This window comes from Martelella sp. K41-7, from assembly GCF_055808365.1.
On the sequence record NZ_JBVVRV010000002.1, the window covers coordinates 1 to 57,671 of the forward strand.

Sequence of the window (57,671 nt, forward strand, 5' to 3'; positions counted from 1 at the left end):
GTGGCGACGTTAGCTCTGTGGCTACAGCGCGCATTGGATACACGGCGAAGCCATGCCGGCGATGCAGGCATCATGATTCATCCTCCCGTAAACGATCCTCAAAATTGACTGTCAATGTCTTTTAAATCGTCTAACAATGTGTATATGATTGTTTGTCGATTGTGTAAAGCCGTTTTGAAGATGAACTGACAGGCAAACACAAAATCGGCGGCAGAAGCCGCGGCCAGCGTGTGCGGCTGAATGGGAGGAGAAGCGATGATGGGAAGCGCTCGAACTCAATCGAGCCGAGAACCGCAGGCACGTGCTTTCGCGCGTCGTCTCTGGCCAGACACCATCCACTTCTCTCGAAACAGAAGTTGAAAGTTTCTGTCTTGGAAACTGAAAAGGGAGTTTTCGTTATGTCTGGAATGCCGGTGAAACAGGCGGATGTCCTGCGTCTTCATGCACAGCAGGATCTGCGGTTTGAAACATGTGAGGCTGCTGCCCCGGGACTGGGACAGGTCAGGATCGCCATGGAGCGCGGCGGTATCTGTGGGTCGGACCTGCACTATTTTGCGCATGGCGGCGTCGGGCAGATCAGGGTCCGCGAGCCCATTATACTGGGCCACGAAGCAGCTGGCCGCATCGAGTCGATCGGTCAGGGTGTCGATGCGCTGGTTCCCGGCACGCTGGTCGCGGTCAATCCCAGCCGTCCCTGCGGGCACTGCCGTTTCTGCCGGTCGGGAATGGAGCGGCATTGCACGGATATGCATTTCATGGGCAGCGCGATGCATCTGCCGCATGAACAGGGCCTCTACCGGTCGTACCTCACAGTCGACGCAGCCCAGTGCTTTGCGTTCCCCGAAGGTATCAGTGCTGGCGAAGCAGCGTGTTCCGAACCGCTCGCGGTCTGCCTGCACGCGGTTTCGCGCGTTCCCGCCGGCGTCGACAAGCTCAATGTTCTTGTCACCGGTTGCGGCCCGATCGGCTGCCTGACGATTGCAGCGGCGAAAGCAGCAGGTGCAGCTCATATCGTCGCCACCGATCTTAATGCGGAAGCACTGGAGGTCGCACGGAAAATGGGGGCCGATGTCACCATCGATCTCAAGGCACGGCCCAACGGTGTATCTGAAGAGGGCCCTTATGACATGGCGTTCGAGTGCTCTGCGGCTGCGCAAGCGGTGATCAGCGCCATCGAAGCGCTGGAGCCTTGCGGGGTTCTTGTTGAAGTCGGCGTTGCGGGCGTGATGGAATTGCCGGTCGGACGCATGGTCGCCCGCGAAATTTCCTATATCGGCACGCACCGCTTCGACAGCGAATTCGCCGATGCCGTGAATGCCATCGGATCGCGAAAGATCGATGTGCGGCCGATCATCACCGGGACCTATCCGATGAACGAGGCCGACGCGGCCTTCGCCCTTGCGCTGGACAAGAGCAAAAGTTGCAAGGTCCATATTGCACTCGACGAAACAGAAGAAAAGCAGGCCTGACAATGCAACAGACATGGCGCTGGTTCGGTCCAGCAGACACGGTAACAGTTGAAACGATGATGCAGGCGGGTGTCGAGGGTGTGGTTTCGGCCCTTCATCATGTCCCGACGGGCGCGGTATGGAGCCCTGCGGAAATCGAGCTTCGTCAGCAGCAGATCGCAAAAATGGCAAACGGGCGTCTGTCGGGACTTGCCTGGAGCGTCGTCGAATCCCTTCCCGTTTCGGAAGACATCAAGAAGCAGAAGGGCGCGTGGAGAACACATATTGAAAACTGGAAGCAATCGATGCGGCATCTGGCCTCCGCCGGTATCGAGGTGATCTGCTACAATTTCATGCCGGTTCTTGACTGGACACGCACGGATCTGGCCTGGGAGCGGCCGAACGGTGCGCGCTGCATGCGGTTCGACCTGATCGACTTCGCCGCATATGACATTCACATTCTCGCACGCCCCGGTGCTGCTGAAAGCTTTCCGGACGATGTCCGCGAAGCCGCTGCGGCCAGATTTGCCCAGATGAGCGAAGCCGACAAGGAGGCGATTGCCGGAAATGTGGTCTTCGGTCTTCCGGGTGCAGCAGAACGCTTCTCGCTGGACGATGTCAGAACCCAGCTCGGCGAATATGACAATATCAGCGAGGAGAAGCTTCAGGGCCACATGATCGACTTTCTTTCGGAGGTCGCGCCGCTTGCCGAAGAACTGGGCGTACGCCTTTGCTGCCACCCGGACGATCCGCCCTTTCCGCTTCTGGGGCTCCCAAGAATTATGTCGACGGAGGCGCAATACAGCAAGATCCTGGACGCAGTGGATCTGCCGGCGAACGGCGTGACGCTGTGTTCCGGGCGCTGGGCGCGCGCCCGGACAACGACCCCGTTGCGATCATGAAGGCGCTCGGCGACCGCGTTCACTTCATGCATCTCCGCAATGTCACGATTGAGGGCGAGGCCGTGATGAACTCTTTCTATGAGGATCAGCATCTGACCGGACACACCGACATGGCCGCGCTTGTAGCCGCAGTCGTCGAAGAAGAGCACCGCCGCAAAGACGCAGGGCGATCGGACTGGTCCATTCCGATCCGGCCCGACCACGGACAGGACATCCTCGACGATATCGGCCGGCAGGCGCAACCGGGATACCCTTCGATTGGCAGACTTAAAGGTCTTGCAGAGCTTCGAGGCCTCTTCGCTGCATTCGAGTGGAGCGCAGAACGGTCGCGGTCGTTCCTAACACCATAGACAGCGCTCGATCCTAGGCGGCTTTACTCGATTGGGGCTCCACGGGGCTATTGCGCGGAGAGCTCGAAAAACACCTGGTAAACTGTTCCGTCTCAAGGGCGTTGAGACGGAACAGCCGTCCACACCAACACGGTATAGATCCCTCAACCCTCCTGCATACGTTGCAGAAGGAAAATAGGTGGCCGGGTTTTACACCGCCCGAAGCGGAACAATCCCGCCGCTACCGTGGACTAATTTTGCACCGCCGCTCTCACATCGGCGTTGTAATGGGGCTCTGACGCAATCTCGATGGCATCAGTCGGGGGCGATACCTCGACAACATATTTATCGAGCGTCTGTGGCGACCCCTGAGGCAGGAGGCCGTCTACCTGCACGAATTGCAGGACGGCTTCCAAGCCAAACGCATCATCGACAACTGGATCGGATTTTACAACGCTGAGCGGCCACACACCGCGCTTGAAAAACGAACGCCCGACGAGGCATACTTTACTGCGATGCAGATGAACCAAGCGGCATGAAACCTAACCCCGATGCATCTTAGCTGAGCCGCAAACCTGTCCGAAAAAACAGGACCACTTCAGAATGCGCGGGTTAAACTCGGCGTCACCACGCGAGAGCAAGTTGTTGCTGTATTCTCCGGATCGTTCGTGTGATGATTTTCAGCAGATTTTGTCTCACCTGAGCAGGCGCAAATAGCTACAAGCAAAAAAGTTTTTCGTATCGAAGGTGGGTCGTGGCGAAACAGATGTCAGGGGTAACGCAACATTATGCGCGCGAGATTGCGTCAATGCCTTCCACGGCTCGAAGCTTCGGAATGACAAAATCGGTGAACGCCCGTACGACCGGGCGCATGAACTTCGTAGATGGGTATGCCAGGAACACATCGGTCGGCTTTACCTCATAATCGGCCAGGACGCGCACGAGACGTCCATCGGCCAGCTCATCGGCAACGAGGATCACCTGAACCGGACCGGCTCCGCGCCCTGCCAGCAAACTGGCCTTGATAACCTGCGCGTTGTTGGTTCTGAGTACGGGCTGGACTTGGACCTCGAAATTCGTATCGCTCTGGCAGACCGTGAGCGTATCGCGCGGCGATAGAATAGTCGTCGTCGTGACGATGCCCATGGCCGAAAATCGCTCCAGACTGTCGATCGGCCCATTCCGTTGCAGGTATTCAGGGGAGGCCGCGAGGATGCGGCGTATCAAACCTATCCGGCGGATAATCAACGCCTGACTTTCCGGCTTTCCATACCGCACTGCGAGGTCGAAATTTTCGTAGATCAAATCGACGTGGCGATTGTCGAGAACAAGGTCCACCACGACGGCCGGGTGCTCGTCCTGAAACTCCATCACCATACGGTGAAGATGCTCGGCTCCCAGACAGGAAGGCGCGTGTACTCTGAGCGTGCCTTCGACTTCTCCCATATCGCGGCGAACGCCCTCAATAGCGGCTTCTATGGAGGCCAGCGCTGTGCGGCTCGCTTCGTAGAGCGCCAGACCGTGGGCTGTCGGACGGACGGATCGCGATGAACGTTCCAGCAGGCGCGCACTGACGTGATGTTCAAGGTTGCGGAGGTGTTTGGTCACGGCTGGCTGCGATATGCCGAGGTCGCGTGCAGCGCCTGTCATTGACCCCTTTTCCACGGTTCTGACGAAGGCGCGCAAGGCGGCGTTGATGTCCATACATATCTCTTGGTTATGAGTAAAATCAAACCATAGCGAATAGACATCATTCTCGCTACCTGTCTTACACCTGAAAACAACCATCATTGCCGAAGGAGTTAGTTTTCAGATGTCGATAGACAGGCGTACTTTTATGATCGGATTTCCGCTGCTTGCGGGGGGCTGTACCTCTATTGAGTCTGCCGCAGTTGTTGAGCCGATTTCCAGCATCCCCGCCAACAACGAAGCTTATCGGGCGGTGTATGGCGAGATTACGACCGAACCATATCCGGTTCATGCGGTTGATGTTGAAAAAGTGGATCCGAAGTTCCTGCGGCAAGAAGTGTCCTATGCGACCGAATATGCGCCTGGAACCGTCGTCGTGGACCCCAATGAGCGTTTCCTCTACCTGGTTCGGGAGAATGGTCGCGCATTGCGCTATGGCGTCGGCGTCGGAAAAGTCGAGGCGTTTAATTTTCAGGGCGAGGCGACAATCGCCGCCAAAAAGGAATGGCCGGGGTTGTAAGCCGTCATAGGGGTTCGACGCCGATCGGCATGATAAGTCTTTGAAATATTTAAAACGTGTGGGGGCCTGGTGCCGCGCCGAATAACAAAAAGCTTCTCAAATCGACGGTGGATCATGGCGAAACGAGAAATTGGCTCAATCTCACCCGACATTTAACAAACATGTTTGAAATCCGTTCTTTGCGTGCCCCGAGCCACAGATTGACGCGCATCCGACGAAATGGCGGTCAAATATCTCACAAATCTCGCGCGAATGCTCCTTCACGCCGGCGCGCTGCTGCATGACAATGTCAGCCCAACAATAACGACGCGGAAATCCGCGCGCGGCCGCCACAAAGCACGGCCTGGAGGAGGAGTGTGCAATGAAGATCGGTGTGAACACCTGGGTCTGGACGTCGCCATTTACGACGGCTGATTTCGACCTGATTCCCAAGATCAGCAGGATGGGTTTCGACGTGCTCGAGGTTGCGCTCGACGATGCCGATCTCATTGACGCGCGGCTGCTGCGCAAGGTCGCAGCCGACAACGGCCTTGCGATCACGGTCTGCGGCGCCTTCGGGCCCACGCGGGACATAGCGAGCGACGATCCGGCGATCCGCACCAACGGCGCGAACTACATCCGCTCAAGCATCGGGTTCGCGGAGGCCGTCGGCAGCACGCTGTTCTGCGGCCCGGTCTATTCTGCTGTCGGCAAGACCCGCCTGGTGCCCGATGTCGAGAAGAAGCGGGAATGGGCATGGTGCGTCGAGACCCTTCAGGACATTGCGGGCGTGGCCCTGGATGCAGGCGTCACGGTGGGGGTCGAACCGCTTAACCGGTTCGAAAGCGATATGGTCAACCTGACCGAACAGGCGCTGGCGCTGATCGATGATGTCGGCAGTTCCGCCTATGGCTTCCATATCGATACATTCCACGCCAATATCGAAGAAAAGAGCATCCCCGAGGCGATCCGCGCCGCTGGCGAGCGGCTCGTCCACGTGCACGCCTGCGAGAACGATCGCGGCATTCCCGGCTCAGGCCACCAGGACTGGAAGGGCATCCGCGATGCGCTTGTCGAAATCGGATATGACGGCGCCCTCGTCATCGAGTCCTTTACGCCGGGCGCGGTCGAGATCGCCAAGGCGGCCTCCATCTGGCGCCCGCTTGCCCCCTCCCAGGACGAACTGGCCAGCGCCGGGGCAAATTACCTTCGCAGTCTGCTCGGCTGATATCCCTTGCCATTTCGCTGGGAGTGCGAGGAACCGGACTGTATGATCCGGTTTCGCACGGCGTCAGGCGGCAAGGCGTCCTTGAGCGACGCAGGGGGGCGCAGGGAAGGGGGAGAGGACGGTGGACGAGAGAAATATCGCACTCATTATCGAAACGTCGAACAGCTATGCGCGCGGCATTCTTCACGGCATTCATGAATATGCCCGCACCCGGCGCGGCTGGACGCTCTATCTCACCGAGCATGGCCGCCACGAAATCGACGAGTCTTTTGTCGGAAACTGGAAATTCGACGGCGTCATAGCCCGCATCGAAACAGACCAGATGGCGCGGATCATCAAGACCATGAACGTGCCCACGGTCGATGTGAGCGCCGCCCGGCTGATCGAGGGAATACCCTGGGTGGAGACCGACGACGAGGCGATCACGCATCTCGCCCTCAACCATCTGCGCGATTGCGGGCTTCAGAATTTCGCCTTTTTCGGCGACCCGTTCTACAATTGGTCGATCTGGCGTCAGCACGCCTTCGAACGCATTCTCGGCCACCCCGATATCATCAAATCGCGGATCTACAACCTGCCGAAGCGCGAGGAGCCGCGCGTGCGGTGGTGGACCCAGCGCGAGGCGATCCGCGCCTGGCTCAACGCGCTGCCAAAGCCGGTCGGTATCTTTGCGTGCTACGACGCATGTGGACAGCAGCTCGTCGAAATCTGCCGCTATTACGGATTCATGGTGCCCGAGGATATCGCCATCGTCGGCGTCGACAATGACGAGCTTCTGTGCGAGATCACCACGCCGACCATGTCGAGCATTATTCCCAATTCATTCGCTGCCGGCGCCTATGCCGCCGAAATCCTCGACCGCCTGATGCTCGGTGAAAAACTTTCGGGACGCAAGCACTCGGTGGAGCCGCTCGGCGTGCGAAAGCGTGTGTCGACCGATATGCTGACCGTGCGGGACCGCCATGTTGCCGAAGCCATCGCCTTTATCAGGAAGAACGCCCACAAGAACATCAGGGTCGAAGACATCCTCGCCATCGTGCCGCTGTCGCGTCGCGTGCTCGAAGCGCGTTTCCGTAAGGCGCTCGATCGTACCCCGCACCAGGAGATCCTGCGCGTGCGAACGAATGCCGTCCGGGAGCTCTTGCTTGAGACGGACATGTCCCTGTCCGAGATCAGCGAAGCGCTCGGCATCCAGCACCCCGAGTATCTGAGCGTGTTCTTCAAGAAGGAAACAGGCCTGACGCCGCGCGAATACCGCGAACAGGTCAAAGGGCGCGCCTTGCCCAAATTGCCGGACTGACTGCAAACGCCGTATCTGACAGGAAGGCCGTCGGCTGCTGCACAAAGTGCAGCGGTCCGATTAACTGTATAAAATTCGAAACTCATTCATCTGTTGCGTATTAATTTGAACATTCTGTAGTTCAGGTAAAATTCATCAGGATTTTAGCGCAAATATTCATTCTAAAATACTGAGAACTCCTCAATACTCCAAGCCAAGGAGAAACTGGGGGTTACCATGGAAAAGGCAAGAGTTGGTTTGATCGGACTTGGGTTCGGGTCGGAATTCATTCCGATCTATCAGGCGCATCCGAAAGCCGAGGTCACGGCGATCTGCCAGCGTTCGAAGTCCAGGCTCAACGAGGTTGGCGATCAGTTCGGCATCCAAACGCGGTACACGGATTTCCGCGACGTGCTGACCGACCCGAACGTCGACTGCGTTCACATCAACAGCCCGATCCCCGATCACGCGCCGCAGACCATTGCCGCGCTCAAGGCCGGCAAGCACGTGATGTGCACCGTGCCGATGGCGACGACGCTGGACGAGGCCAGGGAGATCGTCGACCTCGTGCGTGAGACCGGGCTCAAATACATGATGGCCGAAACGGTTGTCTATGCGCGCGAATATCTGTTCATCAAGGAGCTTTATGACAAGGGCGAACTGGGCAAGATCCAGTACCTGCAGGCTTCGCACCCTCAGAATATGGAGGGCTGGCCCGACTACTGGAAGGACATGGTGCCGATGCATTATGCCACCCATGTCGTCGCCCCGCTCATGGCCATGGTCGACGGCATGGCCGACTATGTCTCCTGTTTCGGCTCCGGCACGGTCAACGAAGAGTGCGCTTCCCGCTCCGGCTCGAAATTCGCCGTCGAAACCTGCCAGATCAAGATCAAGGATTCCGACGTCGCCGCCCATGTCTGGCGCTTCCTGTGGGACACCGCGCGCCAGTACCGCGAGTCGATCGACGTCTACGGCTCGAAGAAGAGCTTCGAGTGGCAGCTCATCACCGACGAGAACCCGGTGCTGCACACTGCAAACAGGCCCGAACCAGAGATCGCCGAGTACGTCGAGGTGCCGGACTATGCGCACCGGCTGCCCGAGGAAATCAGGAAATTCACCCGCGGCATCGTCGACGAGGAACATCTCAGTTTCGTTCAGGGCGGCGGGCATGGCGGTTCGCATCCACACCTGGTGAACGAGTTCATCAATGCGCTCCTCGAGGACCGCGACCCGTTCCCGAATGTCGAGCAGTCCGCCAACTGGACCTCGGTCGGCATCTGCGCCCACCAGTCGGCGCTCAAGGGCGGAGAGATCGTCAAGGTGCCCGACTTCGACAAACGCTGAGACAGGAAAGTAACCGCCGTTCGGCCGAGGGAGGGGACCATGGACGAAATACTGCGTTTGTCACGCATTTCAAAGACGTTTCCCGGCGTGCGGGCGCTGGAGGACATTTCCTTCGACGTGAAGCGCGGCGAGGTGCACTGCCTGTGCGGAGAAAACGGCGCGGGCAAGTCCACGCTGATCAAGGTCCTCTCCGGCGCACATAAGCCGGACGAAGGCGGCGAGATACTGTTTGACGGCAAGCCGGTTTCGCTGACGCCGCGCTCGGCGCTGCAGTTGGGCATTCACACCATCTATCAGGAACACATCGTCTTCAACGACCTCTCGATCACCGAGAACATCTTCACCGGCGCCGAGATCACCCGCTGGGGCCTTCAGCAGCGTAGCAAGATGCGTGAACAGGCCGAAAGGGTTCTCAGGTTTCTGAAGAGCGACCTGTCGCCAGATCTGAAGATGCGCGATCTCACCAGCGGCCAGCAGAAGGTGGTCGAGATCGCCAAAGCGGTGCTGTTCAACTCGAACCTCGTCATCCTCGACGAGCCGACGGCCTCCTTCTCCGCCAGGGAAATCGACACGGTTCTTGAGATCGTCAGGACCGTGCGCGACAACGGCATCGGCGTCATTTACATCTCGCATCACCTCGACGAGGTGTTCGAGATCGGCGACCGGGCGACGGTCCTGCGGGACGGGCGCAAGGTCAGCGTCCATCCTATTTCCGGCCTCGCCAGATCGACACTCATCAAGGATATGGTCGGGCGCGACCCTTCGACCTTCTACGAGCGCGAGCGCATTCGACCGGGCGAGGTGGGGCTCTCGGTCCGCAACGTCACCGGTAACGGCGTAAAGGATGTCTCGTTCGACCTGCGCCGCGGTGAGATTCTCGGCTTTGCCGGCATGGTCGGGTCCGGGCGCTCCGAACTCATGGAGGTGCTGTTCGGCAGCGCGCCGATCGTTCATGGCGACATTCTGATCGACGGCGAAAAGGTCCATCATTCGAGCCCGAAGGCGGCGATCCGCAACAAGATGTGCTTCATCACCGAGGACCGCCAGAACACCGGCCTGTTTCTGACCAAGTCGATCGGCGAGAACGTCGCCGTTGCCAACATGGTGAACACGCGCAATTTCATCGCGCGGCCCGGCGAAGACGAGGCCGTCGGCGAGAAATACATCGAACGGCTGAACATCAAGGCGCCGAACGCCCGCACCCGGGCCGTCAACCTGTCCGGGGGGAACCAGCAGAAGGTGGTGCTGGGCAAGTGGTTCAACACCGGGGGCGAGATTTTCATCTTCGACGAACCGTCCCACGGCGTCGATGTCGGCTCCAAGCAGGAAATCTACAAGGTCATGGTCGATCTGCTGAAGCAGGGCAAGGCCATCCTGATGGTCTCCTCCGACATGCCGGAGGTGATCTCGATGAGTGATCGCGTGATCGTTTTCAAGAAGGGCGAGATCGCAGGGGAACTGACCGGTGAGGAGATAATCGAAGAGAACATCCTCACCCTTTCAATAGGAGATCAGGAAGAGTGAGTACGCGCGACAACACCAGTTCCACCCCGGTCGTCAAGACGTCGCTGTTCAAGCGGCACGAGAACCTGACCGTGCTTTCGATCTTTTTGAGCTTTGTTTTCATCATCGTGCTTTGGCAGTTGATCGCCTCGGGATTTTCCAAATATCCGACCTTCATCAGCCCGGTGAACATCCTCAACATCCTCCAGCAGGTCGCGGTGCCCGGCATCATTGCGGTGTCGATGACCATGGTGATGATTTCGGGCGGCATCGATCTGTCGGTCGGCATGCTGGCCTCGCTGGTCTCGATCGTGGTGTCTTTGGGCATCTCGCGCTGGGGTTTCGGCGTCGTGCCGTCCATCGCGCTCGGAATTTCTGCGGCGATCGTGCTTGAGGCGATCATGGGGTTCATCATCTCGCGCACCCGCATCGAACCGTTCATCATTACGCTTGGCGGCATGATCTCGTTCCAGGGCATTGCGCTGCTCCTGTCCAATTCGCGTGAAGTCGTGATGAAGGGCGAGCTCGATTTTCTGACCGTCAACCTGATCGACGGCGCCAGGGACCCGATCACCGGGCTGGCGCTTCGGGTGCCGCCTTATGTGCTGATCTTTTTCCTGGTCGCGCTGATCGGCGGTCTGATGCTGACCTACACCAAGTTCGGGCGGCGCATCTATGCCGTCGGCACCAATCCGCGGGCCGCTTTCCTGGCCGGCATCGACGTCAAGAACATGAAGCTTGCCGTCTACTGCATCCAGGGTCTGCTGGTCGGCATCGGCGCCACCATGCTGCTGGCGCGCATCAATACCGGCATTATCACGCTCGGACAGGGCCTGGAGATCGACACCATCGCCATGGTCGTCATCGGCGGTACGGCGCTTTCCGGGGGGCGGGGCAACGTCGTCGGCACGCTGATCGGCGTCATATTCCTCGGTTCGATCGCCAACGCCATGAACATGCTGAGGCTGCCTTCGGAGGTGCAGTTCCTGGCCAAGGGACTGATCATCATCATCGCCGTCTCGGCCGGAGACGTTTCCCGGCGTATTTCCGACTACCGGACGCTGAAACGGGAAAGGGCGGGTGCACGGGCGGCGGCAGAAGGCGAGCGTGGAAACCAGCAAGGGCAGGAGATGCTCTCGGCAAGGCCGAAGCAAAACGTGTGACGTCCAGAGGGCGGAGCACAAACACAAGAGGGAGAAGGAAAATGAAGAAGCTTACACTTTCACTGATGACGGCCATTGCCGTCGGCGCCATGGCCATTGGCAGCGGCGCGCAGGCCGAAGACAAGGTCATTGGCTATTACATGGATGCCTCCGATGACTTCTACAAAGCCGGTTACGAGGTGTTCAGGACTCTTGCGGAACGTCAGGGCTGGACGGTGCTTGACGTTGTCGGCCAGGGCACCGCGCCGGAACAGATCGCCGCTGTCGAGAACTTCATCACCCAGGGCGTTGACGCGCTTCTGGTCGTGCAGAATTCGCCGGAAACCACCTCGCGGACACTGAATCTCGCCCATGACGCCGGCATTCCCGAGTTCCACCTGACGCACAATCCGCCCAACGAGCCGGGTCTTGCCGGCTTTGCCGGTTACGACTGGGTCCAGATCGGCGAATATGCCGGCGAGTCGGCCCTGAAGCACGGCGTCAATCGACTGATCATGATTGAGGGCAAGCTCGGCCAGGGCACCGCCTCCGGCCAGACAGAGGGTTTCCTGAAAGCCTATGATGCGCAGGGCAAGGACATCGGTAATCTCGCCGAGAATGTCGGCGTCAAGGGCGCCGGCGGCGAAGACCTGCAGGTGGTGTTCTGGGGCTCGGGCGGCTGGTTCGCCGACCCGGCCAAGAAGGTGATGCAGGATGCGATCACCAGCCTGGGTCCGGACGGCTTCGACGGTGTCTACGTCCACAATGACGAGATGATGGCCGGCGTGCTGCAGGCCTTCGAGGAGGCCGGGCTCGATCTCGTCCGAATACTGGCTCGGCGCATCCAACGGCAAGGAGAAGTCCTGGGATTGGGTCGAGGACGGCGTGGTCACCATGGATGTGAACGAAACAGCGACCCTTGAGGCCGACATCGCGCATCAGCAAATCAAGGCCTACTTCGCCGGCGAGGATTACAAGAAGGCGGTGTTCGTGTCCGTCATCCCCTTCAATCAGGAGAACATCGACCGCGACAAGCTGGTGCCGTTCTTCCACGACGACTACATGGCCAAGCGCGATGCGGGCGCCTTCGTCTACGACATCAACGATCCGCAGTTTCGCGATAACCCGGACTACTAGCGCATCGGTCCGAAAATCGGAATCGATTTTCGGAAAGCACGATGCGTAGATTCAATAGGTTAGAGCGTCCTTTGTGCGTCCGAATGGACGCACGGCGCTCTAATACCAATCGTCATTGATCAGAACTCTTGTGCCCATTTGCGTCTACCGATCGACATTATGTTCCATGGTCGGTCCTGGAGTGTTCTCCAGGCGTAGCAGCAGTTGTCGACGATATCCTCGTAGGACTTGAAGACGCGGTTTGAGAGCCAGTTGTTCCTCATGAACTGCCAGATATTTTCGACCGGGTTCAGTTCGGGTGATTTGGGCGGCAGTGGCAGGATGGTTATGTCTTCAGGAACGACGAGATTTTTGGACATGTGCCATCCGGCCTGATCCATGATGAGGACGGCGTGAGCGTTTTCGGCGACATTGCGGGATATCTCGATCAGATGCTGGTTCATGGCATAGGTGTCACACCACGGCATGACGAGAGCTGCGGCCTTGCCGTGCCTGGGGCAGATCGCGCCGAAAATATAGGCCGATCGGGTTCGCTGGTCGTGTGGCGCGGACGGCCTTGATCCCCGCTTGGCCCAGCGGCGGGTGATCTTGTTCTTTTGACCAATGCGGGCTTCGTCCTGAAACCAGATTTCGATCACTTTGCCCTTGGGGGGACCGGCGACGATTTCTGCCACAGCGGCGGGGAAGTTTTTAAATGCCTCGGCCGCCTCGGGATCCTGCGCATGGTGTCTTGGGCGAGCCGAGAGCTTGCGGTAGCCCATGGCACGAACTTCGCGACCCAGGGTCTCCTCACTCACCGAGATCCGGTATTCTTCCCAAATCCACCGGGCCAGGTCACACAGACGCCAGCGCACGACACCATCCAGATAGGGTGTCGGTCCGCGCTCTATCGCTTGCGCCAAGGCCGCTCGCTGATCGTTGTTCAGGAGAGAAGGCTTGCCCGGAGCCTTGCCGTTGATCAGGCCGTCGGGTCCGCGAGCATTGAAGCGCACCACCCAGTCGCGTACGATCTGAACCGTAACGCTGCCGAGCCGGGCGGCATCGCCGCGTGATCCGCCATCATAGATCGATGCAAGCGCGAGGAGACGCCGGGCCTGGTCGGCATTGCGTGTCTGCCGAGCCAGAGGCCGCAACTCAGCCCCGCTGAAATCTGTCCGAAGAGAAATCGCTGAACCCATCGCAAACCTCCTGTTTGCACCATCGATTCAGATTCGTCGCATTTTTGGAAGCACGAGAGTCAGAATTATTGAAGTCTGGTATAAGTCCTCCGTAGCGTCCGGACCGGTAGGAGGCAGCTTCGGCAGCCTCCTCCAAACGACCGATAACGGGTCACTTGCCGGTCATCTCTGAAATCCTGTAGTCCTCGGGTCACAACCGCAACTGCTGTTTCGCCCCCACATTGTGCATCTTCCCTTAATCCTTGATCGAGTTTCCATGGATGAGCGGCAAGGAGTGTCTCTATGGAATCTACATTGGAGGTTCTCACAAGGGGGCTCCGGCGACGTAAAGCCAATCGCCAATGATCAGATGAGGTCAAAGGGCAGATCGTGTCGGAGAATTTGCGGCCGGGCGTTAAGGTGAATGACGTTGCAGAACGTCGCGGGCTGAGAATAAACCACCTTTCGTCCTGGCGAACGATGGCCCGTCAGGGCAAACTGGTTTTTGGCCCGCGCTGGAAAATGCGGTTGAATTCGCGGCCTTGGTTGTCGAACTGCCTGCGCAAGAACCTCAGCCTGTCATTTCGCGCGCCGAAATCTTCATCGGTTCGGTGACGATCCAAATTACAATGGATACTTCCTCCTATCAATGATGTGACCCTCATCACCTGGGCACATTGTGATGCCGTCGGGAGGGGTATCGATCCAATCACTTCTGCGCGGAAATCAACATTCAGGGGGCAAAGCTTCTGAAATGCCAGTTTCAATTTTGAGGAGACGACCCGACAGCGGAGCGTGCTCCAGCATTTCTCGCCCGACACCCAGCCGGGCTGATGTGACGTAAAGCGTGGCGCGATCCCTTCCTCCGAAGGCAAGGCCGGTCGGATAAGGCACAGGCAGGGCCATAACTTGCTCTATCTCTCCGCTTTCGTTCAGCCGTGCCACACCCCAGCCATCTTTAAGAGCGACCCATAGACGGTCTGCATCATCGACCGTCAGAGCGCAAGGCTCACCCGAGCCGCGTGGAATGCGGCTCAGGACCAGCGCGGCCTCCCGACCCCTCCGCATTTCGTAGATCAGGCCGTCACTGCGGCTCAGTGCATAAAGGCGCTCGCCATCGCGTGACCAGACGCTCTCGTCTATTTTGCGGGCAACGTTCCACTCCGGCTGGAATTCGCCGCGTGCCGAGAGCGAACCGATCGTGCTGCTGCTGTCCTCAAGAAGCGTTGCCCAGGTGCTGCCGCCCGGCCGCGTGCACAGGGCACGAAAATCGCGGATGCGAGGACGATCGATCCTGCGGCAACCCTCTTGAAGACTGGCGTGATGCCATTCGCCTTCACAGACGACATAAATGCCGCCGCCGCGTGATGGAAGTGCCTCCGAAATCGGACCGGGCATCTGGGCAAGCAGCTTTGGCTTGTCGTCGCCCTGCATGGCATAGATGGCCGGAGCCAGCCGATCGATCCAGTAGACGCAGTCATTGTGCTCGTCCCAGAATGGTTTTGCGCCTTGAAAGGCGGCCTCGCCGAGCGGTGTGATTCTCCACTCTGAGCGATTGTCGCTCTTGGCCCTGTATTCCTTCACAAGATGTCCAAGCCTGCGGCCGGCGTCGATGAGTTCGGGTGCTAGCTGCTCGATGCGCTCGAGCGTCATCCGGTAGGCTGGCCCCGCAACGCTTATGGCCGCCACCGGCTGCCCGCCAGCATCGAGGATCGGAACGCCGATGCAGCGCGTGCCGACGATATTCTCCTGGTCGTCGATGGCAAAGCCGCGCTGGCGGATGATGTTGAGGCTGAGTTGCAGCGTGTTGCGGTCGGTGATGGTGTAGTCGGTGACCGGTCTGAAGGTCAGCGAATTGAGGATGTGCTCGACACGGCGTTCGGGCAGGAAGGCGAGGATCGCCTTGCCCTGACTGGTCGCATAGACCGGCTTGGTGCCGCCGAGTGCGGCTGTCGAACTGTTTTCATGTGCGCCGACGGATTTTGCTAGCGACACCATCTCATTGCCCATCAAAGCGGCGAGATAGGCTGTTTCGCCTGTCATCTCGCGCAGACGACGCAACTCGTCGGCAGCAATTGTCGCAAGATCCATCTCCGTGCCGATGCTCTGGGCAAGATCGAGGAAATGGAAGCCGAGCAGCAGTTTCTGATTGTTCTGTCCCGCACGCATCAAGCCGCGTTCGGAAAGAGCAGCGACGATCCTGTAGACCGTTGACTTCGAAAGACCTGTTGCTTCGACAAGATCCTTCGCTGTCAGTTGCCTCGGCTTGGTGCCGACGAGGTCGAGGATGTCGCAGGCCTTCATCAGGAGCGCTGCGCCCTTCACCCCCTTCTGCTCGGCGTCGCTCTCCGTGTGTTCCTGTTGTGTCCGGTCCGGCATGGGCTTCCTCCGTTTCAGTCACCGCAGACCCCTATGGATATGCGTCGCATGGTCCATCGTGGATCGTTTTTGTCGGTCAAATTTGAATAGTCCCATCATATGGAACTGCGAGCATCAAAATAGGCGTGAATTGTCTGGTTTGTCTATCACGGGATTGACCATTTCCCATGCTCGCGCCGATTATCAGTCTCAAATGATGAAGCGGAGTGCCCATGTGGGATATTTCGCTCGATGGGAAGGAAAAGGCATATGGGAGGCGCAACGCCCTATAGTGGCATCCCGAACACGTTTCGCCAGAACATCCTGGCAAATAGGGTTCAGATCGGATGCTGGAGCGCACTTGGAAGTCATATCAGCATGGAGGTGCTGGGTCTTGCGGGGTTCGATTGGCTTCTGCTCGACGGCGAACATGCGCCCAATGACGTGTTGTCGTTTATTCCGCAGTTGATGGCGCTGAAAGATAGCCCCTCCGCGCCGGTGGTGCGACCGCAATCGAATGACACAGTGCTGATCAAGCGGCTGCTCGACAGCGGTTTCTACAATTTTCTCATTCCCTTCGTGCAGTCGGCCGAAGACGCGCGACGCGCGGTGGCGGCAACGCGTTATCCGCCGGAAGGCGTGCGCGGCGTCTCCGTTTCACAGCGCTCGAACCGGTACGGAGCGATCCCCGATTATATCAAGGTGGTGAACGACAATATTGCGGTGCTGGTACAGATCGAGAGCCCGGCCGCAGTCAATGAGATCGAGGCGATTGCCGCCGTGGCGGGCGTCGACGGTATATTCATCGGCCCATCCGATCTGGCCGCTGGCTACGGACATCTCGGCAATGCCAATCATCCTGAGGTGCAGAAGGTCATTGCCGATGTGTTCTCCGTGGCAGCCCGTCATGGAAAGGCCACGGGCATCCTGGCGCCGGTGGAAGCCGATGCGCGGCGCTATCTGGCCATGGGTGCAACCTTTGTCGCAGTTGGTTCGGACCTTGGTTTGTTTCGCAACGCAACACAGCAATTGTACAACACATATCGTGGGGAAGCGGGCGCAGAAGCGGCTGCCGGCGCTCCTTGCCGGCCCGCTGAACGTGTCGTTGGCACGGCCGAGGCGGCGCATTCCAACGAGGACGCAAGAGAGGAAAACACATGAGCAAGCTGGGCTTTATCGGGCTGGGTATTATGGGAACGCCCATGGCGGGGCATCTGCTGGCTGCGGGGCACACGCTTTATGTTCACACGATCGGCGCTGTGCCGGAAGCGATCATCGCGGCCGGCGCAACGGTATGCGAGAGCGGAAAGGCTGTCGCCGAACAGGCCGACATCATCTTCGTTATCGTGCCCGACACGCCTGACGTCGCCAAGGTTCTGTTCGATGAGGCCGGTGTGGCGGAAGGTTTGGCGCCCGGCAAGATCGTCGTTGACATGAGCTCGATCTCCCCTGTCGAAACCAAGGAGTATGCGGCGCGGATCGAGGCTCTGGGCTGCGATTATGTCGATGCGCCCGTATCGGGCGGCGAAGTCGGCGCCAAGGGCGCCACGCTGTCGATCATGGTCGGCGCGAAGGACGCGGTTTTCGAGGCGGTAAAGCCCTATTTCGAACTGATGGGCAAGAATATCACGCTGGTCGGCGGTGTTGGTGCAGGACAGACCGCCAAGGTGGCCAACCAGATGATCGTCGCGATGAATATCGAAGCCGTCGGCGAGGCGCTTCTGTTTGCGGCGCGTGCCGGAGCCGATCCCGCGCGTGTGCGCGAGGCTTTGATGGGTGGCTTTGCCTCTTCGAAAATCCTCGAACTGCATGGTGATCGCATGGTCAAGCGGACCTTCGATCCGGGTTTTCGTATTGCGTTGCACCAGAAGGACCTCAATCTGGCGCTATCGGCCGGCCGGAAGATGGGGCTGTCGCTGCCTAATACCGCGACTTGCCAGGAACTGTTCAATGCCTGTGCCGCCCGTGGCGGCAGCGGCTGGGATCATTCCGGCATGGTCAAGGCGCTGGAGCTGCTTGCCGATTTCGAGATCGGCGAGAGCGCCGAGTGAGGAGCGGGAAGCCGGGTCGAATATCGCTTCCCGGCACTCTCGACCGCGAGGGTGTGAAAGATCATTGTGTGATTCATATTCGTTGTGCTGAAGAATGAATCATACAAATATTAGACTGGAGAAATCGGTGAGGATCATCGACGTCAGAGTGACGAAATTTTCCCATGTGACACGTAAGCATGCGGATAGTCATGGCCACTCTCATCCCGGGCCCGAGAAGCCGGCGACACAGGCAATGCTGACGATCGTGGCTGAAGATGGCCATGAGGGCTACGCGTTTCAAAGCCCCGATGTGATCCGGCCTTCTGTCGTGGACAAATATCTGCGGCCTGCGCTTGTCGGCGAAGATGCGTTTTATCGCGAGCGCATCTGGCAGAATGTCGAACAGCGCCAGCGGGGCAGCTCCGGGCGACTGTCCGACAAGGCTCTGAGCGCAATGGATCAGGCACTCTGGGACCTTGCCGGCCGCGCGCTGAAGCTGCCGGTACACCGGCTGATCGGCGGGTTCAGGGACAAGATTGCGGCCTATGGCAGCATTATGTGCGGCGACGACATTCCGGGCGGACTGGCGACGCCGGAGGATTATGGAAACTTTGCGCAGGAACTGGTGTCGCGCGGCTACAAGGCGATCAAGCTGCACACCTGGATGCCACCCATGCCGGGCGCCCCTGATCCGCGCAATGATGTACGCGCATGCGCGGCGGTTAGAAGGGCCGTCGGTCCCGATATCGCCCTGATGCTGGACGGATATCACTGGTATAATCGTTCGGATGCGCTCTACATTGGCAAGGTCCTGGAAGAGCTGGATTTTCTGTGGTTCGAGGAGCCAATGGATGAAGCCAGCATGTCATCTTATGCTTGGCTCAGCACCAACCTTTCCATTCCTGTCATCGGGCCGGAATCGATGCAGGGGAAATACCGCACGCGCGCTGAATGGGTGCGGGGCAATGCCAGTGATATCTTGCGCACTGGCATGCTGAGCGCCGGTGGGCTGGGGCCGGTGCTCAAGACCGCGCATCTCGCGGAAGCCAACGGTATGAATTGCGAGATCCATGGCAATGGCGCGGCCAATCTGGCGCTGTGCATGGCGGTGGCCAACTGCGTCTATTACGAGCGGGGTCTGCTTCATCCGCATCTCGACTACGATCAGCCTCCACTTTACCTCAACGCAATCTCGGATCCCATGGATGGTGAGGGGTTCGTTCACGCCTCGAAACTGCCTGGTCTCGGGGAGGATATCAACTTCGACTACATCCGATCACACGCAATCGACTGACGCTAGCGGGAGGAACGGAAATCAACCCAAAGGGAACATACAGACTTAAAATTTGTAGGACAAATTGTCCTTTCTAACGGAAACAGCACCATTACAAACGCTCTGGGAGGAGAATATGAAGTACAGGACTTTCCTGAAAGTCGCGGGCCTTGTTGCCGCGGTTTCGTTCGCGCCGTTTGCCGCGCAGGCCGAAACACCAAAAGATCAGCTCATCGTCGGCGTCACGTTGGTCAACATGCTATCGCTTGATCCGAGCGCGATGAGCGGTCGCCAATCGACGGAAATCAACAGCAATGTCTATGACAGCCTGATCGAAGCCGATCCGGTCGAGAAGGGTGTTTTCAACCCGTCGCTGGCAACGAGTTGGGAGCTAAACGAGGCACGCGACGCCGTCACCTTCCACCTGCGTGACGATGTCAAGTTTCATTCCGGTAACCCGCTGACCGCCCATGACTTCGTCTGGTCGATGAAGCGTGCCTTCGAACTTGGCATTGGCGGATCGAATGTCCGTGTCCTCGGCTATAACGCGGAAAATTTCGATGACATGATCTATGCGCCGGACGACTACACGGTTGTTGTGCGCTTTCCCCAGCCAACTGACCCTGCGTTGATGATGGGCACCATCGCCGGCAAGGGCCTGGCGATGGTCATCGACAGCAAGGAAGCCATGTCGCATCAGGTCGACGGTGACTACGGCCAGGGCTGGCTGACAACGCACAGCGCAGGTTCGGGACCCTACAAGCTTGCGCGCTGGGATGCCAACAACATGGTGATCCTTGATCGTTTCGATGATTATTGGCGCGGCGAACCGGCGATGAAGAGGGTTATCTACCGTCACATGCCGGAAAGCCAGACACAGCGTCTGGCGCTCGAACAGCACGACATCGATATCAGCATGGGCATGTCGGTTGCCGACATCAAGGCGCTTCAGGGTGATGAGGACCTCGTGACGGCCAAGGTGCCGAGCGGCAATGTCTACTACCTCGCCATGAGCATGCAGGAGGAGGAATTCCAGGACCCAAAGGTCCGCGAGGCCGTCCGTCACCTGATCGATTATGAGGGGATAAACGACACGATCCTGCCCTTCTACGGCGACCTCTATCAACGTCCGATCCCTGCCGGTCTGCCTGGTGCGCTGCCGAACCCGATGTACCAATTTGATCCGGACTATGCCAAAAAACTGCTGACGGAGGCGGGCTATCCTGATGGTTTCGAGACCACGATCCGCGTGTTGCCGGATTCGCCCTTCGTCAACATTGCGACGGCGCTGCAGGCAACGCTAGCCGAAGGTGGTATCGATGCCGAGATCCTGACCGGCAATGGCGATCAGGTTTACGGTAACATGCGAGCGCGCACGTTCGATATGATCGTCGGGCGCGGCGGTGACCGCACGGGGGCCCATCCCTACACTAGCCTTCTGTCGATCGTCTATAATCCGGACAATTCGGATGAGGCCAAGCTCTACACGCTTCAGGCATGGCGCACATCCTTCCAGGATGAGCAGATCAATGCGTTGCTTGATGCCGCGCTGCTTGAGCCCGATCCGGAAAAGCAGGATGAAATGTATGCAGCAATCCAGCGGAAGTTCGAAGAGGATATTCCGGCGATGCAGATCATTTCGATGAGCTACGACACGGTCGTCTATCAGGATGATATCGAGGGCTACATCGCCCACCCCTATCAGAACACGCGCTATCGCGAGGTCCGCAAGGACCGCTGACAACACGGACCAGCCGGTCGGGCTGACCTTCTCGGCCAGCCCGATCATGGGAACGGGACCCGCGCCACGGTGCGGGTTCGCCCTCCAGGAGTTCAAAAATGACGTTAAAGAAACCAGCCGGTCGCGCCAGCCGCGCCTTAAGGTTCGTCTCCTCGGCGATCGTGACGCTTCTGATGCTCGTAACGTTGACCTTTTTCCTGGGCCAGGTCATGCCGGTTGACCCGGTGGCCCATATCGTCGGGCCCGATGCGGATTACGAGACCTACATGGCGACCTATCAGCGTCTCGGACTCGATCAGCCCATATGGATGCAGTACAAGCTCTATCTAGCTCGCATCCTGACAGGCGATTTCGGAACCGCCTTCCTGACCGGCAATGCGGTGCGCGACGATATCCTGCGGGTCTTCCCCGCAACCATCGAGCTTGGCACACTGGCCGTCATCATTGGTGCAGGTCTCGGCATTCCGCTCGGCGTGCTGGCTGCCGTCAGGCGCGACAAGCCGACCGACCATATCATTCGCGTGCTGACCCTGCTCGGTCATTCTGTGCCGATCTTCTGGCTGGGGATGATGAGTCTTATTCTTTTTTACTCCAAGCTCCACTGGTTCGGCGGTTCGGGTCGAGTGGCAATCTATTACGAAGGCATGGTGCCGACGAGAACAGGCATGATGCTGATCGATTCACTGCTCGCAGGTGACTTCGATGTTTTCTGGAGCGCTGTCCGCCACATCGTTCTGCCGGCGGCTGTCCTGGGCTACGCCTCGATGGCAGCGCTTTGCCGGATGACACGTTCATTCATGCTCGAGCAACTCGGTCAGGAATATATCATTACCGCCCGCGTGAAGGGGCTTTCGGCCTGGCACGTCATCTGGGGCCACGCCTTTCCCAATATCCGCGTGCAACTGCTCACCATTGTCGCGCTTACCTATGCGGCGATGCTGGAAGGCGCGCTGCTGATCGAGACGATCTTCTCCTGGCCCGGCTTCGGCCAGTATCTGACGCATAACCTTCTGATGGGTGACCTGAATGCCATGATGGTCTGCGTCCTGATCGTCGGTGTTATCTTCATCACCATCAACATGATCACCGACCTTCTCTACGAGGTCTTCGACCCGAGGACGGCACGATGACTGTGACCTCAACCATGCAAAACACCCCAAAAGGCCCCAAGCAGGAAGAACCCTTCCTGATTAGAACAGCGCGTTCGCCGCGTGAGGCGTTCGTGCAACGATTGCTGCTCGGGATCATCGAATTCACCGGCAACCGGCTGGCGCTAATCGGTGCGGCAATCGTCTTCCTGTTGATCATGCTGGCGATTTTCGCGCCGCTGATCGCGCCCTACGATCCGAGTGCCCAGATTCTTTCCGATGCGCTTCAGGCCCCTTCAGGCGCGCACTGGTTCGGAACGGACGAGTATGGCCGCGACATCTTCAGTCGCGTCGTCTACGGCTCACGGATCACGCTCTACATCGTGACATTGGTCACTGCTACGGTCGCACCGATCGGTCTTGCGATCGGTGCGGTGTCCGGCTATTTCGGTGGTGCCATCGATCTCGTCGTGATGCGAATCACCGACCTCTTTCTGTCATTTCCCAGCCTGATCCTGACGCTCGCCTTCGTCGCCGTTCTGGGCCCGGGATTGAACCAGGCGGTTTTCGCCATTGCGTTGACCGGGTGGCCGCAGATTGCCCGTCTTGCCCGAGCCGAAGCGCTGACCATCCGCAATACCGACTATGTTGCCGCGGCTCGACTTCAGGGCGCATCCAATAGCCGCATCATCTTCAGCGAGATCATTCCGATGTGCTTGCCGAGCGTTGTCATCAGGATCACGCTCAACATGGCAAGTATCATCCTGACGGCCGCAGGCCTCGGCTTTCTCGGGCTCGGGGCACAGCCGCCAGCACCTGAATGGGGTGCGATGACCTCAACCGGACGCCAGTACATGCTGGATAGCTGGTGGGTGGTAACTTATCCGGGCCTGGCGATCATGATCGTCAGCCTTGCCTTCAACCTCTTCGGCGATGGATTGCGTGATGTCCTTGATCCCAGAAGCAAATGATGCCCGACCTCTGATCGAGGTCCATAACCTGTGGGTCCGCTACCAGATGCGCTATCTGAGCATGGATGCCGTTCGAGGCGTCTCCTTCAGTCTCGGACGCGAAAAACTCGCGATTGTCGGTGAGTCGGGCTCGGGAAAATCGACCGTCGGTCGCGCGCTGCTTCGCCTTCTTTCGGAAAACGCCCGCATTACAGCCGACGAGATGCGCTTTGCCGACGTTGATCTGTTGAAAGCCAGCGAACGCAAGATGCAGAAAGTGCGCGGCGCTCGAATCTCGATGATCCTTCAGGATCCGAAATATTCACTAAATCCCGTCATCACCGTCGGCGAGCAGATCGCGGAAGCCTATCGTGTCCACTTCAAGGTCGGACGCAAGGATGCGCGACAGCGCACCCTGCAAATGCTGGAGGCGGTCAAGATCCGCTCGCCCGAGCGGGTTTATGATCTGTACCCGCATCAGGTTTCAGGCGGCATGGGCCAACGGGTGATGATCGCAATGATGCTGATTGCCGAGCCCGATGTCATCATCGCTGACGAGCCGACATCCGCGCTTGATGTAACCGTGCGTCTGCAAGTGCTTGCTATTCTGGACGATCTTGTGCGTGAGCGCGGTATTGGGCTGATCTTCATCAGCCACGATCTGAACCTCGTGCGATCCTTCTGCGATCGAGTTCTGATCATGTATGGTGGCCAAGTCATGGAGACAATTGCGGCAAAGGATCTCGACAATGTCCAGCATCCCTATAGCCGCGGGCTGCTGAATTCCCTGCCTTCACTGGACATGCGGCGCGACATCCTGCCCGTCTTGAACCGCGATCCGGAATGGATGAAGCTGAAGGAGGAAAACGCATGATCGAAGTCAACAATCTCGAACTGAGTTTTGGTGAAGGTGCGGGTTCCCAGCAGGTGCTCTGCGATATTTCCTTTGCCGTCGGCAAGAACGAGGTGTTCGGCCTTGTCGGCGAAAGCGGCTGCGGCAAGTCGACGGTCCTGCGCTGTATTGCCGGACTTTACGATCACTGGACAGGTGCCATCTCGGTGGATGGGCGGCCGATCGGCAAGACGCTCGAAAAGTCGCATTTCCGTCAGATCCAGATGGTGTTTCAGGACCCGTATGGTTCGCTGCATCCCAAGCACACCATTAATGCCACGCTTTCCGCGCCCCTGAAGATCCACAAGGTGGATGGTATAGACCGGCGGATTTCCGGTATTCTGGATCAGGTCGGTCTGCCGTTAAGCTGCCGTTTCCGCTATCCGCATCAGCTTTCCGGCGGCCAGCGGCAACGGGTTGCGATTGCGCGCGCGCTGATCCTGAATCCCAAACTTCTGCTCCTCGATGAGCCAACATCGGCGCTCGATGTTTCCGTTCAGGCCGAGATCCTCAACCTGTTGGCGGAAATTCGGCGGGAACGGGAACTCAGCTATGTGATGGTGAGCCACGACCTCGCGGTGATCTCTCATCTTTGCGACCGGCTGGCGGTTATGCGTCAGGGACGAGATCGAAGAAATTCTTGATCGCGACACGATGCTGACCGGCCAGATGAAGGGTGAGTATACTCGAACGCTCTACGATGCGAGCCGCCGCTATGACCGCACTGTGGCGCAAGCCTTGGCCGGAAGCTAAGAAAAGGAAATGCACATATGACGGCCCAGATATTTGCCGCCTCGGACCTTGTGGCCTTTGCCAGCGAGGTCCTTGCGAAAGCAGGCCTTTCGCAACGTTTTTGCCAGACAGTGGCGTCCGTTCTCGTTGAAGGCGACTTGATGGGGCATACGACGCACGGGCTCAGCCTTCTGCCGGCCTATCTGGCCTCAACGGCAAATGGCGGAATGACGCTTGAGGGCGATCCGGAGCTTTTGAACGAAAGGCCGGCTGCGGCGCTCTGGGACGGGCGGCTCTTGCCTGGTCCCTGGCTGATAACCGAAGGGCTTCGAACTGCGGTCGAGAAGGCCGAGATCTTCGGCACCTACACACTGTCGATCCGGCGCAGCCACCACACAGCGGGTCTTGTTTCCTATCTCAAACCGGTCACCGATCGCGGTATGATGGCCATCATCGCCGTCTCGGACCCGACGGAAGCTTGCGTTGCGCCTTTTGGTGCGGCGTCGCCGGTGCTCTCCACCAATCCGATCGCTTTCGGTATTCCTGGCGAAAGTGGGGCGGCGGTGATCGACATCAGCACATCCGAGACGAATAACGGCATGGTAAACCGGCTTCGCAATGAAGGCAGGCAGTTTGAGCATGAATGGCTGATCGATGCCGAGGGCAGGCCAAGCCGGGACCCGGCGGTACGCTTCACGACGCCGCCCGGTGCGATCATGCCGCTTGGCGGTTTTGCGACCGGGCACAAGGGAACCGGACTGGGCATGACCGTTGAAGCGCTGACGCACGGCCTTTCGGGTAATGGACGCCGGATAGGACCCGAGGGGTGGCAGGCCAATGTGTTCCTGCAGGTGATTGACCCGGAAGCATTTGGCGGGGTTGAGGGCTTCATGGCCGAAAACGGGTTCCTTGCAGAGGCAATCCGCAGTGCCCGTGCGGCAGACGACGAGCGCCCGCCGCGCGTGCCCGGTGAAAGAGCGCGGTCTTTGCGCGCGCGGTATCTGAGCGAAGGCGTTCCGCTGTCACTTGGCATTGTCTCCGGGCTATTGGATTGGGCAGATAGGCTGGGGATGGCCTTGCCGGAAAACGGATAGGCCAATGTGCAAGGAAGGGCAGACTTTCACGGCATGTGTGCTGGCGAAGGTTGGAAAGATTACCCACGGCGATTTCGCGCTACGTCTTGAAGCGTACGGCGGCCGTCACCACGACGAAAGGATGGTCTGATCATGCGTCGCATTCTGATGACAGGGGCCGGCGGCGTCATCGGTCGCGAAATTGCGCGACGTGTCCCGCGCGAAGGCGAAATCTGGCGGCTTTCCGGCCGTAAAGAGATCGAGCCGACCGAAGGCCTTACGGTCGAGTACATGTATGGCGATCTCGTCGATTACGACTTTGCGCTTGAACTGTGTGAGGGCGTCGATGCCATCATCCATATGGCCGGCAACCCGAAGGAGGGACCCTGGGGCAATCTCCTGGCGTCAAATGTCGTCGGAGCCGCCAATCTCTGGGAGGCGGCAGCGCAAAAAGGGGTCGACCGGGTTCTTTACGGCAGTTCCAACCATGTCCTTGGCATGTACCCCACAACAGTGAAACTTGATGGCAGCGAACCTCTGCGACCGGATTCCCGCTACGGCGTGACCAAGGCATTCGGTGAGGCGCTGGCAAGCCTTTATGCCGACAAATACAACGTGAAGGGGTTTGTCATCCGCATCGGCTCATTTCAGGAAAAGCCGCGCTCGCGGCGAGAGCTTTCCACCTGGGTCTCGGCGCGCGACCTGGCCGCTCTGGTGAGGTTGGGGCTGGATGCAGACTATCATCATGAGGCTGTGTTCGGCATTTCTGCCAATAGTCGTAGTTGGTGCGACAATGGGCGAGCCTTCGCGCTGGGCTACCGGCCGCAGGATGACGCCGAAGACTATGTGGATTTGCTAGGACCACTTGAAAGGGATACTGAAAACCCTGTGGACATGCTGCAGGGCGGCGGTTCGGCTGGCAAGGAATTTCGCGGTGATTTGGCGGCGCTGTCGAAACGCGACGCAAAGGGGTAGCCATGCAGCATCGCCTTATCGTCTGTAACACCGCTTCGGCCGATATCATCGTGTATCGCCTCGACCTGGCGACCGGGATCATTGCCGAGGCCGGGCGTCAGCCAATCCCGGGTGTTTCGGGAACGTCATCGGCTATTCCCATGGCCATGCACGGTGATCGAGTCTCATCTCGCTTGGCGCGGCGATAAACCAGCCATTATTTGTTTCAAATATGATCCCGAAAAAGATCTGCTTGACTATACCGGCACATTTTCCGTGCCGGCAGGGTTTTGCTATTTATCTGCTTCCTCGGATGGTGCCTTTCTGCTTGGTGCTGGCGGTAGTCGCGGTTTCTCGATTGCGCTTTCTGCCGACGGCGTTCCGGAAGAGGTCGGTGATACCGTGCATATCGGCGATATGGCCCATTGCCTGTGCGAGCATGGCGGCATCGCTTATGGCGCGGCCTGTCGTGACGACCTGGTGCGCCAATTCGCCTTTGAACGCGCCACCGGCGCCCTGCGCGAAACCGGCATGGTGCAATTTGTCGAAGGGAGTGGGCCACGGCATATTGCGATCGCGCCAGATGGCGCACATGCCTATGTGCTGATGCAAGAGGGTGGTTTTGTCGGCGTGATCGCAACCGCCACGGCGTCGCTTACCGGGGCGGCTCGTCTGGTCCCGGAGGCGGTTGGTCCCATGGGCGGCGATATCGTGATCGCGCCGGATGGAAACCACCTCTTTGTCAGCGAGCGCGCCACCGGCACGATCTTTGCCATGAGGATCGGCAGGGAGACGCCAGTTCCGGTCATTTCAAGTCAGGTGATTGCACCTGAACATCCGCGGGTGCTTTGTCTTTCGGTCGATGGCGGTATTCTGGTTGCTCTTGGGTTTCGCGCCAATGCGGGACGCGTCTATGCGGTCGGTCGAGACGGCGCGCTGACCTCCATGACGGATTTTGATTGCGGCGCCCGCCCAAGCTGGGTCCTCGAGCTGGGCATGGAGACGGGTGATTGAACCGGACCCAGCGTCTTGTTCTTACTGCGTCGGTTTTTGCCGTCCGCATGGATACCTCTGCTCCTGTTGGCAGCAGGGGCGGTGGAAGAGCGGCGCACGGAACAGGCCAGACGCCAAGAAGGACGGTCACCTATCCCGGTGCAACAATGACCGGTAGCGTCGCTGACTGCCGAGCAGGTGCTCGCGCATCGCCTTGTAGGCCATCTCGGGATCGCCATTGGAGATGGCTTCGACGATGTGCCGGTGCTCCTCATGGATTTGGCGCAGATAGGTGGCGGGCGTCTGGTCTTCACCTTCCCGAACGAGTGCAGCACGCGGAATGGCTGTTGGGCCAAAGAGTTCCAGGAACTGAACAAAGCGTGGATTGTTCGCTGCTTTTGTAATGGCAAGGTGCAGGGCAAAATCCGCCTCGATTGTGCTCTTGTCCTCTGTGATCAAGCGGCCGATGGCGCGGTGCTGCTCAACGATTTCCTCTTCGTCCGAAGGCGACCTGCGCATGGCCGCCAAACGAACTGCTTCGGCCTCGATGGCGGTACGCAGTTCCAGAACCTCGATCAATGAGGAAATGCGCTCCGGCTCGATATTCTGGAATGGCAACAGCGGCGTATCGCTTGGTTCAAGGACGAATACGCCCGATCCCCGTCGCGGATTGACGATGCCATCGGCCCTGAGTGAGGCTATGGCCTCGCGCACCACGGTGCGGCTCACCCCGTAGGTATCGGCGAGGCGCGCCTCGGTCGGCAGCCGGTCGCCGGGTTGGAACTGACCGGACTGAACCAGTTCGCGGATCGCCTGGCCGACCTTCACGGCCAGTGTCGTGGACCTGCCACCTGCGAGGTTTTTAGCCTTTACCGCTATGTTTGGCCTGCCGTCTTTGCTGCCTGCGTTCATCGTCTCATCCGGATTGGCTGCCCAGTTCCCATGAGGCTGACGGCATCTATTTGTTATACTAATTTCAGATTTTTATCGCTGCTGATCCGAATACACAACCGTCGATGCGCCTGATAGTGCGGCGCGGGCTGAATGATCCCGACGTTGGATAGCCTGTCCTTACGAAAATCTGCTTCCTTTCGCCCGCCTGTAGGCTCAGCTGCCTATCGGGTGAATTCGAAGTGAGCGGAAGATTCTTCTTTAAAGCAATATGATATGGGCTTGCGTCATCCGTGTAGGTGGTTCAAATTGTTGTATGATAAAATATGGATTATACGAAAATAAATCATACTAATATTGACCTTCCGTAGACCTCCAGCTATGTTTTAATCTGTCAAGGTGGAGGAGCCTCGCTGACAGGCGGCGATGATCTTCGCTGCTCGATCTGCCCCGCCGTTCGGGCTATCCGGGAGGTGTCGATTCATGCGGGTTTCCGCGGTTAAAACGCATGTTCTCGAACATCGTCTGGCTGTTGCCTTCGAAAGTGCCACGATGCGTTTCGACAAGCGTCTTCACGTACTTGTCGAGATTATCTGTGATGATGGAACGGTCGGCTGGGGTGAGTGTTTGGGGCCGGCGCTGCCCAACGCGGCCATGGTGAAGGCCTATGCCGGTGTGCTTGTTGGCATGAACCCGCTCGAGACCGAGAAGATCTGGGCCGTGCTCTACAATCTGCTGCGCGACCAGGGGCAACGCGGCATAACGATCACAGCCCTCTCCGGCATCGATATTGCGCTCTGGGATATCAAGGGCAAACATTTCGGTGTTCCCGTTTCTACCCTGCTTGGAGGTCGGTTCCGCGAAAGTGTCAAGGCTTACGCTACCGGCAGCTTTAAGCGTGACCGGGTCGATAGGGTGGAAGATAATGCCGCAGAGATGGCAGTGCATGCGGCGGCCGGATTTCATGCAGTTAAGATCAAGATCGGTTTCGATCCGCAAGAGGATCTCAGGGTCATTCAGGCGGTGCGCGAGGCGATCGGGGCCGACAAGAGACTTATGATCGACGGCAATCACGGTTATGGCGCCAATGAGGCTATCAGGGTCGGGCGGGCCGCTGCGGACTATGACGTGGACTGGTTCGAGGAACCGGTTGCGCCAGAGCAACTCGAAGCTTACCGGGTGGTGCGCGAAGGCCAACCGATCCCGCTTGCCGGCGGCGAGACTTGGCACACGCGCTGGGGGATGCACGAAGCAATTGCAACGCGTGCGGTCGACATCATTCAACCGGATCTTTGTGGTTGTGGCGGCTTTTCCGAAGCCCGCCGCATTGCCGATCTCGCGACACTCTACGGTGTGCGCTGCATACCCCATGTCTGGGGAACGGCGGTGCAGATCGCCGCGGCGCTGCAGTTTATGGCAGCACTTGCGCCTGACCCGATGCGCAACCGACCGCTCGAACCGATTCTGGAGTTCGATCGCACGGACAATCCCTATCGGCAGGCCGTTGTTACGAAGCCGCTCGATCATGTCGATGGCGTCGTTGCCATTCCCAGCGGCCCTGGCCTTGGGATTACCGTGGACCGGGCGGCGCTTGCCGAATTTCGCTTGAAGGAAGATTTCGATGTTTGAACGCCAGTTTGATGGTGAACCGCCGAAAACGGGGCTGCCACCGGGTACGATCGACACGCAGATGCATATGTATCTGGCCGGCTATCCTGCGATCGCTGGCGGACCAGCGCTGCCGCCAGAGCCGCTGCCGGGAGCGGACGAATACCGACGGTTGATGAACTGGCTTGGAATAGATCGCGTGGTGATCACGCAAGGCAATGCGCATCAGCGTGACAACAGCAATCTGCTTACCTGCCTGGATGTTATGGGCCCCGATGTGGCCCGTGGCGTCGCGGTCGTCGGACCGGAGACGTCAGACGCAGAGCTCGGACAACTCGTCGATGCCGGCGTAACCGGAGCCCGGATCATGGACCTGTCCGGCGGCGCTATCGGTTTGGAAGGCCTTTCGGCTGTTGATGCGATCTGCGCCGACATGGGCTGGATGATTGCTGTCCAGTTCGACGGCAGTGACATTTCCGGGTACGAGGCTGCTCTTTCGGCGCTGAAATCGCGGTGGGTGCTGGACCATCACGGGAAGTTCTTCCGCGGCATCCGTACCGATGGTCCTGAGGTTGCTATTGTCAAACGACTGATTGATCGCGGCAACTGTTACTTCAAGTTTGCCGGCTGTTACGAATCTTCAATTACTGGCGGGCCAGACTACGCCGACATCGCGTCAGTCGCACGGGTGATTGCTTCGCATGCGCCGGAGCGTATCGTTTGGGGTACAAACTGGCCGCACAATATGGCCCAGTGCGAGGCGGACTATCCTGATGACGCTTTGCTGACTGACACCGTCTTAGGTTGGCTGCCTGACTCCTCCGCGCGACAGCTAGCGCTGGTGGACAATCCACAGGTGCTGTACCGGTTTGAGCAGCGATAAGATATTGTGATTAGGCGTGGAATAAGGACCCCGTTAGAGGGGTGATCGGCTTCCAAAAGGGGCCCCTTCTGGCACAGGGGTTACAACAGCCTCCGGTTTATCTCGGAGGCTTTTATTTGGATGCTTGTTGTGGAAACAATTGCAAAGATACGCCGGCTTGCCCTGACGCAAGGCATGCCTATCAAAGCGATCTGCCGGGAATTAGGCATTTCGCGTAAAGTCGTTCGGAAGGTTCTGCGCGGCGGTGAGACCGCGTTCTCCTATGAGCGCACGACGCAGCCTCGCCCGAAGCTTGGGCCGTGGCAGGACCAGCTCGATGGAATACTGCTCGCCAATGATGCCAAGCCGTCGCGCGAACGGCTGACGCTCATCCGGATATATGAAGATCTGCGCGATCAAGGTTACGAAGGCGGCTACGATGCCGTCCGGCGTTATGCCCGCAAATGGTCTAAGGAGCGCGGCTCTGTTTCGACAGAAGCCTATGTGCCGCTTTACTACGCACCCGGTGAGGCCTACCAGTTCGACTGGAGCCACGAGATTGTCGTGCTGAACGGCGTGACGACAACCGTCAAGGTGGCGCATGTCCGGCTCTGCCACAGCCGGATGATGTATGTAAGGGCCTATCCGCGAGAGACACAGGAGATGGTCTTCGACGCCCATGACCGGGCATTCGCCTTCTTCGGCGGGGCTTGTACGCGCGGGATCTATGACAACATGAAGACCGCGGTGGAGACGGTATTTGTCGGCAAGGAACGGCAATACAACCGCCGTTTTCTGCAGATGTGCAGTCATTTCCTTGTCGAACCGGTGGCCTGTACGCCGGCGTCCGGCTGGGAGAAGGGACAGGTCGAGAACCAGGTTAACCTGGTCAGGGAGCGCTTCTTCACACCAAGACTACGCTTCAAGTCCTATGGGGAGCTGAACGGGTGGCTGCTGGACAAATGCATCAGTTACGCCCGTGCCCACAAACATGTCGATCAGCCACAGCGCACGGTCTGGGACGTCTTCGAGGAAGAGCGAACCAATCTGATCGGATACCCAGGCAAGTTCGATGGCTTCCATGCCGTTCAGGCGGCGATCGGCAAGACTTGCCTCGTTCGATCTCGACAACAACAAATATTCCGTACTGTCGACCGCTGTGGGCCGTCCGGCCGAGATCCACGCATACGCTGAGCACATCGTCATTCGCCAGGATGGCGTCGAGATCGGTCAGCATGAGCGCTGCTTCGGCCGGGGCGAGACGATCTATAATCCCTGGCATTATGTGCCGGTCCTGACCCGCAAGCCGGGAGCACTCAGAAACGGTGCGCCATTCCATGACTGGGTTCTGCCGGCTGCCATGGAGAAGGTGCGCCGCCGGCTAAAGGCCATGGCTGATGGTGATCGTCAGATGGTGTCGATCCTGGAATGTGTAGGACTGGACGGACTTCCCGCTGTCGAGGCGGCCTGTCAGGAAGCGCTCGATCAAGGCGTGTTCTCGGCCGCCATCATCATCAATATCCTGGCTCGCAATCGTGATCCGCAGCCACCCGCCATTCTCTCCATTCCCGACGCCCTTCGCCTAACCCATGAGCCTCTGGCAGATTGCGCACGTTACGATAGCCTCCGGAGGGCAAGCTGATATGGAACGATCCCAAATCCTCGACATGATGGGCGCGCTGAAGCTGTTCGGTATGCGTGGCGCTTACGACGAGATCATGGCCTCCGGGATCAAGCGGCAGCATGAGCCGCCGCGCATCGTGGGTAACCTGCTACAGTCGGAGATCGCCGAGAAGCAGGCGCGCTCCATCAAATACCAGCTCACCGTCGCCAAGTTGCCGCTGGCCAAGGACATCGATGACTTCGACTTCTCGGATACGCCGGTCAACGAAGGATTGGTCCGCCAGCTCGCCACAGGCGACTTCCTCTCTCAGCAACATAACCTGGTTCTGGTCGGCGGAACGGGAACAGGAAAGTCACATTTGTCGATCGCACTTGCCCGCGCCCTGATCCGCAACGGGGCAAGAGGACGGTTCTTCAATGTTGTCGACCTCGTCAATCAGCTCGAGACAGAAGCACGAAATGGCAAACAAGGGCGGCTCGCCGACTTCATCACCAGACTCGACTTCGTTATCATGGATGAACTGGGGTATCTCCCGTTTGCCCAGGCTGGTGGCCAGCTTCTCTTCCATCTGGTCAGCAGGCTCTATGAGCGCACCTCGATCATCGTCACCACCAATCTTGCATTCGGCGAGTGGCCAGCCGTGTTTGGCGACGCAAAGATGACCGCTGCGCTCCTCGACCGGCTCACGCACCACTGCGAGATCATCGAAACCGGAAACGAATCCTGGCGTTTCAGAAACCGTTCTCAAAGCTAAAGCCGAAGAAGCCAAACAACCCGCGCCCGCAGGCCTCTACGCTAAATTGATGGCTCCGGGCCTGCGCGCGCTGATCGCCGAGTGCAACCCAAGGGAGGGGTTCCTTTTGGACGCCTAAATGGGGTCCCATTACAACGCCGATTGACAGGGGTTTCTTGCCCACCACACGGCCCTTGTTCCAGGTGGTCTGGGCAGCAGCTTTCACGGGCAAATCCTTGCAAGGTTATAGGACAATAATACCAATAAACCTTGCATGATGGAAGTCACATGTTGCGAGATGGGGCACTTTCTCCATGTTTTGTTGGGTTTTCAGCTTGGGTGCTAATGCGAGCTTTTACCAAAAAGCTTGCATAAAGGTGTCGATGCCGACCTTCGCTGCATGATGCATCGATGACTGCAATGCGGACTTTGCTGCCGTTCGCTGCAACCGCGAAATCTCGGCGTTCGTGAGCGCAGCATTCGACACGAAGGGCGGAATGCGGACGGTCGACAGTGCAGGGTGGAACTCGCAGCAGTAAGAAAAAGCGGTCTATCACATCTCTTGCAATGATTTTCCTGCCGAACCGACCGGAACGGGGTAAGCGGCGAAAGCCATCAGTGATGCACCGCACGCCAAAAGCGTCGTCAGGGCAAGGCGAAACAAGCAAGTGCTGCAGGCGTCTGGCCCTTTGTGCGACATTCGGCCCCCGGCTGCACCCGGGCCGAAAACTTGCGCAGCGCGAGTCACGCTGACGGTCGACGATCCGAAAAAGGCCTGCTTGGCGCGTTGATCGGGCGGAACATGGGCGCAGCTCCATGCGGAGATCAGCGGGCTGGTCTTTTTGGCAAGCTAGCGCAAGGTGCGCTATCGGGAGGGATAAGTTCGATCAATTGTCCAGCCCGGCTAACCGAGTTGGCAACAACTATCCCACTACTGCGAACCAATGCTCCAGTCTAGTTTCCGACTGTCACCAAGACAACAAAGGAAACTTACCATGAACATCACCAGATTTGTTTTTGCCGCCCTTGCCTTCGGAAGCTTCGCCTCCCCGACACTGGCGCAGCAGGAAGCTGCCTGCCCTCAGAACGGCACGGACGCCCCGCTCGCGTTGCATGAAGAGTGGATCATGCAGGGATGGGAGCGCCACGAAGGCGACCCGGAGTTCGTGTTTGTCGAAGAAATGGCCAAGTTCTACGACCTGAAGGATCCCGAGGGCGTATACTGGGACAACCTTGCGCCCGGCGACACGCAACTGTTTACCGATGCCAAGGTGTATGGGGGAAACTGGGAACACCACGTCAACGCCTCCCGGTCGATCCGGCACGGAATGACCGACGTGAACCATGCCGTTGTCGGGCGGGACGTTGCATCGTCCACGATCGGCTTTGTTGGCCGGATCGAACCAGTCAATGGCGAAGTGATCGCCTTTGATACACGCTCCCAACTAGGCTGGGCGTGCATCGAAGGGGCTTGGAAGATCAAGCAAGAGATGAATTACGCTTGGATTGTCGACGCAGAGAGCATTGAAAACACGCTCGGGCGGCGTCTGCAACCCTGATCGCCGAGACTCCGATTACTTCGATACGGCAATTGCGAAACCAGAAGAGATTTTTCTGGAGCGTCACGACATCGACTAAGAGCCGGATTCAAAAGTTCATGATGGGAAACAATATCGTGCGAGGCGTCTGGTCATCACCCTGATGCTGGCGATGTTGACCCATGCTGTGGCGCTTGCGATGGACTTTTCCCAATCTTTGGCCAACCGACGGCATCGTCCGAACCAGCCGAAGGTGCGCTCCACCACCCATCGGCGGGGCAGAACCTCAAAGCCTTTCGCTATGTCGGAGCGCTTGATGATTTCAAGGTTCCATTGGCCGCATCCGCGCAGCGCTTTTCGCAACTTCTGCCCGGCATAGCCGCCATCTGCGAAGACATGGCGCAACCAGGGGAAACGGTAGCGGATGGCTTTCAGGACATCGGGCGCACCGTCGCGGTCCTGGATATCGGCAGCATGGACAAGCACGAACAGCATCAGCCCGATCGTATCGGTGATGATGTGGCGCTTGCGGCCCTTGATCTTCTTGCCGGCGTCGTAGCCCGAAACCCCGCCGCTTTCGGTGGTCTTGACACTCTGGCTGTCGATGACACCGGCTGTGGGCGAGGCCTCGCGCCCCTCCAGTTCGCGCGTAGCGCAGACGAGCAGATGATTGATGGTCTGCCAAAGGCCGATGTCGCGCCAGCCATAGAAATAGCCTCGCACCGTGGAGACCGGAGGGAAGTCCTTCGGCAGAGCCCGCCATTGACTGCCGCTGCCCGCAATATAAAGGATCGCGTTCACCACTTCCCTCATATTCGTTTTCCGTGGCCGCCCGCCGGGCTTGGCCAGCGGTATCAGTGGAGCAATTACAGCCCACTCACGGTCCGTCAAATCGGTTGGATAGCGAAGGCGATCCCGGTTATGCTGCAGGCGGGTGATATCATTCCAGGGCATGCGATCCTCCACGTTCTTGGCAGAGGTGGTTGAATCACATCCTTCTGATATCACTCAACAACTTTTAAATCGGGCTCTAAGCAAACCCAAGCCATGCGGGGTAGTTGGTCTGATCGCTCCGCTGGCTGAACAATGTATCGAAACGATGCCAAGTCAACATCAAGGACGCAAAGAAATGAAAACTGTCATTATGGCTGCATTGCTTGCAACTATTGCGGTTCCCGCACTTGCAGATCCCGGTCTGGAAATGCTTGCCCGCACACTGGGATTGGACTTCGGAAAATACACCGCGGTAGAAATGATCGCGATCACCGAAGCTCGGAGAGACAATGACCGTCACCTTGAAAACTTCTACCTCTCACACGACAACCGCGTCGGGTTCGGCATGGATCCGACAATATCGCCGGGTGAGGTTCAGGTCGCCCTTTCGTTGGACCTGAACCCGGGGGCGCACACGATGACCGAGATGATGGCGATTGCGGAAGCCCGTCGCGAGAATGATGTGCATACGGAGAAGTTCTTGATATCGAAGAACAATCGCATTGCGTCCAATCCGGCCGAAATTGTAACGCCGGGTGAAGCGCAGCTTGCCGCACAATTGGGACTCGACCCTGCCGAATACACGCTCTCTGAATTGAGCAAGCTGTATTTCGAGTCAATCGCCTCGGATAGCGACTGAGCGATCAATCGAAAATGCAAGTCAAAGGGCGCATCGAAAGGTGCGCCCCTATGCCCCAAGCTTCCTGAGTGTCTGAATCGTTCAGTTTCGGCTGCATTGCCTAGTAGATGGCGACAGCATTCCGTCGCTCGGTTATTTGAGTTTTTAGCTGTGGAACAGTTCGTGTATTCAAACCCGTCTCGCTGTTTTTTATAGGCCAGGGATCAGCGGTTGCGGAGTGTTGTTGCTTCAAAAAGCTACAAGGATCGAGCAACACAGCAATGCCGTGGCAGCTACCGCAGTGAATCATGCCGTGAGGCTTACAACTTCCGTTTGGTCACAAGAAAGTTCTTAAGCCATGCTGGAAGTTATGATTGTAGTTTCTGATTTGTCTGGAACTCCATTATCTCCAGCGTTTGACATGATCGATCAGGGCTCTCATTTTGGGTGCCATGTTGCGGCGCTGAGGAAAATACAAATAGAAGCCTGGAAAAGGAGCGAGAAAGCCTTCGAGCAAAGGGATCAGCTCGCCAGACTCGACATATGGGCGGAAATTCTCTTCCAGAGCCAGTGTGATACCACCTCCCGCAAGTGCAGTTCGCAACATCAGGCGGAGATCGTTGGTGGTGATCTGGGGCTCTATGGCAACAACAAACGGGACTCCGTTCTCCTCGAATTCCCAACGGTAGGGCGCAACATTGGGCGCCGGGCGCCAGCCTATGCAACGGTGCCGAGAAAGGTCGCGGGGATGCCTGGGTGTTCCATGTGCTGACAGATAAGACGGAGCAGCCGCCACCGCTTCGCGCTGATCGCCGGTCAGCGGGACTGTGATCATATCCTGTTCAATCACCTCGCCCAGCCTGACTCCGGCGTCGTAGCCGTCGGCAACGATATCGCATTCCTCGTCGGTCACGGTGATATCAAGGAACAAGCCAGGATTTTCCGCGGCAAACGTCGCGAGTAGTGGACCTGCCAGGAACCGCTCCGCGATTGATGTGACAGCGATCCTCAATGTCCCGCTGGGCCTGCTCTCTGTACCCATCTCCTCGAGTGCAGTTTCAATATCTGACAGCGGCCGGGACAATGCTTCCCGCAGTCTTTCTCCTGCTTCCGTCAGACGGACAGACCGGGTGGTTCGCAAGACCAGTGCCGTGCCATGCGCATCCTCCAGACGGCGAATACCCTGACTGACTGCGGACCGTGTCACACCCAGGCGGTCTGCAGCGGCGCGGAAGTTGTGCTCCTCCGCAACAGCGAGAAAGAGCGGCAGGAGGTTCATGTCGATCTTCATTGTCCAACCTCGCTAACCATCAAGTTGATGATTGGATGGCTACACGAGAAACTGAAAAGCGTCCACCTTGTGCATGCACTGACGCAATCGACCTTCAATGGAGTGTAGCATGAATAAAACGGTATTGATAACAGGAGCTTCCAGCGGGATTGGCATGGGCATCGCCAAGGAACTCGGTGCGGCAGGCGCGAAGGTTCTTTTGGGTGCCCGTCGCGTCGAACGGATCGAAGCGATTGCCGCTGAAATCCGCAGCGCCGGCGGGACGGCAGAGGCGCGCGCGCTTGATGTCACCAACCGGCAGTCTGTGATGGCTTTCGCCGAGGCTGCAGTCGGGATGTGGGGGCGTATCGACGTTCTGGTCAACAATGCAGGTATCATGCCCTTGTCGCCGCTGTCCGCCGGCCAACACGAAGAATGGGAGCGCATGGTGGACGTGAACATCAAAGGGGTGCTGTGGGGAATTGGCGCGGTGTTGCCGGTCATGGAAGCCCAGGGCCAAGGGCAAATCATCAACATCGGGTCGATCGGTGCGCTCGAAGTCGTGCCTACTGCCGCCGTCTATTGCGCGACAAAGTTTGCAGTGCGGGCAATTTCCGATGGCCTGCGGCAGGAAAGCCGGTGCGTTCGGGTGACATGCGTCAATCCCGGTGTCGTAGAGAGCGAACTTGCATCCACGATAACGCATGGCGAGACGATGGCGATGATGCAGGCCTATCGCGCCATTTCGCTTCAACCGGCGGATATTGCCCGGGCCGTCCGGCAGCTGATCGATGCACCGCATTCTGTCGATACCAGCGAAATCACCATCCGGCCAACGGAAGCGACATGATGAGTAACGCATTTGCCGCCGTACTTGCTGCAAGCCTGTTGGTTCAATTTGTTCAAGAAGAGGAGGTTACCATGAATGACATGCATCCCTACGTTGGCCTGTGGGTCACGCTGGACGGCCAGATCCGTCACGAGCTGTTGCCGAACAACAGATATGTCGAGGCGCGCGGCACGCGTGAGCGCGCTTATGAAGGGCGCTATCAAGTCACCGGCACTCATATCGACTATTGGGACGATACGGGGTTTACGGCCGATGGTGAATTCATCGACGATGTTCTGCATCATGGGGGAATGATCCTCTATCGCCAGTGACACTGGTTTGCAGTCAGGCAGAGCGGCAATGGGGCATGAGCCTGATGGCGCGCTACGGCTAAACCTATCGCGCTGATGGACCGAGTGACGTGAGATAGCCCAGAACAAGATGGCGGATGTGGTAGCGTAGTGCGTGCAGGTCTGTCGGCTTGCCAGCTTTGCCCAGAACAATCTGCACGACACCTGCCATAGCCGCATGGATGACGGCAGCGACCTGATCTGGCGCATCAACTGCCACGTCTGGCGCTGTCGTCAACATGTCCCGGATGGCGTCGACGGACCGTTCGGACAATTGCTCGATCAGTTCGAGGCCCTTCAGATCGTAGGCAACCGCATACAGGGCTCTTGTCACATCCAGTCGCTCTGTTTTGGCGTCGATGAATTCATCCGTCAGCGCCTGAGTCATCGCTGAAAGCGGCTGCCCATGCTGTTTGGCACAGATCGCGACCACCCGGTCGATGACCTTGCGAAGGTGGCGCTCAAGGATTGCCACCATCAAGCCGTCGATATTGGCGAAATACTGATAAAGCGTGCCGACCGACACGCCGGCTCGTTCGGCCACCCGGGTCGTCGTCAAATACCGGGGGCCAGACTCGACCAGAACCTGAATCGCGCCCTCGAATATTGCCTCGACAGTCGCTTCAGAGCGCGACTGGACCGGTATTTTGCGGGGCTTTGCCGGGACTTCGTTCTGCAGGGACATATGCGAATTCAATATCCGAAGGATTGCTCATATTTTGAATGAGTAGCCGAACCCGCACCCAAAGGAAATACCATGATCATGTTTTCTGAACCAACCACGTCACACCGCAAGATTGCGCTCGTCACCGGCGCTAACAAAGGGATCGGTTTCGAGATCTCCCGGCAACTGGCAAACGCCGGAGTCCATGTCGTTCTTGGTGCCCGCGATGCTCAGAAGGGTGAAGATGCGGCCCGGACCCTGCGCGCCGAGGGTTGTGATGCGGACTCGATCCACATCGACCTTGGCGACATCGCGAGCCTTGCCGAGGCGGCTGTCGACTTTGAAAGGAAGTTCGGCGCGCTTGATATTCTTGTCAACAATGCCGGAATTGCCCGTCAGGATGACGGCCCGCCGGACACGGCCAGCCCCGACGCCGTGCGCGCCACGTTCGAGACCAATTTCTTTGCCACGCTCGCAGTCATCCAGGCATTTCTTCCGCTTCTGAAGACGTCGCCCTCGGGCCGCATCGTCAATGTCTCCAGCGAGTTGGGCTCCCTGACGCAGAACGCCGATCCCGCATGGGCTTTCGCAGAACACCAGCTGATTGGCTACAACGCATCCAAGGCGGCGCTGAACATGCTTACAATCCAGTTGGCCAAACTCCTCGCGCCCTCAGGCATTCTCGTCAATTCCGCCGATCCGGGATTCACCGCAACCGACCTGAATGGCCACCAGGGCTTTCAGTCCACCAAGCAAGGCGCGGCCGCTCCCGTCAGACTGGCCCTTCTAGACTCCTCCGGCCCCACGGGTGGCTATTTCAGTGCAAATAGGGGACTGCCCTGGTAAAGTGCTGATTGAGAGAGATGATCGATCGCAATCTACCACGGCAGAGCACGTTCCGGTGGCTCAAATCGCTTCGGCAAGCTGCGTGGCGCGAACGGCCCCTTCAAAGAGTCTACGCCCCAGCATCAGTAAGCACTCCATTGCTACCGCGGTAATTTAGCCTTGATGCGCAGCACGAGGTCCTTGTCGTCCACGAAGTCGTCGAGGAATTCGTGCCATGTCCTGGTGGTGAGACGGGCAGCTTTGATCAGATCGGTCAGCTCTTCGATACCGTCATCGGTCAGGGCTGTGACCGTCTCGTCGGGGCCCACGTAAACGCTTACAATGCTCCCGTAGGTCAGATTTTCGTCGTTATAGACGATGGCCTCGAGGAGTTCGGCATCTTCGTCCAGCATTTTAGCGACGTAGTCGAGCGTGCAGATATGGGTGATCGCAGCCATCACGCGGCCTTTGAGTGAGCAGCGGCCATCGGCGTCCAATTCCATGGGAGTAATTCATCCAGCCGGTTGATCTTGTGATCATGGATGCGGTCGAGGATGTCAGCGAGATAGGCCTGCGGGTCCAGGCCGTTCAGCTTGGCGGTTTCAATGATCGTCATGGCGCGTGCGAGTGTTTCCGCACCGGTGTCGGCCCCGGCGAAGAGCCAGTTTTTTCTTCCGATTCCAATCGGTCGCAGAGCGCGTTCCGCCGGATTATTGTCGATGGCCACACGACCGTCTTCCAGGAACAAACTGAAGGCCTCCCGGCGATTGAGGCCATAGCGGAAAGCCTTGGCGAGATTGCCTTTGCCCGGAATGCGCAAGAGCTGCTGCTCGGACCAGGTAAAGAAGGCCAGAACCTTCGGCAGGCTATGCTTTTGACGTGCCGCGTGACGGACGTCAGCAGGGTGGCCACTGATGTCGCGCTCAATGTCATAGAGTTTGCCTATCCGGTCGAGCGCCTCGCGGGCGATCTCGGACTTGGTCGATGTCCAGAAGTCGTGGAAGTCACGACGCAGGTGCGCCCAGCAAGCCGCCGGGAGTGGGAAAAAGCTGGGGTTCAAGCCGCAAGGGCAAACTTAGCTTGCTTGAGCCGACCATCGGCAATCGCTGCCCGAACCTGCAATACCCGATGGGCGCCGGCAGGAGACCAACGCATCTGCCGCTTTTTGTTCATCCGAGCGTTCACGAGGCTATTGGCGGCGCTTTCGGCCGGAGAACTCGATATCGGCTGACCCGACCGATATCGATGGCAGTAGTCGACAATCGACGTTGTGTTCTGGACCAGGTAGGACCGGAGATTGCTGATCAATACGGACAATCGCTTGAGCTTTTGGTTGGCCTCACGAAGCGTGGGGTGCTGCTCCAACTGGTAGAGCATATTCTTCACGGCTCTCGTCGCCTCCCTGACGTAGCCGCTCCAAAGCAGATGGCGAAGCCTCGGCACATCAGCCGCAACATCTCGAAGGTAAATGTTCAGATCGCCGATATGCTTGAGGCCTTGCCACGTCTGTTCGATGTGCCGAAGCCGCATCGACAGATGGAACCAGTCAAGAATATGCGTCACGGGCTGCCTTGTTGCACTGAGCACGATGCTTTGCAGCCCGACGTCACCGTCGCTGAAAACAGTGACGTCGCGGCCAGGCAGCCATCCTTGCGCTCGCATTGCGGAACGAACCGCATCGTGCTTGCCGGTAGCCACATGCGGTGCGGCCGCGAACTGACGCGGTAGCCGCCCCGGTGAAACAACGCGTCCCATGGCGATCTCGAAATGCCGACTCTGATATCCAGGAACTGCACGGATATAGGCACCATCAATGAAGACGGAAATGGAGGATCCGCCGGCCCGGCTCATGCGATAGGGGCTCGCGGCATCCCATTTTTCGATCTGATCGGCCACCTTGGCGAGCCGGTTGACGACAGTTCGATGATTGTGTGGCCGCGTGGTCGGTACAAAAAGATCGAGTACACGAGCTGCTTCACGAAACGACAGGCGCGAACCGAGCTCAGCTTGTACGCGCTCCAATTCCGGCGTCGCTCTGCCCTTCAACAAGGTCTCGATGTTTCCGGTGTTCGACTTTGCCGGCTTTCCGCAGCTACAGCTGCGGAGCCGAGGCACCCGCAGGCGACAAATACCAAAGAGCGAATGGACCGTGCGAGATCGATAGTCATGAACCCCTTGAAGGCGGCCACAGTCGTGACATTTCCGATCGTGCTGGCTGGCTTGATCCACCTGAAACTGCGTAAGCTCTTCTTGCAGGCGGCGTTGTATCAACTTGCCTTCCTCAAGGGACAGGCCGAATTCATCGAATCGCGCTCCCTCGACCATGCGTTCTACAACTGCGATTTCTCGGCGCTGACGAACGCCATCGGGCCCGACTAACTCGACAACAACATTCAGCTTCAATTGTGACATCCACGAGTACCCTTCTGAAAAGGGTTCTGGTTACGCTTTATTTCTTACCCCCACCTTTTTCCCGCTCCCACTATCGGGGTGCGTGCGGCACGATCACGCTTCCTTCCGAAACCAAGGGCTTCCAAAGGATCGCTGCGTCATCGGAGAAAACATATGCCGACTATGCCAAAGCCATGCGTGACGCGGTTACTCAGATCACCAACAACTATGCGCCGACAGCGGATTCAGTCGCACTGGCGGTTTCTCAAAGGGAGCCTTTACCTGACTATAGGGGCCTTGCAGATGATCTTGCGGAATGGCGCGAACTTCATGCCAAGATCCTCAAAGACTATATCGCAACCGACAAGCTGCAAAAGGATGTGCAATCGGCGGCTTCCGAAACGGAAACAATCAATGTCAACGGCATCAGCGACAAGGAACAGAACGTCGACCTGTCTGCCAGTCTAAAGGATGGCGGATGGCTACAGGCGGGTTACTACTATCAACTGATCAGCCGTTTTACGGCCGATGCTTCGGCCGTCGCCGGAGGCATTCCGCAGACGACTCCCGGTGGCGCAATCGGGGCGACGGCCAATCCGAAAGGACGTGTCGGAGAGTCTATTGCCTCGCAGTATGACGACGCCAACTGGTATCTATTCGGTTCAGCCCAGGGTGACGCCACGAAATTCCTTGAGAGTTTCGCTGGCACCTATAATGGTGTGGTCGAATGGTGGAACGAGAGCGTCGCCAGAAGCAATGTTCGCGCCTTTACCAACGAGCGCGCAGCCTTTGCGGATTCAACGGCCGACATGACATCCTATATGGTGTCTGCCGGCAATCTGTACGAAGCCTTCGACTTTCTGAACCCGGCTGCCAATGACGGCGACCCTATGGTGGGCCTGATCGCCGTCGGCAATCAGCTGGCGTTCTATAGCAGCGTCATCATGATTTCGCTCGCGGTGCTGGCAGCGGTGCCTTTTCTTGGACAGTCCGTGATCGCGTTCGCCGGCTTCCTCGGCTGGGTTTTGAGCGGTATCTCGGTTGCCGGCTACTTCATGGCGTTTGTGCTGCCAATGATCCCGACAGTGATTTGGGTCATCGGCGTGACGGCCTTCTTCCTGTTGGTTGTTGAGATGATCTTCGCCGCACCACTTTGGGCGATCGCTCACTTGTCGATGGAAGGCGAAGGTTTGGGCGGTCGGCAGGCCAGACGCGGATACGTCATGTTGCTGGCGCTGACGGCAACACCGGTGCTCATGCTCTTCGGTCTTCTTGTGGGCATGATCATCTTCCGGATTGGCGGAACACTTCTCAACGGGGGCTTCTACTACGCCATCACCGCAGCTCAGGCTCTGTCTGGTGACAGCTACACCCAAATCACCTGGTTCATCGGCATTTTGGCCATCATGGTGTTTATGCTTTTCGCCTATGTCGTCATGCTGGAACGTTCTTTTGCCTTGATCGCCGAATTCCCTGGCAAGGTGTTCCGACTGATCGAGCCGGATGCCGTCAGCGATCTCGACACCCATGCAGCCATGCGCGCGAACGTCGCCGCTGGTGGAACAGCCGGCTCAATGGGCAGCCTGACGAGTTCTGCAGGAGGCGGCTTTAATAAAAGAATTGCGCGCAAGGCCCCTAAAACAAATGAATAAGGAAGGACAGCAAATGGTTGGCACCAACTCGCCCGTTTCAGTTCGGTTGGATGTCGATACGCGCGAGAGACTGAACGCCTTGGCTAATCGACTGGAAAGCACCCCACACGCACTAATGCGTCAAGCCGTTGCAGAGTTTGTCGAAAAGCGCTCAACGGCCAGCTCAAGCTCAAACGCCAAATCAAAACTGAAAGTGATCACTCGACCTTTGAGGATCGTGTCCCTGCATGTGGTGTAGTTGGATCGGTGGTCACCAGTGTTTTCCGCTAGGGTCGGGTTGTCAAAGACCAACCTGATGGAAAGACCACCGATGACCGACGATATGATGAACCTGCGCTCACTGATTGAGAAGAGCGCCGATGCCGATTTGCTCCGCGAGATGATCGGCTTTGCCGCCGAGAAGCTGATGGCGCTGGAAGTGAGCGCGAAGACCGGCGCGGGCTATGGCGAGAAGAACGCGTTCCGGCATGCCCAGCGCAACGGCTACCGCGACCGGGACTGGGAGACGCGAGCAGGGACGGTGGAGCTTCGCATTCCGAAGCTTCGCACCGGCAGCTATTTCCCGAGCTTCCTCGAACCACGGCGCATGGCCGAGAAGGCACTGACGGCGGTGATCCAGGAGGCCTATATCCAGGGCGTCTCGACCCGATCCGTCGATGATCTGGTGAAGGCCATGGGCATGTCTGGCATCTCCAAGAGCCAGGTCTCCCGACTTTGCGAGGAGATCGACGACAAGGTGAAGGCCTTTCTCGAAAGGCCTATTGAAGGAGAATGGCCCTACCTCTGGATTGATGCCACCTACATGAAGGTCCGGCGCGGCGGGCGGATCGTCTCCGTCGCCGTCATCATTGCCGTCGGCGTCAACACCGACGGCCGGCGCGAAGTGCTCGGCATGGAGGTTGGCACATCCGAGGCGGAGCCGATCTGGACGGAATTCCTGCGCAAGCTGACAAGGCGGGGTCTGCGCGGCGTCAAGCTGGTCGTCTCCGATGCCCACGAGGGCATCAAGGCAGCCGTGTCGAAGGTGCTTTGCGCCACCTGGCAGAGGTGCCGGGTCCATTTCATGCGCAATGCGCTCGCCCATGCCGGGAAGAACGGGCGGCGGGTCGTCTCCGCCTTCATCGCCACCGCCTTTGCACAGGACACGCCGGAGGCGGCGAGCACCCAGTGGCGCAATGTTGCCGACCAGATCAGGCCGAACGTGCCGAAACTCGCCACGCTCATGGACAGCGCCGAACAGGACGTGCTCGCCTATATGACCTTTCCCAGGCAGCATTGGGCCAAGCTTCACTCGACAAACCCGATCGAACGCCTGAACGGCGAGATCAAGCGCCGCACCGAGGTCGTCGGCATTTTCCCCAACGATGACGCCATCGTCAGACTGGTCGGCGCGCTACTCCTCGAACAAAACGACGAGTGGGCCGTCCAGCGGTCCCGCTACATGACCCTTGAGACCATCGCCACAATGAGCGATGATCCGCTCATCAGCCTGCCCGCTGCGGCAAGCTGATCCGTTCCCGGCCCTGTCCGGAAGGCATGGCGAACGCCGAAGCTACACCACGCTGCGGGACACGATCCCTTTGAGAACGCCCGGTCAGATCGAATCGGGCGTTTCTGCTTTTCAGCAAGTGCTCTGATCATGATAGGCGCACATCAGTCGTGTCGGCTGTGCCGCGGCGTCAACCTCTGAGTTTTCCGACTTGATGTGTTATTAATCGAAGAACATTGCCCGGACAAAACCTAGAGAAGGAGCACGGAAATGCGCCCCCATTTAGATCGTTCAAGCTAGTTTTCGATTTCCCTGAAAGCTGCCGATCCGCGCAGGTTGCTGCAGTGCCTATTCTGTCCTGGTCGGATGGATCTGCTATTTCCTTGCCCATGGAACGTGTCAGACAGAGACGTTTCTGGTCAGGCATCGCTCTAGAAATCCGGCATCGGCAACGCCACCTATGTGCAGAATGGTCGAGAGCCAGCGGCCGAGCGGTACGACGGAAGCGATGCGGAAAAGATGACGGTACAATTCGACTTCGACAACAGCTACGCGCGTCTCGGCGCCGCCTTCCTCCGGCCGACCGTGCCGTCACCCGTCGCCGCGCCGCATCTCCTGAAGGTGAACCGGCTGCTCGCCGAGGAACTCGGGCTCGACGCGGATGTGTTGGACAATGCTGAAGGGGTTGAAATCTTCGCCGGCAACCGGCTCCCAACAGGAGCAGAGCCGATCGCGGCGGCTTACGCCGGACATCAATTCGGAAACTTCGTGCCGCAACTCGGCGATGGGCGCGCCATCCTCCTCGGCGAGGTCGTCGACCGACAGGGTCGGCGGCGCGACATTCAACTGAAAGGGGCTGGCCCCACCATCTTCTCGCGCAGTGGGGACGGACGGGCCGCGCTCGGCCCGGTTCTGCGCGAGTATCTCGTCAGCGAGGCCATGGCCGCGCTCGGCATCCCAACCACGCGGGCGCTGGCTGCAGTCGCGACGGGAGAGCCAGTCTACCGGGAAACGGCCCTGCCGGGCGCAGTCCTTACGCGTGTCGCCTCCAGCCATATACGCGTCGGCACGTTCCAGTTTTTCGCGGCACGGGGCGACGACGCTGCGGTTCGCCAACTCGCCGACCATGTGATCGACAGGCATTATCCCGAGGCCGCGCGCGCTTCCAATCCCTACCGCGCTCTTCTTCAAGGCGTCTGTGCCCGTCAGGCGGAACTCGTCGCATGCTGGATGCAGATCGGCTTCGTGCACGGCGTCATGAACACCGACAATATGTCGATCGCGGGGGAAACGATCGACTACGGCCCCTGTGCCTTCCTCGACACTTACGATCCCGCCACCGTCTTCTCTTCGATCGACCGGAACGGGCGTTACGCCTTCGCCAACCAGCCCCGCATTGCACACTGGAACCTCGCGCGTCTGGCAGAATGTCTGCTTCCTCATCTCGATCCGGACGAAAACAAGGCCATTGAAGTCGCACAGGACGTCCTCTCCGGCTATGCCGACGCGTTCAACACCGCTTATGTCGAAGGCTTTCGCGCGAAGATCGGTTTGCAGACACCGCAGAAGGAAGACGACGCGTTGATCGAGGATCTTCTTGGGCATATGGCCCAGCAGTCTGCGGACTTCACCGTGACCTTCCGCAATCTCGGCAAAGCGGCGGAAAGCGAGCAGGCCGATGGGGCCGTGCGCGGTCTCTTTGCCGATCCAGCCGCCTATGACGGCTGGGCGGCGCGCTGGCGTCAGCGCCTCGCGGCCGAACCGGGAGAGCCGAGTGAACGTCGCGTTGCGATGGATGCGGTGAACCCGGCGATCATTCCGCGCAACCATCTCGTCGAGGAAGCGCTTGCCGCCGCAATGGCCGGCGACCTGGCACCCTTCGAACGCTTGAACAAAGCACTGGCCACGCCCTTCGAGGATCAGGCGGAGTTCGCCGATTATGCCGGCCTTCCGCCGGTGCCCGCGGCGCCCTACCGAACCTTCTGCGGCACGTAAACGCGCGGCCCACGAGCGAAGCAATCCTATTCAGCGGGCCGGGGAGCGGCGCTTTCAGTGGCGATTATAAACCCCGTTTCTGCCGGTCCGGAAGGCGCCCCCATGTAGGCCGTTCACCGCCTCTCGACTTCGTCCTTAAAGCTGCCGTTCGTTACATCACGAGCGGTAATCCTCCCCTTTTTAACGGGGCTTTTTGGTAGAATTCACGCAGCCATTTTCAGTTTCTGTGCGGGTGTCATTCCGCCGATGCCCATATTGGGTCGCTCGTTGTTATAGCTCCATAACCATTGTGTGGCGAACGCCTGCGCCTCTTCGATACTCTCGATGATGTATTGGTCAAGCCATTCGTGTCGTACTGTCCGGTTGTAGCGTTCGACATAAGCGTTCTGCTGCGGCTTTCCAGGCTGGATGTAATTCAGCGCAATGCCCTGATTTTCAGCCCAGTCCATAAGCCTTCCACTGACATATTCCGGGCCATTGTCAACACGTATTGCCAGCGGTTTGCCGCGCCACTCAATGATCTGGTTCAGGCTACGGATGACACGCTCCGCAGGTAGAGAGAAATCGACCTCAATGCCAAGCCCCTCACGGTTAAAGTCATCCAGAACATTCAAAAGCCGAAACTGCCGGCCATCGGCCAGCCGATCCGCCATAAAGTCCATGGACCAGACCGCGTTCGGCGTTGTCGGGACATTGAGTGTATCCGGTTTTTCCCGTTTCAGCCGCCGGCGTGGCTTGATCCTGAGGTTCAGCTCAAGCGCGCGGTAGATGCGATAAACACGCTTATGATTCCAGCGCCGTCCCTGTACGTTCCGCAGATAGAGAAAACAAAGGCCAAAGCCCCAGTTCTTCTTTGCCTGCGTCAAGCCGGTCAGAAGATCGGCGATCTGTTCATTCTCATCATTGCGTTTGCCTTTGTATCGGTAGCAAGTTTCGCTGACACCGAACGTTCGGCAGGCAAGTGCTATGCTCACCCCACGTATCGCCACGGCTTGCGCGGCCACCTCCCGGCGTAGAGATGGCCGCGTCATTTTTTCCCAAAGCCTCTTTCAGCAGTTCGGTTTGCATGCTCATCTCCGCATACATCTTTTTCAGACGGCGGTTCTCGTCTTCCAGCGCTTTCATCTGGCTGATCATCGACGCATCCATGCCGCCATATTTGGCCCGCCATTTATAAAAACTCGCTGAACTCATCCCGTGCTCCCGGCAAAGTTCAGGCACAGGAACGCCACCTTCTGCCTGACGCAGAATGCCAATAATCTGTGCTTCGCTAAATCTCGTCTTTTTCATCAAAATCTCCTCAGTCATAAAACCCGAGAAAATTCTACTTTTGAAGCCCATTATTTTTCGGGGGGATTACCGTTCCAAATGGCTGGCGAGCCTTCGACACAACAAGTGGCCGCTGGAGGTCGCATTCTACCAAGCCGAGACCGCCCAGGTGTGGGGCTAGCGGATTATGGTGCTGCTGGTCGGCCTGGAAGATGAAGACTCTGTCGGATACGTCGTCACTCAGTAGCACTTCCATTGACGGCTTTCGTGATCTCAGGATTCACCCGCGAACGTTCAAGAATAAGGTGGAAAGCGGCCAGGCGAAAATGCGCCCCAATTCCGGCCGTTCAACTGTCTCTTGCGATCGCCCGAAAGCAGACAATGCATATGGCGTAACCGAGTTCTAGGCGATCACTTCAGCGTATAAGTTCGAATCCGGCCCGGTCCGCCAAACACCGCCGATTGACGCCGAAAATAGCCTATGTGCCGCCGATCACCGCACGCCATATGGCGCGATTGGAAGGGTCAACGGCACATGGCGGGTTATCTTTTTGAGACCCTTTCAGCAGCGCCTGCGTCAACCGGGCGCAAAGCCAATATCGCGATGACAATAAGAATCAGCGCTACAACGGCAACCCATGCTGCGCCAGCCGGGTAGACGCTGGACGCCAGCGCGGTCGCTCCTGCGACACCTAGGTTCATACTGCTTCCCGCCAATGCCATCAGCGTGCCTCTGCGGGTGGGTGAGAGTTGCGCGATATGGGTTTGCAGGCCCGGAGCGCCGATGCCGCCAAGCACCGCCCACATCGCCAGTGCAAGCAGAACCAAAGCCGGAGCAAGGCTGTCAAAGACATAGGTGACGGCAATCGCTGCCAGCACGAAGATCAGCGCGATCCGCATCAACGCGCGACCGCTGCCGATGCGGGCCAGCGCCATCGGCATGGTGAAATTGCCGACCAGCGTGAGGATGCCAAAGCCGGCATAGACCATGCCCACTGTTGCCGTGTCCCATTCGTAAAGGGAACGCAGTCGCTCGCCCACCAGCGCGAAGCAACCGACCGCGCCGCCGAGGCCAGAGGCCATGGCGATCAGGCTTCCCCATGCGCCCGGCACGAAAAGCGGCCCCACCACATTGTCAGCATCGGCGTTCGGTCGATGATTTGGTGCCGGTGTCGTGCGCAACGACGGCAGGCCGATCAAAACCACGATTAGAGCCATTCCACCGAGCGCCGCAAAGGCGAACCGCCATGACCAAAACTCCGCCGACAGCGCGCCGATGCCGGGGCTGAGAATGATGCCGAGCGTGAGGCCGGAAGTGACGAAGGCGATGGCCTTGGGCGCGGCCTTCTCGCCAAGGTCGCCTGCCATCGCCATGGCGATGCCGAGCATTCCGCCGCTCGCCGCCCCAGTCAGGATGCGGGTGGCAATGCCCGTCTCGAATGTAGGGACGAAGGACGTGGCAATCGACGCGAGGCCGAACACGAGCGTTGAGGGGACAAGGACGGCGAGCCGCCCGTATCGGTCGGAAACGCCGCCAAGGATAGGGGCCATGATCGCCAGTGGCAGACTGTAGGCCGTGATGAATAGCGCGATGCGCTCGGCCGGAACCGAAAGGTCAGTTCCTATCGGCGTGAGGATCGGCCCCAACAGGAATTCGTCGGCCCCCACGAGGAAGGCGATCAAGAAGAGAAGTATCAGGCGCAGCATGGTGTAGGTCGTTCCTTTCGTGATGGGTCGAAAGGGACTCCCGAAACATGGCGAGGCGGTCGAGTACCGCTTCCCGCTTTGCATCAAGATCGGCTCTGAGCCGGTCGATATGCTCCAGTTTTTCCAGCAATTGCGGAATACCGCCCTCACACGGTCCTGCACCCTCGTCGGAGAGGCAGGCCGCCATGGCGCGGACCTCGCGTGTAGAAAAGCCTGTCGCAATGAGATCGCGGATGCGTCCCGCCCGGCGCAGGTCGGTTTCGCTGTAGCTGCGATAGCCATTCTTCGAGCGCTGGGCATCCATGAGGCCCGCCTTCTCATAATGGCGCAACATGCGCTCCGTGATCCCGAGCCTTTCGGCAGCTTCCTTGATCTGCATTTCGGTCCCTTTCCACGCTGCCCTAGCACCTTGACATTAGTGTCAATGTCAAGGCCGAATTTCAAGAATGATGCCCGTGTTTCGCGACGACGGATGGCTCGCGGCTCTCTCGCGTCAGTGCGGCATTTGACTTGCTGGTGAAACGCGAAAGGATGTCATGGCGAGTCAATTTGTAGGGCTATGGCGTAGGTGTAGTTCTCGGTTTCGCCGTCTTCGGCCCGCCAGATTTTTTCGGAAAATCAATTCTTTATTTTTAACTTGGTCCATGTCTCGATCTGGATGTGGCGTGTTTATTTGCGCCGTTCCTCGCGAGCGCCACGACCGGGGCGCAGGCGATACAAGGTCACACGATCGATGCGGTCGCAAATGCGTCCTTTTCGCTTATGGTTGGCGTCTACAAAACTCGGGGCTATTCACTTCATGATCGAACTATACCCGAGATCGAACAGCGATTGAGGGAATCGCGTTGCGGTTTTTGAATCGCAATAAGGAGCGGGGATGGAGAAAATGGAAATTGACAGGCGGGTCGACCACTTTTTCACAACGATGGAAACTGTTGCGTCGGCGGCGACGACTTTGGGGCGCAGGCTTGCCTATGAACTAGGATCGGACCTGAATCTACTCGATTATATGCGCACGGACGAGTTGGGTCTCTCCCGCATGATTGCCGATCTCCTTGATCCCAATGGAGTTCATGGGCAAGGCGATGTGTTTTTGGAGCTGTTTCTGAAGCTATGTGATTTCACCGCCGCCGTGGTGACTGACGACATAACGAATATACGAGTCCTGCGGGAAAAACGGGTATCGGAAGGACAGATTGATATCGTTCTTCAGTTGCGGATGGTGGATTTTCTGATTATCGAAAACAAACCCTATGCTTCCGAGCAACCCGATCAGATGGAACGTTACGCCTCTTATATTAAGCGCGCTCATGTGCGCGAGGGTGGGCATCTGGTCTATCTTTCTGGTCGTGGGACCGAATCGCAGACCATGAATGTCTCTACAATTGAGGAATTTGGCGGGCGATATGTAACAATCTGCTACACGAGCCAAGGCGACCGACCGAGCCTTTCATCCTGGCTTCGCTCGTGCGAAGCGCGAGCAAAAGCGCCGAAAGTGCGTGTCTATCTGTCTGACTTCGCTGACTGGGTTGAGCAGAATTTCACTGATTTATCGGAGGAGGTATCGAATGAATAGGTCTGAGTTTGAAGCGGTGAAGTCTGCTGTCAGCGCGCGGTTGCTTGCGAGCGCCCAGAAAGGGAGTTTGTCAGAGCTAGAGCTGGCGGCTGCCGTTTCCGAGACATGGATTGAAATCCTCGACCTTCAGATCAAGGAATTTCTCCATCGGTTAGATCAGCGCATTGCCGCAATGGAGGACGGAATTGTGGTTTCTAACGACGCTGCAAGAAAAGCGGTGCGTTGGGCTGGAATTTCCTGGCGGCGTCAAGGCTGGCCATCTGAGCTCTCGGTCAGAATTGAGTTCGACGATCCGAACTACTATGGCGTGGCGGCTGGAATTCGTGCCTATTGTGGACCGGAAGAGCTGCGTAAGCCTATCGACTCGACTTTATGGGGCATGCTCAAGCACGTTAACGTCGAAGAACTAAATTTGCTTCGCAATCGTGAAGAATCGCGGCCTTGGTGGCCGTTTTTTTCGAGGTTTGTTGATGTAGGCGATCTGAAGACACCGGCCGGGTTGGCATATATGAAAGGTGGTGCTCTGGTGGAAGGGCGACTTCTGGAAGATGTTCTGGCCGAAGATTTGCTGCAGCTTGTTAGATTCGTGGATACAGTGCTGAAGAAGCATGAACCGTGAACGCTGCTCGTCCTCGGCCAACTAGGGCCGACACGCCGGAGCCAATGCCTTTAATTGTTTCTGCCCGTTGCGGATGTCGCAAAGGTTCGCCGGGATAATCCTTGGCTCCTCATCACCGGCATCCTACGCGTGATCACAGTAGTTAACTCGGAGATCACGATGGCGACAATACGCAAGCTCAGAGGGCGCTGGCAGGCACAGGTGCGCCGTCGTGGGTTGAAACTGCGTAAGTGTCATCGACAATGACATTCCAACCCGAAGCAGGCAAAACTCCTGACCTCCTTTGGAAGCAGCTAATTTCTAGTCTATTTCAGTTGTTACTAACCTTCAGTTAACCCTTGGATTGTAGCCAATATGCTATTGGCTTCTCGGGGGCGTCATGACTGTCATTGCATATCAGCTTGTTATCGTGTTCACGCTGACTGGAGTTCGTCTACTTCGTTCAAAATTATTTTTGGCCGCCGCCTGGGGTTGGACGGCTTTTTCTGTCATCAATCTTTTCTATCCACCATTGTTGTTCCTGCAGTTGGCCGTCGTTTGGGGAACGTATTTCCTACTGAGGCCCAGACATCAATTTACCTCGCCCTCATTGCTCGGGCCCAGCCAACCGCCAGAGCTTGTGTCAGACACCCCGCGCGCGAAGTTGCAAGCGGGCAAACAGGATTTGGAAGAGGAGGCGCGCGCGGATGAGGGGTTCGTCGGAAGCCTCAATTCATTTAATCGCGAACTTGAAAATATTCTTGAGGCAACCAGACTCTCAAACCGGAAGCTAAATATCTGTTCTCCGATCAAAGTGCAGACGAGGGTAATCGAAACAAAGTTTAAACTTGCGGACTTTCCTACAGATCTCGAAGGCTAAAAAACGCGCGCTGTCTCCGGACACACTCGAGGAACTTAGGGCGCGAATGGAGCGTCAAGCTGAGGCGGAACGCAATGAGAATCCTGAGGACGACAAATCTACCGGTAGTTTGCTCAAAATCAACCGCGACCGCCGCGAAGCGCTCTCCCAGGTTGATACGTATGACGCGGAGACGAAGCAGGCACTCACAGACGCATTCTATGCCGAAGTCGAAAACCAAGCCAAAAGTTTCAGGGAAATGGCGAGTAGGCTAGAGGCCGATCAGGATCTCTTGTCCCGATTTGTTGACTTGATGGCCTCCACAAAGGGTGGTTCCGAGCTGTTTCTTGCCGTCGTGGCCAGTATTGAGAACTCTAAGGTTCTAGAATCGGACATCATAGCCGCTCAAAATGAAACGCTAAGTGATACTTTTCTTAGAGCAATTCTGGAAGACGTTAATGCGGCTCCGAATGGAGCTGAAGATAAGGGGGCTATCACTGATAGCCCCGGACCACCGCCGCCGGGAATGCGAGAAGAAGGTCCCGCTTTCATCGAAGAGTCCTTTTCGCATGATCAGCGTTCTCCCTTCGACATCTTTTTCGAGAGTGACGATCGTGCACACAATCTTGCCGATTCCTGGATCGGACGTGAACGAGAGGATATTGAGGAAACCGCTCTGGAGCTGGACATCCCGTTTCTCGTGCATTTCACGCGGTGCTCGAATTTGTCCTCTATCATGAAATACGGATTAATCCCGGTGTCGACTGGCCGCCAATCGGGGATACGCCAAGAGGTGAATGACCATAACCGCTGGGACAGGCACCGCAATGCAACGTCCCTTTCGATTGGTTTTCCCAACTACCAGATGTTCTATAAATATCGCCAGCTTAACCCGGATATCGATTGGGCCATCTTGTTGCTGAAACCCAGAATTTTGTGGCAGCTGGGCTGTGCATTCTGCCGACATAATGCCGCTGATCGCCGTATTCGCAATTCAGATATTGGCGATCTCAAGAGTGCTGCCACATTCAGGGCGATGTTCAATGAGGACGATACGCTCTCGGCCCGCTCGGTTGAACGCCTTGAGCGCTATGATCCGACGGACCCACAGGCCGAAGTGCTTGTCTTCGGTGCGATACCGCCGGAAGAGATAACCGGAGTGGTGTTCGAAAGCGATGAAGCTGCGCAGCGCCACAGTCAGGCTGTCGGCAAAAAGGAGCGGATCGTTTCTAGACGCCAGTCCTTCTTCTCTGTCAAAGGTGATAACCTGTTTGAATCACGCAGGTTCGCTCGAAAATACGGAAAATAACAATGGCCGCACGACCAATTTTTATTCCGGTGACTGACGGCAAAGTCTATGTAAAAACCCAGTTCGTCACCTTCAAATGGTTTGCGGGGATGTCCGCAGCTCAGAAAAAAGTCAGTCGCTTCACTGCACGAAGCCAGCCTGCAATCGGTTGGGGTCAATTCGGTGTTGGAAATATCGAGTAAATCCGAAGAGAGTCTCGGCATCGCACTCAGCGCATTCAATTTGAAGCTAAATTACCCGCAAACTGGGAACCCACTGCCTCTCGAATGCGCTTTTCAGGGCAGCAAGGTTTTTGAGGAGGGCGGCCCCTATACGGATCTGTTCAATGTGTCGCCGCGCGAAGCCAAGCGGGACCCGCGCTTGAAGTCCTCTGGTCGATTGGTGGCTTTTCGGTTCGGTGGTGAAGACTGGCCACTCGAGCCACAGACTGGCTTTTACGATTGGCTTTACATCAGTGCTCTTGTTCGCCAGCCTCAATTGGCTGAACGTTTGTTGGACTATTCAGCCTTCACGGATATCGAGTTTAACCCCGAAAAATCGATTAACTGCCAAGCCTATTCGGCGGCACTTTATGTATCGCTTTCGCTTCGCGGATTGCTTCGGCGGGCGGCGACAGACAGAAAGGCGTTCCTTGCTGCTCTTGATCAGGTCTTGATCTCGAATGCACGGCAAGACGATAGTGCGCAGGGCAGCCTGTTCTAACAGGCTGCTGCAAAACTGCTCGTCAGCGGGCAGAGTTTGTGATTCACTTTCGGCATTGATTTGCGGGGGTTGATTTATGCGCGGTCGATCGGATCACGGGGATGAGCTTTTTAGTTTCGTACGGCTGGAGGAACGCGTTCCGGCGGATCATCCGTTGCGGGCGATCCGGACGCTGACGGATGAGGTTCTGGCGTCGCTCAGCGGTCGGCTTGAGGTGCTTTATGCGCGCGTCGGCCGACCTTCGATCCCGCCCGAGATGCTGCTTCGGGCCACGCTTTTGCAGGCTTTCTTCTCGATCCGCTCCGAGCGGATGCTGATGGAGCAGATCAACTACAATCTCTTGTTTCGCTGGTTCGTCGGCCTGTCGATGGATGCCGATGTCTGGCATCCAACCGGCTTCACGCACAATCGTGACCGTCTTCTGGAAGCCGATGTGGCGCGGGATTTCCTGTCCGCGCTGATGACCCTGCCCAAGGTCAAGCGGTTGATGTCGAGCGAACATTTTTCGGTGGACGGCACGCTGATTGACGCCTGGGCGAGCATGAAGAGCTTTCGTCCCAAGGATGGCTCGGGCGATCCGCCTCAACCGGGACGCAATGGCGAGCGTGACTTTCATGGCGAGAAACGCTCAAACGAGACGCATGCCTCGACAACCGATCCCGATGCGCAGCTCTATCGCAAGGCCAATGGGCGGGAAAGTCGGCTGTGCTACATGGGCCACGCGCTGATGGAAAACCGCAACGGGCTTGTCGTCGATGCCGAACTGACGCTGGCGACCGGGCTGGCCGAGCGCGAGGCAACCCTTGCCATGCTCGACCGGCGAAGCACAAAAAGCCGACGCATCACGCTTGCCGCCGACAAGGCTTATGATGTCGAAGCCTTTGTCGGGAGCTTGCGCGCCCGCAAGGTCACACCGCATATCGCCATCAACGGCAGTATTTCCAGGACCGGCAAGCTCCGTAAAACCGCCATCGACAAGCGCACGACGCACCATCCCGGCTACGGCATAAGCCTGCGCTGCCGCAAGCGCATCGAAGAGGTGTTCGGCTGGGTCAAGGCGCAGGCCGGTTTCGCCAAAGTAAAGGTCCGGGGAAGGCCGAAAGTCGCCGCCGTCTTCGGATTCGCCATCGCGGCCTATAACCTTGTCAGACTGCCGAAGCTTCTTGCACAAGCCGCCGCATAGGCCGCCGCCCAGCCACCAAAGAGCAAGGGCCAACACAGGCGACCGAAGTCAGCACCCGCATCAAACGCAATACCCAGCCGAATGCGCCACCAAAACAACCAACCCAGCTGTCAACGGCGGCGTAAAAACCGGCCACGGGGCGGAGCAAAAGTCGGCCACCTCGGGCGCAGGTATGAGGCCCGCGGGAGGGCGTAGCCCGAGCGGGGGCCTCATACCTGCGTAGCGATTTTGAAGGGTTTCAGCTGGCCTTTCGGGCACGGCTTTGGGCGAGACGATAGCTGTCGCCATTCATTTCGAGAATGTTGACATGGTGCGTGACGCGGTCGAGCAGAGCGCCGGTCAGTCGCTCCGAACCCAGAGTTTCCGTCCATTCGTCAAAGGGCAAATT

General features: G+C 58.0%; 48 protein-coding genes and 8 pseudogenes (1 of these 56 running past the window's edge). 42 read left to right on the top strand and 14 right to left on the bottom strand.

The window, feature by feature from the left end:
- Positions 1–398: 398 nt before the first annotated feature.
- From AC0L7L_RS20410 to AC0L7L_RS20420, 3 genes and pseudogenes are all read left to right on the top strand, one after another.
- Positions 399–1,469: an L-idonate 5-dehydrogenase gene (locus AC0L7L_RS20410; RefSeq protein ID WP_272214553.1), complete on the top strand. Its 1,071-nt coding sequence runs from the start codon at positions 399–401 to the stop codon at positions 1,467–1,469.
- A 2-nt stretch (positions 1,470–1,471) separates the two neighbouring features.
- Positions 1,472–2,700: pseudogene (uxuA, locus tag AC0L7L_RS20415) on the top strand (mannonate dehydratase).
- 293 nt (positions 2,701–2,993) lie between these two features.
- Positions 2,994–3,218 carry an integrase core domain-containing protein gene (locus AC0L7L_RS20420; protein ID WP_473514262.1) on the top strand — a complete coding sequence of 75 codons (225 nt, stop codon included), beginning with the start codon at positions 2,994–2,996 and terminating at the stop codon, positions 3,216–3,218.
- Positions 3,219–3,465: 247 nt separating this feature from the next.
- Here the strand turns inward: AC0L7L_RS20420 and AC0L7L_RS20425 are convergent, their stop codons facing one another.
- Positions 3,466–4,383: a LysR family transcriptional regulator gene (locus AC0L7L_RS20425; protein ID WP_473514084.1), complete on the bottom strand. Its 918-nt coding sequence runs from the start codon at positions 4,381–4,383 to the stop codon at positions 3,466–3,468.
- A gap of 109 nt (positions 4,384–4,492) precedes the next feature.
- Here AC0L7L_RS20425 and AC0L7L_RS20430 point away from each other — a divergent pair, with 109 nt between their 5' ends.
- The 8 genes from AC0L7L_RS20430 (at position 4,493) to AC0L7L_RS20465 (ending at position 12,503) form a co-directional block, all read left to right on the top strand.
- Entirely contained in the window at positions 4,493–4,888 is a 396-nt protein-coding gene (locus AC0L7L_RS20430; protein ID WP_473514086.1) for a L,D-transpeptidase family protein, read from the top strand.
- Positions 4,889–5,249: 361 nt separating this feature from the next.
- Complete coding sequence (locus AC0L7L_RS20435; RefSeq protein WP_473514088.1) at positions 5,250–6,095, top strand: sugar phosphate isomerase/epimerase family protein; 846 nt, start codon at positions 5,250–5,252, stop codon at positions 6,093–6,095.
- Between the two features lie 121 nt (positions 6,096–6,216).
- Positions 6,217–7,395, top strand: a complete 1,179-nt coding sequence (locus tag AC0L7L_RS20440; protein ID WP_272214548.1) for an AraC family transcriptional regulator — start codon at positions 6,217–6,219, stop codon at positions 7,393–7,395.
- A 216-nt stretch (positions 7,396–7,611) separates the two neighbouring features.
- A complete protein-coding gene (locus AC0L7L_RS20445) occupies positions 7,612–8,721 on the top strand; it encodes a Gfo/Idh/MocA family protein (protein WP_272214547.1) in 1,110 nt (369 codons plus the stop codon).
- A gap of 39 nt (positions 8,722–8,760) precedes the next feature.
- Entirely contained in the window at positions 8,761–10,245 is a 1,485-nt protein-coding gene (locus tag AC0L7L_RS20450) for a sugar ABC transporter ATP-binding protein (protein WP_473514092.1), read from the top strand.
- Positions 10,242–11,387 (top strand): ABC transporter permease, encoded by a 1,146-nt coding sequence (locus AC0L7L_RS20455; protein ID WP_473514094.1) that lies wholly within the window; start codon positions 10,242–10,244, stop codon positions 11,385–11,387. The genes AC0L7L_RS20450 and AC0L7L_RS20455 overlap by 4 nt, the downstream gene beginning before the upstream one ends.
- Positions 11,388–11,428: 41 nt before the next feature.
- Positions 11,429–12,289: a sugar ABC transporter substrate-binding protein gene (locus AC0L7L_RS20460; protein WP_473514096.1), complete on the top strand. Its 861-nt coding sequence runs from the start codon at positions 11,429–11,431 to the stop codon at positions 12,287–12,289.
- The gene (locus AC0L7L_RS20465; RefSeq protein ID WP_272214541.1) at positions 12,261–12,503 is read left to right on the top strand and encodes a hypothetical protein; all 243 of its coding nucleotides are present in this window, start codon (positions 12,261–12,263) and stop codon (positions 12,501–12,503) included. The genes AC0L7L_RS20460 and AC0L7L_RS20465 overlap by 29 nt, the downstream gene beginning before the upstream one ends.
- Positions 12,504–12,622: 119 nt before the next feature.
- Here the strand turns inward: AC0L7L_RS20465 and AC0L7L_RS20470 are convergent, their stop codons facing one another.
- On the bottom strand, positions 12,623–13,681 hold the full coding sequence (locus AC0L7L_RS20470) for an IS630 family transposase (RefSeq protein WP_272214540.1): 1,059 nt from the start codon (positions 13,679–13,681) through the stop codon (positions 12,623–12,625).
- A 357-nt stretch (positions 13,682–14,038) separates the two neighbouring features.
- Between AC0L7L_RS20470 and AC0L7L_RS20475 the strand changes: the two are divergent.
- Positions 14,039–14,275 (top strand): annotated as a pseudogene (locus AC0L7L_RS20475) (transposase); the annotation flags it as partial.
- Positions 14,276–14,386: 111 nt separating this feature from the next.
- Here the strand turns inward: AC0L7L_RS20475 and AC0L7L_RS20480 are convergent.
- Positions 14,387–16,039: an IclR family transcriptional regulator domain-containing protein gene (locus AC0L7L_RS20480; protein ID WP_473514098.1), complete on the bottom strand. Its 1,653-nt coding sequence runs from the start codon at positions 16,037–16,039 to the stop codon at positions 14,387–14,389.
- A 249-nt stretch (positions 16,040–16,288) separates the two neighbouring features.
- Between AC0L7L_RS20480 and garL the strand changes: the two are divergent.
- From garL to AC0L7L_RS20535, 11 genes and pseudogenes are all read left to right on the top strand, one after another.
- Positions 16,289–17,065: pseudogene (garL, locus tag AC0L7L_RS20485) on the top strand (2-dehydro-3-deoxyglucarate aldolase); the annotation flags it as partial.
- Positions 17,066–17,175: 110 nt separating this feature from the next.
- A complete protein-coding gene (glxR, locus tag AC0L7L_RS20490; protein ID WP_473514100.1) occupies positions 17,176–18,069 on the top strand; it encodes a 2-hydroxy-3-oxopropionate reductase in 894 nt (297 codons plus the stop codon).
- A gap of 127 nt (positions 18,070–18,196) precedes the next feature.
- Positions 18,197–19,345, top strand: coding sequence for an enolase C-terminal domain-like protein (locus AC0L7L_RS20495; protein ID WP_473514102.1), 1,149 nt, complete (start codon positions 18,197–18,199; stop codon positions 19,343–19,345).
- A 115-nt stretch (positions 19,346–19,460) separates the two neighbouring features.
- Complete coding sequence (locus AC0L7L_RS20500) at positions 19,461–21,065, top strand: ABC transporter substrate-binding protein (protein ID WP_473514104.1); 1,605 nt, start codon at positions 19,461–19,463, stop codon at positions 21,063–21,065.
- Positions 21,066–21,163: 98 nt separating this feature from the next.
- Entirely contained in the window at positions 21,164–22,195 is a 1,032-nt protein-coding gene (locus AC0L7L_RS20505; protein ID WP_473514106.1) for an ABC transporter permease, read from the top strand.
- A gap of 131 nt (positions 22,196–22,326) precedes the next feature.
- A pseudogene (gene nikC / locus AC0L7L_RS20510) lies at positions 22,327–23,124 on the top strand (nickel transporter permease); the annotation flags it as partial.
- Positions 23,099–23,977 (top strand): ABC transporter ATP-binding protein, encoded by an 879-nt coding sequence (locus AC0L7L_RS20515; protein ID WP_272214532.1) that lies wholly within the window; start codon positions 23,099–23,101, stop codon positions 23,975–23,977. The pseudogene nikC and the gene AC0L7L_RS20515, both read left to right, overlap by 26 nt.
- Positions 23,974–24,748: pseudogene (locus AC0L7L_RS20520) on the top strand (ABC transporter ATP-binding protein). Before AC0L7L_RS20515 ends, AC0L7L_RS20520 begins: the two are co-directional and overlap by 4 nt.
- Before the next feature lie 17 nt (positions 24,749–24,765).
- A complete protein-coding gene (locus AC0L7L_RS20525) occupies positions 24,766–25,821 on the top strand; it encodes an Ldh family oxidoreductase (protein ID WP_272214530.1) in 1,056 nt (351 codons plus the stop codon).
- A gap of 132 nt (positions 25,822–25,953) precedes the next feature.
- Positions 25,954–26,775: an NAD-dependent epimerase/dehydratase family protein gene (locus tag AC0L7L_RS20530; RefSeq protein ID WP_272214529.1), complete on the top strand. Its 822-nt coding sequence runs from the start codon at positions 25,954–25,956 to the stop codon at positions 26,773–26,775.
- Positions 26,776–26,928: 153 nt separating this feature from the next.
- Entirely contained in the window at positions 26,929–27,768 is an 840-nt protein-coding gene (locus AC0L7L_RS20535; RefSeq protein WP_473514110.1) for a lactonase family protein, read from the top strand.
- A 126-nt stretch (positions 27,769–27,894) separates the two neighbouring features.
- On the opposite strand, the gene AC0L7L_RS20540 is transcribed toward AC0L7L_RS20535, so the two are convergent.
- Entirely contained in the window at positions 27,895–28,659 is a 765-nt protein-coding gene (locus tag AC0L7L_RS20540; RefSeq protein ID WP_272214527.1) for a FadR/GntR family transcriptional regulator, read from the bottom strand.
- Positions 28,660–29,121: 462 nt separating this feature from the next.
- On the opposite strand from AC0L7L_RS20540, the gene AC0L7L_RS20545 reads away from it, so the two are divergent.
- From AC0L7L_RS20545 to AC0L7L_RS20565, 5 genes and pseudogenes are all read left to right on the top strand, one after another.
- Positions 29,122–30,267, top strand: a complete 1,146-nt coding sequence (locus tag AC0L7L_RS20545) for a mandelate racemase/muconate lactonizing enzyme family protein (RefSeq protein WP_272214526.1) — start codon at positions 29,122–29,124, stop codon at positions 30,265–30,267.
- Positions 30,260–31,129 (top strand): amidohydrolase family protein, encoded by an 870-nt coding sequence (locus tag AC0L7L_RS20550; protein WP_272214525.1) that lies wholly within the window; start codon positions 30,260–30,262, stop codon positions 31,127–31,129. The genes AC0L7L_RS20545 and AC0L7L_RS20550 overlap by 8 nt, the downstream gene beginning before the upstream one ends.
- Positions 31,130–31,249: 120 nt before the next feature.
- Positions 31,250–32,855 (top strand): annotated as a pseudogene (istA, locus tag AC0L7L_RS20555) (IS21 family transposase).
- Positions 32,752–33,486: an IS21-like element helper ATPase IstB gene (gene istB / locus AC0L7L_RS20560; protein WP_272214524.1), complete on the top strand. Its 735-nt coding sequence runs from the start codon at positions 32,752–32,754 to the stop codon at positions 33,484–33,486. Before istA ends, istB (AC0L7L_RS20560) begins: the two are co-directional and overlap by 104 nt.
- A 974-nt stretch (positions 33,487–34,460) precedes the next feature.
- Positions 34,461–35,024 carry a hypothetical protein gene (locus tag AC0L7L_RS20565; RefSeq protein ID WP_473514114.1) on the top strand — a complete coding sequence of 188 codons (564 nt, stop codon included), beginning with the start codon at positions 34,461–34,463 and terminating at the stop codon, positions 35,022–35,024.
- A 96-nt stretch (positions 35,025–35,120) separates the two neighbouring features.
- Here AC0L7L_RS20565 and AC0L7L_RS20570 read toward each other — a convergent pair whose 3' ends face one another.
- A complete protein-coding gene (locus AC0L7L_RS20570; protein WP_272210312.1) occupies positions 35,121–35,957 on the bottom strand; it encodes an IS5 family transposase in 837 nt (278 codons plus the stop codon).
- A gap of 16 nt (positions 35,958–35,973) precedes the next feature.
- Here AC0L7L_RS20570 and AC0L7L_RS20575 point away from each other — a divergent pair, with 16 nt between their 5' ends.
- Positions 35,974–36,636 (top strand): hypothetical protein, encoded by a 663-nt coding sequence (locus tag AC0L7L_RS20575; RefSeq protein WP_473514116.1) that lies wholly within the window; start codon positions 35,974–35,976, stop codon positions 36,634–36,636.
- Between the two features lie 382 nt (positions 36,637–37,018).
- On the opposite strand, the gene AC0L7L_RS20580 is transcribed toward AC0L7L_RS20575, so the two are convergent.
- Positions 37,019–37,906 carry a LysR family transcriptional regulator gene (locus tag AC0L7L_RS20580; RefSeq protein ID WP_272214518.1) on the bottom strand — a complete coding sequence of 296 codons (888 nt, stop codon included), beginning with the start codon at positions 37,904–37,906 and terminating at the stop codon, positions 37,019–37,021.
- 109 nt (positions 37,907–38,015) lie between these two features.
- Between AC0L7L_RS20580 and AC0L7L_RS20585 the strand changes: the two genes are divergently transcribed.
- Positions 38,016–38,735, top strand: coding sequence for an SDR family oxidoreductase (locus AC0L7L_RS20585; RefSeq protein ID WP_272214517.1), 720 nt, complete (start codon positions 38,016–38,018; stop codon positions 38,733–38,735).
- Positions 38,735–39,046, top strand: coding sequence for an Atu4866 domain-containing protein (locus AC0L7L_RS20590; protein WP_473514123.1), 312 nt, complete (start codon positions 38,735–38,737; stop codon positions 39,044–39,046). Before AC0L7L_RS20585 ends, AC0L7L_RS20590 begins: the two co-directional genes overlap by 1 nt.
- Positions 39,047–39,110: 64 nt before the next feature.
- Here AC0L7L_RS20590 and AC0L7L_RS20595 read toward each other — a convergent pair whose 3' ends face one another.
- Positions 39,111–39,749: a TetR/AcrR family transcriptional regulator gene (locus tag AC0L7L_RS20595; RefSeq protein WP_272214515.1), complete on the bottom strand. Its 639-nt coding sequence runs from the start codon at positions 39,747–39,749 to the stop codon at positions 39,111–39,113.
- 78 nt (positions 39,750–39,827) lie between these two features.
- Between AC0L7L_RS20595 and AC0L7L_RS20600 the strand changes: the two genes are divergently transcribed.
- The gene (locus tag AC0L7L_RS20600) at positions 39,828–40,574 is read left to right on the top strand and encodes an SDR family oxidoreductase (RefSeq protein WP_473514126.1); all 747 of its coding nucleotides are present in this window, start codon (positions 39,828–39,830) and stop codon (positions 40,572–40,574) included.
- 140 nt (positions 40,575–40,714) lie between these two features.
- On the opposite strand, the gene AC0L7L_RS20605 is transcribed toward AC0L7L_RS20600, so the two are convergent.
- The 3 genes and pseudogenes from AC0L7L_RS20605 to AC0L7L_RS20615 form a co-directional block, all read right to left on the bottom strand.
- On the bottom strand, positions 40,715–41,011 hold the full coding sequence (locus tag AC0L7L_RS20605; RefSeq protein WP_272214513.1) for a hypothetical protein: 297 nt from the start codon (positions 41,009–41,011) through the stop codon (positions 40,715–40,717).
- Positions 41,011–41,586: pseudogene (gene tnpC / locus AC0L7L_RS20610) on the bottom strand (IS66 family transposase); the annotation flags it as partial. The pseudogene tnpC and the gene AC0L7L_RS20605, both read right to left, overlap by 1 nt.
- Before the next feature lie 23 nt (positions 41,587–41,609).
- A complete protein-coding gene (locus tag AC0L7L_RS20615; protein ID WP_473514129.1) occupies positions 41,610–42,965 on the bottom strand; it encodes an ISKra4 family transposase in 1,356 nt (451 codons plus the stop codon).
- Between AC0L7L_RS20615 and AC0L7L_RS20620 the strand changes: the two genes are divergently transcribed.
- The 4 genes from AC0L7L_RS20620 (at position 42,959) to AC0L7L_RS20635 (ending at position 48,080) form a co-directional block, all read left to right on the top strand.
- The gene (locus AC0L7L_RS20620; RefSeq protein ID WP_473514131.1) at positions 42,959–44,596 is read left to right on the top strand and encodes a DotA/TraY family protein; all 1,638 of its coding nucleotides are present in this window, start codon (positions 42,959–42,961) and stop codon (positions 44,594–44,596) included. The two genes, AC0L7L_RS20615 and AC0L7L_RS20620, sit on opposite strands and share 7 nt — an antisense overlap.
- 13 nt (positions 44,597–44,609) lie before the next feature.
- A complete protein-coding gene (locus AC0L7L_RS20625; protein WP_272214512.1) occupies positions 44,610–44,834 on the top strand; it encodes a CopG family ribbon-helix-helix protein in 225 nt (74 codons plus the stop codon).
- Between the two features lie 72 nt (positions 44,835–44,906).
- Positions 44,907–46,106 carry an IS256 family transposase gene (locus AC0L7L_RS20630; protein WP_473511190.1) on the top strand — a complete coding sequence of 400 codons (1,200 nt, stop codon included), beginning with the start codon at positions 44,907–44,909 and terminating at the stop codon, positions 46,104–46,106.
- 498 nt (positions 46,107–46,604) lie between these two features.
- Positions 46,605–48,080, top strand: a complete 1,476-nt coding sequence (locus tag AC0L7L_RS20635) for a protein adenylyltransferase SelO (protein WP_473514133.1) — start codon at positions 46,605–46,607, stop codon at positions 48,078–48,080.
- 203 nt (positions 48,081–48,283) lie between these two features.
- Here AC0L7L_RS20635 and AC0L7L_RS20640 read toward each other — a convergent pair.
- The 3 genes from AC0L7L_RS20640 to AC0L7L_RS20650 all read right to left on the bottom strand — a co-directional run bounded on the left by AC0L7L_RS20640 (position 48,284) and on the right by AC0L7L_RS20650 (position 51,435).
- A protein-coding gene (locus AC0L7L_RS20640) for an IS3 family transposase (protein WP_272209663.1) occupies positions 48,284–49,370 on the bottom strand; the annotation gives its coding sequence in 2 pieces (ribosomal slippage) (positions 48,284–49,115 and positions 49,114–49,370; 1,089 coding nt in all).
- A 522-nt stretch (positions 49,371–49,892) separates the two neighbouring features.
- Positions 49,893–51,056, bottom strand: a complete 1,164-nt coding sequence (locus AC0L7L_RS20645; RefSeq protein WP_473514135.1) for an MFS transporter — start codon at positions 51,054–51,056, stop codon at positions 49,893–49,895.
- Positions 50,965–51,435, bottom strand: a complete 471-nt coding sequence (locus AC0L7L_RS20650) for a MerR family transcriptional regulator (RefSeq protein WP_272214508.1) — start codon at positions 51,433–51,435, stop codon at positions 50,965–50,967. Before AC0L7L_RS20650 ends, AC0L7L_RS20645 begins: the two co-directional genes overlap by 92 nt.
- A gap of 498 nt (positions 51,436–51,933) precedes the next feature.
- On the opposite strand from AC0L7L_RS20650, the gene AC0L7L_RS20655 reads away from it, so the two are divergent.
- The 6 genes and pseudogenes from AC0L7L_RS20655 (at position 51,934) to AC0L7L_RS20680 (ending at position 57,283) form a co-directional block, all read left to right on the top strand.
- Positions 51,934–52,632, top strand: coding sequence for a PDDEXK-like family protein (locus tag AC0L7L_RS20655; protein WP_272214507.1), 699 nt, complete (start codon positions 51,934–51,936; stop codon positions 52,630–52,632).
- Complete coding sequence (locus tag AC0L7L_RS20660; protein ID WP_473514137.1) at positions 52,625–53,251, top strand: hypothetical protein; 627 nt, start codon at positions 52,625–52,627, stop codon at positions 53,249–53,251. The genes AC0L7L_RS20655 and AC0L7L_RS20660 overlap by 8 nt, the downstream gene beginning before the upstream one ends.
- A 379-nt stretch (positions 53,252–53,630) precedes the next feature.
- Entirely contained in the window at positions 53,631–54,110 is a 480-nt protein-coding gene (locus AC0L7L_RS20665) for a hypothetical protein (RefSeq protein ID WP_272214505.1), read from the top strand.
- A 46-nt stretch (positions 54,111–54,156) separates the two neighbouring features.
- On the top strand, positions 54,157–55,398 hold the full coding sequence (locus AC0L7L_RS20670) for a DarT ssDNA thymidine ADP-ribosyltransferase family protein (RefSeq protein ID WP_473514139.1): 1,242 nt from the start codon (positions 54,157–54,159) through the stop codon (positions 55,396–55,398).
- A gap of 2 nt (positions 55,399–55,400) precedes the next feature.
- A pseudogene (locus AC0L7L_RS20675) lies at positions 55,401–56,100 on the top strand (DarT1-associated NADAR antitoxin family protein).
- Positions 56,101–56,176: 76 nt separating this feature from the next.
- Positions 56,177–57,283 carry an IS5 family transposase gene (locus AC0L7L_RS20680; protein ID WP_473514141.1) on the top strand — a complete coding sequence of 369 codons (1,107 nt, stop codon included), beginning with the start codon at positions 56,177–56,179 and terminating at the stop codon, positions 57,281–57,283.
- Between the two features lie 238 nt (positions 57,284–57,521).
- Here the strand turns inward: AC0L7L_RS20680 and istB (AC0L7L_RS20685) are convergent, their stop codons facing one another.
- On the bottom strand, positions 57,522–57,671 hold the 3' portion of the coding sequence (gene istB / locus AC0L7L_RS20685) for an IS21-like element helper ATPase IstB (protein ID WP_272214502.1). 609 nt of this gene lie beyond the right edge of the window; only the last 150 of its 759 coding nucleotides appear in the window; its start codon lies off the right edge, out of view; it ends in the stop codon at positions 57,522–57,524.

What these genes read in the sequence shown, in the direction of transcription:
- AC0L7L_RS20410 (WP_272214553.1), top strand. Translation starts at nt 399, where the DNA reads ATGTCTGGAATGCCGGTGAAACAGGCGGATGTCCTGCGTCTTCATGCA.
- AC0L7L_RS20425 (WP_473514084.1), bottom strand. Translation starts at nt 4,383, where the DNA reads ATGGACATCAACGCCGCCTTGCGCGCCTTCGTCAGAACCGTGGAAAAG.
- AC0L7L_RS20430 (WP_473514086.1), top strand. Translation starts at nt 4,493, where the DNA reads ATGTCGATAGACAGGCGTACTTTTATGATCGGATTTCCGCTGCTTGCG.
- AC0L7L_RS20435 (WP_473514088.1), top strand. Translation starts at nt 5,250, where the DNA reads ATGAAGATCGGTGTGAACACCTGGGTCTGGACGTCGCCATTTACGACG.
- AC0L7L_RS20445 (WP_272214547.1), top strand. Translation starts at nt 7,612, where the DNA reads ATGGAAAAGGCAAGAGTTGGTTTGATCGGACTTGGGTTCGGGTCGGAA.
- AC0L7L_RS20450 (WP_473514092.1), top strand. Translation starts at nt 8,761, where the DNA reads ATGGACGAAATACTGCGTTTGTCACGCATTTCAAAGACGTTTCCCGGC.
- AC0L7L_RS20460 (WP_473514096.1), top strand. Translation starts at nt 11,429, where the DNA reads ATGAAGAAGCTTACACTTTCACTGATGACGGCCATTGCCGTCGGCGCC.
- AC0L7L_RS20465 (WP_272214541.1), top strand. Translation starts at nt 12,261, where the DNA reads ATGGATGTGAACGAAACAGCGACCCTTGAGGCCGACATCGCGCATCAG.
- AC0L7L_RS20470 (WP_272214540.1), bottom strand. Translation starts at nt 13,681, where the DNA reads ATGGGTTCAGCGATTTCTCTTCGGACAGATTTCAGCGGGGCTGAGTTG.
- AC0L7L_RS20480 (WP_473514098.1), bottom strand. Translation starts at nt 16,039, where the DNA reads ATGCCGGACCGGACACAACAGGAACACACGGAGAGCGACGCCGAGCAG.
- glxR (WP_473514100.1), top strand. Translation starts at nt 17,176, where the DNA reads ATGAGCAAGCTGGGCTTTATCGGGCTGGGTATTATGGGAACGCCCATG.
- AC0L7L_RS20500 (WP_473514104.1), top strand. Translation starts at nt 19,461, where the DNA reads ATGAAGTACAGGACTTTCCTGAAAGTCGCGGGCCTTGTTGCCGCGGTT.
- AC0L7L_RS20505 (WP_473514106.1), top strand. Translation starts at nt 21,164, where the DNA reads ATGACGTTAAAGAAACCAGCCGGTCGCGCCAGCCGCGCCTTAAGGTTC.
- AC0L7L_RS20515 (WP_272214532.1), top strand. Translation starts at nt 23,099, where the DNA reads ATGTCCTTGATCCCAGAAGCAAATGATGCCCGACCTCTGATCGAGGTC.
- AC0L7L_RS20525 (WP_272214530.1), top strand. Translation starts at nt 24,766, where the DNA reads ATGACGGCCCAGATATTTGCCGCCTCGGACCTTGTGGCCTTTGCCAGC.
- AC0L7L_RS20530 (WP_272214529.1), top strand. Translation starts at nt 25,954, where the DNA reads ATGCGTCGCATTCTGATGACAGGGGCCGGCGGCGTCATCGGTCGCGAA.
- AC0L7L_RS20540 (WP_272214527.1), bottom strand. Translation starts at nt 28,659, where the DNA reads ATGAACGCAGGCAGCAAAGACGGCAGGCCAAACATAGCGGTAAAGGCT.
- AC0L7L_RS20545 (WP_272214526.1), top strand. Translation starts at nt 29,122, where the DNA reads ATGCGGGTTTCCGCGGTTAAAACGCATGTTCTCGAACATCGTCTGGCT.
- AC0L7L_RS20550 (WP_272214525.1), top strand. Translation starts at nt 30,260, where the DNA reads ATGTTTGAACGCCAGTTTGATGGTGAACCGCCGAAAACGGGGCTGCCA.
- istB (WP_272214524.1), top strand. Translation starts at nt 32,752, where the DNA reads ATGGAACGATCCCAAATCCTCGACATGATGGGCGCGCTGAAGCTGTTC.
- AC0L7L_RS20565 (WP_473514114.1), top strand. Translation starts at nt 34,461, where the DNA reads ATGAACATCACCAGATTTGTTTTTGCCGCCCTTGCCTTCGGAAGCTTC.
- AC0L7L_RS20570 (WP_272210312.1), bottom strand. Translation starts at nt 35,957, where the DNA reads ATGCCCTGGAATGATATCACCCGCCTGCAGCATAACCGGGATCGCCTT.
- AC0L7L_RS20580 (WP_272214518.1), bottom strand. Translation starts at nt 37,906, where the DNA reads ATGAAGATCGACATGAACCTCCTGCCGCTCTTTCTCGCTGTTGCGGAG.
- AC0L7L_RS20585 (WP_272214517.1), top strand. Translation starts at nt 38,016, where the DNA reads ATGAATAAAACGGTATTGATAACAGGAGCTTCCAGCGGGATTGGCATG.
- AC0L7L_RS20590 (WP_473514123.1), top strand. Translation starts at nt 38,735, where the DNA reads ATGAGTAACGCATTTGCCGCCGTACTTGCTGCAAGCCTGTTGGTTCAA.
- AC0L7L_RS20595 (WP_272214515.1), bottom strand. Translation starts at nt 39,749, where the DNA reads ATGTCCCTGCAGAACGAAGTCCCGGCAAAGCCCCGCAAAATACCGGTC.
- AC0L7L_RS20600 (WP_473514126.1), top strand. Translation starts at nt 39,828, where the DNA reads ATGTTTTCTGAACCAACCACGTCACACCGCAAGATTGCGCTCGTCACC.
- AC0L7L_RS20605 (WP_272214513.1), bottom strand. Translation starts at nt 41,011, where the DNA reads ATGGCTGCGATCACCCATATCTGCACGCTCGACTACGTCGCTAAAATG.
- AC0L7L_RS20615 (WP_473514129.1), bottom strand. Translation starts at nt 42,965, where the DNA reads ATGTCACAATTGAAGCTGAATGTTGTTGTCGAGTTAGTCGGGCCCGAT.
- AC0L7L_RS20625 (WP_272214512.1), top strand. Translation starts at nt 44,610, where the DNA reads ATGGTTGGCACCAACTCGCCCGTTTCAGTTCGGTTGGATGTCGATACG.
- AC0L7L_RS20630 (WP_473511190.1), top strand. Translation starts at nt 44,907, where the DNA reads ATGACCGACGATATGATGAACCTGCGCTCACTGATTGAGAAGAGCGCC.
- AC0L7L_RS20635 (WP_473514133.1), top strand. Translation starts at nt 46,605, where the DNA reads ATGACGGTACAATTCGACTTCGACAACAGCTACGCGCGTCTCGGCGCC.
- AC0L7L_RS20645 (WP_473514135.1), bottom strand. Translation starts at nt 51,056, where the DNA reads ATGCTGCGCCTGATACTTCTCTTCTTGATCGCCTTCCTCGTGGGGGCC.
- AC0L7L_RS20650 (WP_272214508.1), bottom strand. Translation starts at nt 51,435, where the DNA reads ATGCAGATCAAGGAAGCTGCCGAAAGGCTCGGGATCACGGAGCGCATG.
- AC0L7L_RS20655 (WP_272214507.1), top strand. Translation starts at nt 51,934, where the DNA reads ATGGAGAAAATGGAAATTGACAGGCGGGTCGACCACTTTTTCACAACG.
- AC0L7L_RS20660 (WP_473514137.1), top strand. Translation starts at nt 52,625, where the DNA reads ATGAATAGGTCTGAGTTTGAAGCGGTGAAGTCTGCTGTCAGCGCGCGG.
- AC0L7L_RS20665 (WP_272214505.1), top strand. Translation starts at nt 53,631, where the DNA reads ATGACTGTCATTGCATATCAGCTTGTTATCGTGTTCACGCTGACTGGA.
- AC0L7L_RS20670 (WP_473514139.1), top strand. Translation starts at nt 54,157, where the DNA reads ATGGAGCGTCAAGCTGAGGCGGAACGCAATGAGAATCCTGAGGACGAC.
- AC0L7L_RS20680 (WP_473514141.1), top strand. Translation starts at nt 56,177, where the DNA reads ATGCGCGGTCGATCGGATCACGGGGATGAGCTTTTTAGTTTCGTACGG.